The following is a 57671-nucleotide window of genomic DNA, read 5'->3' on the forward strand; positions in this document are numbered from 1 at the left end:
GGGCGGGGGGGGGGGGGGGGGGGGCCGCGGGGGGGGGGGGGGGGGGACGCGGGTTCGTGGCCCGCCCCGGCGGGGGCGGCTTCTGGGGGGGGCCGCGGGTGGCGGGCCGGGCCTCCGCCCGGCCCGCAGCCCCGTCACCCGTCCTCCCGGTCCCGTACCGTCGGCCTCCCGCGTCGGCGCGCCGCCGACCCGACCAGCAGGACGGCGGCGCAGACAGCGATCGCGGCAAGCACCAGCAGCCAGTCGGCGGGGTAGTCCAGGGGCAGCACCGTGGCGTTGGCGGGCCGGCCGGGCCGCAGCAGGACGGGGGCGGCGACTGCCGTCACGCAGCCGCCGGTCAGCAGCGCGCCGCGCACCACCGCCCGGGGCCCCTCGCGCAGCCCGGCCAGCAACGTACCGGCGCCCAGGACCAGTGGTGCGACGACCCCGTCGTGCAGGACCACCGCCCCGGCCAGCCACCGCACGGCGCCCCAGGCCTCTGCGACCGAGGAGAGCAGCAGCGCGCCCCACGCCGTCGAGGCCAGGCCGAGCAGGGCGGTCAGCAGCCGCACCGTCCTTGCCGCCCCGGTGCCGCGGCCGGTCATGACACCTCCAGAAGGCCGACCCACTTGGTCTGCAGCACGCCTGGCCGGTTCGGGGCGATGATCCTCGCCGGGAACCCGTGGTCGGGTGAGAGCGGTTGCCCGTTGAGGGTGAGGGCCAGGAGGGTCAGGGGGTCGCGGGCGTGGGTGGGCGGCAACTCCGAGACGCGGTAGGGGCCGTGGGTCTGGAGGGAGGTCACCCGGACCCGGGAGCCGGGGGGTGCGGCGACGCGGTCCAGGAGGTCGGCGACGCGTACCCCCGTCCACCGGGCGGACTTGCTCCACCCCTCGACGCAGGCGATGGGGAGCTCCACCTCGTGTTGCGGCATGGCCCGCAGCTGGTCCAGTGAGAGGCGGCAGGGGCGCGGCCCGCTGACGGTCAGGTGCCAGCTCCCGGCGTCCAGTGCGGCTGTGCCCGCGGCCTCGGCGGTGCGGTTGACGGGGAGTTGCTGTTCCCCGTGGCCGGGGTGGCGCGGCGCCAGCAGGTCCAGCGGGGCCAGCGGCGTCAACGACTGGCCCACGGTGGTGACCGTCACGGCGGCCGCCGCGGCTCCCAGCCCGGCCAGGAAGGACCGCCGGTCCCGGGCGTCCGGGTCCGCCGGCGCGGCCCCGGCCCGGTGGCGGCGCCAGTGGGCCGCGACGACGGGGGCCTTGACCGCGAGGTGCAGCAGTACCGCGCCGGCCAGCAGCCAGGCGACGGCGAAGTGCACGGGGACGAAGGAGAACGGCCAGGGGTACCACTGGGCGGTGTTGAGCAGGCCGCTGAAGACCTCGAAGACGGCCGAGGCCACCAGCAGCGCCACCGAGAGCCGTTCCAGGGCGTGCAGGAGGGAGCGCACCGGCGGCCAGGTGAACAGCCGCGGGTAGACGACCCAGAGCTTCGCCAGCAGCAGCGGCACGGCCGCGGTGCCGCTCGCGACGTGGAGCCCCTGCGAGAGGCGGTAGCCCCAGACCGGCCGGGTGGGCAGGACGTCGAGGAGCGGGCCCGGCGGGTGTTTGAGGTAGTGGCTGACGACCCCGGTGACGAGGCACACCGCGAGGGCGGGGCCGAGGAGGCGGCCGACGACGGTGGCCGTCCGCGCGTCGTGCAGAGGGCTCGCCGACCCCGGTGGCCGCAGCAGCCGGACAGGTACCTTCATGCCCTCCATCTCACCTCCTGACGGCGGTGGTAGGGGGCTTGGGACTCTTACGGAACGCGAACGCCGGGCCGGGCGACCGCCCCGTCCGGGGCCGGTGGCGACCGGTGGGGGGGTGCGGTAGGAGCTGCCGCCGGGGAGGGCCTCAGACGAACTCGGGCAGCTGGGGTTCGAGGTTCTGCTGGGCCCAGATGACCTTCCCGGTGGGGGTGTAGCGCGTACCCCAGCGCACCGCCATCTGGGAGACCAGGAAGAGGCCCCGGCCGCCCTCGTCGGTGCTGGCCGCGTACTTCAGGTGGGGGGCGGTGCTGCCCCCGTCGGCCACCTCCGTGATGAGGGCGTGGTCCTTGATGAGCCGTACCGCCACGGGTGGGCCGCCGTGCCGGATGGCGTTGGTCACCAGTTCGCTGACGATGAGTTCGGTGCTGAAGGCGAGCGACTCCAGCCCCCAGTCGGTCAGTTGCCGGGAGACGGCGGACCGGAGCGGGGGGACGGCCGCCGGGTCGGCCGGGAGGTCCCAGGTGGCCACGTGATCGGCGGCGAGGACGCGGGTGCGGGCCACCAGCAGGGCGATGTCGTCCCGCTGCCGGTCGGGCAGCAGCGCGTCGAGCACGGACTGGCAGGTGTGCTCGGGCACCCCGGGCCCGTCCTGCGCGGCGCTGCTCTCCAGGGCGGCCCGGAGCCGGTCCAGCCCCTCGTCGATGTCGTGGTCGCGGTTCTCCACCAGGCCGTCGGTGTACAGGACGAGTTGGGTGCCCTCGGCCAGGGTCAGTTCGGTGGTCTCGAAGGGCATGCCGCCGACCCCCAGCGGCAGGCCCGCGGGGACGTCGGGGTAGTGCACCGTGCCGTCGGGCAGCAGCAGCGCCGGCGGCAGATGGCCGGCCCGGGCGACGTCGCACCGCCCGGTCACCGGGTCGTAGATGGCGTAGAGGCAGGTGGCGCCGCCGATGGGTGCGGTGTCGGGGTCCGCGGCCTCGTCGATGCCCATCACCAGTTCGTCGAGGTGACCGAGGATCTCGTCGGGGTGCAGGTCGAGCGCGGAGAAGTTGTGCACCGCCGTGCGCAGCCGTCCCATGGTGGCCGCGGCGTGCAGGCCGTGCCCCACCACGTCGCCGACCACCACCGCCACCCGCGCGCCGGACAGGGGGATGACGTCGAACCAGTCGCCGCCCACACCGGACTGTGCGGGCAGGTAGCGGGAGGCGACGTCCAGGGCGTTCTGCTCCGGCAGGGCCCGCGGCAGGAGGCTGTGCTGGAGGGTGACCGCCATGTCGTGCTCGCGGGTGTAGCGGCGGGCGTTGTCGATGCTGACGGCGGCGCGGGCCGCCAGTTCGTCCGCCACCGACCGGTCCTCGTGGTCGAAGGGGCCGGGGGCTCGGGAGCGCCAGAAGCTGACGACGCCGAGGAGGACGCCCCGGGCGCGCAGCGGGGCGGCGATGAGGGAGTGGAGTCCGGAGGCGGCCACGGCGCCGGACTCCGCGGGGTCGCCCAGGTCGCGGTCGCCGGCCTGCCGGACGTCGGGGACGAGCTGGGAGGTGCCGCCGGCCATGGCCACCGCCTGCGGGGAGGAGGGCGGCAGCCTCAGGGGCGTGCCGGCGGGCAGCAGGGGGTGGTCCTCGCGGGAGGTGCCGAGGGCGACGCGGACCGTGCGGGCGCCCGGCGGCGGCTCCTCGCCGCGGAGCACCGGTTCGGCCAGTTCGACGGTGACGTAGTCGGCGAACCGGCCCACCGCGACCTCGCAGAGGTGCTCGGCGGTGCGGGTCACGTCCAGCGTGGCGCCGATCCGGGTGCCGGCGGTGTAGAGCAGGTCCAGACGCTCCCTGGCCTGTTCGGCCCGGCCCGCCAGGGAGCGCAGCTCGCTGTAGTCGCGGAGGGTGGCGACCCGGCCTGCCGACGTCCGGTCCGGTCGGGTGGGCCGGGTGCTGACCGCGAGCGGGCGGCCGTGGGCGCGCACGATCTCGTCGGTGACGGACTCGGGCGAGGTCAGCAGCGAGACGACCTCCTGGGGCAGCCCGAGTTCGGTGACGTGGCGGCCGTTCGGCTCCTCGGGCAGTTGCAGGAGACGCGCCGCCTCGTCGTTGGCGAGCAGCAGCCGCCCATCGGGGTCGGTGATGGCGACGCCCTCGCGCACGGCATGGAGGACGGCGTCGTGGTGTTCGTACAGCCGGGTCATCTCGGCGGGCCCGAGGCCGTGGGTCTGCCGGCGCAGGCGGCGGCTGACGAGGGCGGCCCCCAGGGTGGCCACGGCCAGCGCGGCGAGGGTGCCGAGGACCAGGACGGGCAGCCGCTGGTCCACCGCCCCCTGGATGCGGTCGGTCGTGACGCCGGCCGCGACCAGGCCGATCACCTTGCCGCTCTCGGTGACGGGTACCACGGCCTGGACGAGGGGGCCGATGGCGCCCGTGAGGTGCTCGGTGGTCTGCTGCCCCCGGAGGGCGGGGCGGATGTCGCCGATGAAGTGCTTGCCGATGAGGTCGCGGCGGGGGTGGGTGTAGCGGATGCCGGCGGTGTTCATGACGACGACGAAGTCGACCTGGGAGTGGTGGCGGATGGCCTCCGCCTCCGGTTGCAGGACGCTCGTGGGGTCGGGTGAGGCCAGCGCCTCCGGCAGGCCCGGGGAGTGGGCGAAGGTCTCGGCCACCGCCAGGCTGCGGTCGCCGGCCTCCCGGTCGTCACCGGCGCGGGCCTGGAGGACCAGCGCCACGATGCCGGCGGCCACCAGCAACAGGACGATGAGGACCTGGAAGCCCAGCACCTGACCCGCGACGCTGCGCCCGTCCGCCTCTGGACGTCGCCGCCGCCCGCGCAGCCTCCACCGTTCGCCTCGCGTCACGAATCCTCGGTCCCGTATCCCGCCTGGTGTCCGTCCTTCCGTGGCGCGGTCACCCTGAGGAGGACGGTGGCACGCCCGTCATCGCATGATCATAGGTTCTCCGCGCCGCCTGACGCGCATTTCACCTCTTTTCGGTCATGCCGCCCCGCGGTGACTCCGCGCCGCGGTACGCCGGTGGTGCGGGAGCGGTCCGCGCTCCGGCCGACCCGCCACGCGCCGCCTCGTTCACCCGTGCGGCTGCTGCTGCGTGACCGGAGGGGCCCGGGCGGCGTTGGGGCGCACGGAAATCGCTCCGCGGGCCCGGCCGGACCGGGCCACGCGGCGCTCGCAGCCACACGCGGGAGGAACCCATGTCCGTGCACTCCAAGCTGCTCTCGGGCGGCCTGAGCCGTACCGCCGCCACCGTCGCGACGGCCCTCGCCCTGGGCGGAACGCTCTTCACCTCCGGGCCGGCCCAGGCGGCCGCCCCCCACCAGCCCTACGGGACGGTCACCGCCCGTACCGGCGTCAACGAGCGCATGTACCCGAGCACCGACTCCTCGGTCCGCGGCACGCTGCCCTACCAGGCCACCGTGGGGCTGCGCTGCAAGGTGCGCGCCCAGAACATCAACGGCAACACCGTCTGGTACCTGCTGCGCGACCGCAACACCTGGGTCTCGGCCGCGTACGTCGCCAACCACGGCCAGGTGCCGTACTGCAACCAGGTCCAGCGCTACGAGAACAACAACCGCCCCGGCGGGGCCGACTCCCACGCCATGGGCTGAGCACGCCGCAGGCCGGTACCCGCACCCCTCCGGTGCGGGTACCGGCGGCCCCGGGCGCGGACGCCGCACCCGGACACCTTCAGGCCGCCTCCGGTCCTCCCCGACGGGGACCGGAGGCGGCCTTTCGCCGTTCGTGCCGGGGGCGCGCGGCGGAGCCGGGGGGAACCGCAGTGCGACCGTGCGGGCTGCGGAATAGGCCTGCACAATCGGTGGGTTGGACGGTGCACGCGTCGAACGCGTCGCCGCCCGCACTCATCGAAGGTTCCCCTACGGAGGCCTCACGAATGACCCCTACGACCGACCAGCTCGCCGCCTCGGCGGAGAGCAACGCCGCGTCGTCCATATCCACCGCGGAGTCCCCCACGACTCCGCCTCCCGACAGCCCCGGGCGCGGCGTCGTCCCCGTCCTCGCCTTCGCGGGCATCACCGTGGCGGTGATGCAGACCCTCCTCGTCCCCGTGATCAAGGACCTGCCGGCCCTCCTGACCACCTCGCCGGCCAACGCCACCTGGGTGATGACGGCGACGCTCCTGGCCGGTGCGGTGGCCACACCCATCATGGGCCGGCTGGGCGACCTCCACGGCAAGCGGCGGATGCTGCTCGTCAGCCTGGCGGTGATGGTCGCCGGCTCGCTGCTGTGCGGCCTCACCGACGACCTGCTGACGATGATCGTGGGGCGGGCGCTCCAGGGGTTCGCGATGGGCGCCATCCCCCTGGGCATCGGCCTCATGCGGGACGTCCTGCCAGTCGAACGGCTGGGCTCGGCCATGGCGTTGATGAGCTCCTCGATCGGGGTGGGCGGCGGTCTGGCCCTGCCGGTGGCGGCGCTGGTGGCCCAGCACGCCGACTGGCACGCACTGTTCTTCTGCGCCGCGGGTCTGGGCGTGCTGGCCGTCGCCCTGGCGCTGGCGCTCGTCCCGGAGAGCCCGGTGCGGGCGGCGGGGCGCTTCGACGTGGTCGGCGCCCTAGGACTCAGCGCCGGCCTGGTCTGCCTGCTGCTGCCGGTGACCAAGGGCAGCGACTGGGGCTGGGGGTCGCCCCGGACCCTGGGCATGCTCGGTGCCGCCGTCGCGCTCCTGGTGCTGTGGGGCCTTCTCGAACTGCGCCTGCGCGACCCGCTGGTGGACCTGCGCACCACCGCCCGCCGCGAGGTGCTGCTCACCAACCTGACGTCGGTGATGGTCGGTGTCGCCTTCTACGCCATCTCCCTGGTCCTCCCGCAGCTGCTCCAACTCCCCCGGTCCTTCGGCGGACTCGGCCGGTCGATGGTGGTGGCGGGACTGTGTGTGGCGCCGCTCGGCCTGACGATGATGCTGACCGCGCCGCTGTACGCCCGCATCTCCGCCCGCCGCGGCCCCAAGACCTCCCTGATCGCCGGGATGCTGGTGATCGCGGTCGGGTACGGCGCGGGCACCGGGCTGATGAGCGCGACTTGGCAGACCGTCCTGGTCTCGGTGGTGGTGGGCGCCGGCATCGGCCTGGCGTACTCCTCGCTGCCCGCCCTGATCATCGGAGCCGTGGACCCCTCGGAGACGGGTGCCGCCAACGGGCTGAACACGCTGATGCGTTCGCTGGGGACGTCCGTATCCAGCGCCGTGATCGGCATGGTGCTGGCCCGCACCGCGACGCACGCGGGCGGTGCGGTGGTCCCCACCCTCCACGGGTTCCGGACCTCCTTCCTCATCGCCACCGGCGCCGTCGCCGTCGGCCTCCTGCTCGCCCTCTTCCTCCCGTCACGCAGGACGACCGTCCAGCCGCGTCTGCTGGCCGGCGGCGAGAACTCCCCGGCCGTCGAGGGGCCGGCGCTGGCCGGTGAGGCCATGTCCGCGAACCAGGCGGCGCCGGCGGCGGCCTTCGTCGCCCACGGCTTCACGGGCCACGTCACCGACGAGGCGGGGCGTGCGGTGCCCGGGGCGCGGGTGACGCTGGTGGACCGGTCCGGCCGCCAGGCGGGCCGGGCCCGCACCGACCGGACGGGGTGGTACGCGCTCGACACGGCGGCTCCCGGCACGTTCGTGCTCTCGGTCGCCGCGGCGGGCCACCGCCCGTACGCCTCCACGGCGGTGGCGGTGGCCGGCGGGGGCCCCGGGCCGCTCGACGTCCGCCTCACCCGGGCCCGCCGTCTCCCCGGCGTCCTGCGGGGCGGCGGCGGCAGACCGGTCGCGGCCGGCGTGGTGGTGGTCACCGACGCGGCCGGCGAGGTGATCGCGGGCACGACCACCCGGGCCGGCGGCCAGTGGGAGCTGACGGATCTGCCGCCGGGTGCCTACACGCTCACCCTGAGCGCGCCGGGACACCTGCCGGCGGCCCGGTACGTGGAGGTGGACGAGGGCGGGGACCCGGCTCAGCGCCCCCACGAGGTCACGCTGACTCCTGCGGCGGCGCTGCGCGGACGGGTCCGCGACCGCGACGGCCGGTTGACGGGACTGGCCGTAGTCTCGCTCACCCGTGCGGACGGCGCCGTCCTCGGCGCCGCGGTGACCGGGCGGGACGGCGCCTTCGCCTTCGACCACCTGACCGCAGGGGCGTACACGCTCCGCGTCTCCGGACCGGCCGCCGCCGCGGTGCGGGTGGACCTCTCCGACGGCGCCCGCCGGGAGCTGGACGTGGTGGTGGCGGACGAACCGGGGGCAGGGCACGAGGACCTCCTGCCGGTGTGACGCCGTCCGGGACGGCGGCACCGACACGCGTCCCACGCCGCCGAACCGGCGTGGCGGCGCGGGCCGCACGGACCCCGCGCCGCCGGCCGGGCACCGTCACCGAGCACGAAGCCCCCGCCCGCGACGCGGGCACCGGGCCGCGATGGGATGGACGGGACTGTCCGGCGGCTCCCCTCAGCCCTTGCCGCCGCGGGTGAAGCGGGTGACGGCCCGCCGCTCGGTCTTCCGCAGTTTCCGCCACGCCTTCGGCCACCGTTCCTCGGCCCCGCGCGCCGCTTCCTGCGCCCGGGCGTGCAGCAGGCCGTAGCCGTACGTGGGCCGGCCCGCCGCCTCGGCGCGGTCGGCCAGCAGCGGCAGCTCGCCCTGGGCGACGACGGCGTCCTGGTGGGCGCCGAGCACCTGTTGCAGCCGTTTGCCGCGCTTGGCGAGCCGTGCCGCGGGCCGGCCCGCCGCCGGCCGGGCGGTCTCGGCGGCGTAGCGCAGCCGTTTGGCGGCCTTGCGCGCCTCGTGCAGGGCACGGTCGCGTGGCGGGCCGACCGGAGCGGTGCGGGCCCGCTCGACGCGCCGGGTCAGCCTGCGGTGTTCCCGCACGACCGCCTTGCGTAGTTCGCCGGCGGCCTCTCGACGCGCCCGCGGACCGAACGGCGGTGCGGCCAGGTGGGCGTCGAGGAGGTCCAGGAGGGCGAAGTACCGCTCGCTGTCCAGCACCTGCACGACCCTGTGCCACGCCTCGCGGTAGGCAGCGGTCTCCTGTGCCGCCACCCGGCCCGCGAGCGTGCGCGTCACGGCGGCGGTGGCGGGCTCGGTGGCCAGTTCCCGGGCGTCGGCGTGCAGCCGTGCGGCGAGCACCTCGTGGTCGCGCGCCTCGCCCAGCACCTGTCCCAGCCACTTCAGTTCGCTGGTGAGCCGACGGGTGGCGCCCGCTTCGTGCAGCCGCCGGTAGCTGGTCAGCGCCGCGCGAAGCCTGCGGGCGGCCACCCGCATGCGGTGGACGGAGTCCGCCTCGTCGGCCCGGACGGCGGCGTCCGCGTCGAGGAGTACGGCGCGCTGCTCCCGCAGCCGGGTGAGGACCGCTTCGCCGGCGCTGCCAGGCGGAGCCGCCGTCTGCGGCTGCGGGGCTCGGCCGCCGCTCTCCATCGCCTGCCGCAGCTTGGAGGCGCCGGGACGCACCGTCAGCCCGGCGTCGGCCATCCGGTGGTCCACCGCCTCGAGCAAGGAGGCTTCTCCGTGGACGAGTTCGGCCTCCACCTCCGACCAGGCCATCAGGTGTGCGGAGTTCCCCTGCCCGCCGTCGTCACCGGCCTGCTCGGACTCCGTCTCCGGGTGCGTCCCTGCCGCCCGGATCCGCTCCAGGCCCGGAATCTGGGCGCTGACGTGGTCGTGTGCGACCTCGGCCAGGGTGCGGCCGGTGTCGTCCAGGAGCAGCCGGCGGGTGCGGCGGGTGTGCAGGTGCGCCACGGGAACCAGGTCGGCGCCGCGGGAGCGGGCCCGCACCCGGCGGGCCAGTTCGGCCGGCAGCCCGTCGTCGTCACCGGTGCCGAGCGGCACCCGGTACTCCTGGCGCGACGCCGGATCTCCGCCGGTGGAGGGCACCTTGAGGTGCCACCCGGCATCGTGACCGCCCGTCCTGCGGCGGAGGGTGACGCCCAGCCCCAGGAGTCGCAGGTCGGTGGTGTCGTAGTAGAGGGCGTCCAACTCCTCGGTGGCGGCCTGGCGGACCTCGGTGACGCCGGGCAGGCCCCGCAGTTCCGGCAGGCTCACCTCACCCGGCCCCTGGTAGGTGTGCTCGGTCTCCGTGTGGCTCTGTCCCATGGTGCACGCGTTCCCCGGCCGGAGCCGCGTATACGGACAGAGCGGTCAGACCTCGTCCGTTCGGCGCTCTGCTCGCACACCGGTGGGGGCGGTGTGCCGTCTGAGGGACGGGCGTGGGGGCGGGCGGGGGCGGGGGGGCCCCGCCCGCCCCCCCCGCGAACCCGCCCCGGGTGGCCGCGGGGGGGGGTGGGCGGCGCCCCCGGGCCCCCCCCCCCCCCCCCCCCCCACAACCCCCCCCGGNNNNGTGGGTGGGGGGGGGGGGGGGGGGGGGGGGGGGGGGGGGGGGGGGGGGGGGGGGGGGGGCCGGGGGGGGGGGGGGGGGGGGGGGGGGGGGGGGGGGCCCCCCCCCCCCCCCACCCCTGGTCTCAGCCGCAGTTGGAGCCGGCGTTGGCGTAGGACTGCCCGCTGATGGCCCCGCCCCAGGCCACGCAGACGCCGCGGCCGTTGACCGTGACCGGCCCGGCGTAGGTGGTGTAGTTGCCCTTGTCGGTGTCGGTGCCGAACTTGGTGGACACCGTGGCCGACATGGGCACGGCGGTTCCCGCCTTGGCGCGCTGCGTCACGACGCAGTTGGTGCCCTTGGCGGAGTTGTAGGTGAGGTAGACGGTGCCCAGGCTGCCGATGGGCGCAGAGTTGATCACGGTGTACCCGCTGCCGCAGGCACCGTTGTAGGCCGCCGCACGCGCGGCCGTGGCCTTGGCCGAGGTCGCGGCGCCCTTGGCGGGGGCGGGCTTCGCGGCGGCGGAGGCGGCGGAACCGTGGCCTCCTGCTGCGGCAGGGGTGGCAGCCGAGGCGACCCCGGCGGTGGCGGCGAGGCCGGACCCCGCGAGCAGCACGGTTGCGAGCACCGCAGCGGACTTCTTCAGACGCATGGTGTGACTCCCCCTCTTGCTGGTCGTGTGCCGCACCGGTGTGCCGCACACCAAAAGGGACGTCACCGACCTCCGTGCGGTTCCGTCGCTTTTCCGCCATCCTCGCCCGTAGGGAACTGATCACCCGTGGCGGCTGGAACCGGTAAGAAGGGGCAGGTCAGGGTTGGTCGCGCGCCTGCTCGGTGGCCCGGTGGGCGGCGTCCCGCTCGGAACTGGCGCGGCTCGTGCTCAACGCGCCACCAGAGTTCTCCAGGTGGGCGCGGACGAACCACTGGAACAGTTCCAGGCTGCGCAGTTGCTCGATGAGCATGTCCTGGGTGACCGGATCGCTCTCCTCGGTCGCCCTGGCGGCTGCGCGGTGGTCCTCGATGATTCCCGTGTACACCAGGTCCAGGGCGCCCAGGTGCTCGATGGACTCGGCGCGGCCGATGGCGTAGTCGTCCCAGGTGCGTTCCGCCACCAGCACCCCGGGCGTGCCGGAGGGCGAACCACCGAGGGTGGAGATGCGCTCGGCGGTGGTGTCGGTCATGTCCCGCACGGCGTCGACCTGCGGGTCGAGCATCTCGTGGACGGCGATGAAGTGGGGCCCCACCACGTTCCAGTGCACGTGCTTGAGCGTGAGGTGCAGGTCGGTGAGGGCGTGCAACCGGGTGCGCAGCAGCTTGATGACCTCGCTGCCCGCCTGCGGGGTCATGCCGGGAACGGTGTACTGGGGAGCGGAGCCACTGGGGGTCACGGTGGGATGCCTCTCTTACTGGGCGCGGTTCCTTCCGGCCCGCCTGCGGGGCGGACCGCCGCCGCCCATGCGATCACCGTCCGCCCGCCCCCGCCCGCCGTGCCCGGCGTGTCCACCGCCGTTCGGGGGAGACACGCCGGGCCGGCCGGACGTACACCGGCCCGGGGATACACCCGGCACGCCGTCCCGGGCGGGGGAAGCGGGCCGGGGCCGCCCCGGTCGGGACCGGGACCATGCCGGGGTCGCGTCGGGTCCGTTCTCAGCCCCTGGTCAGGCCCGGGTCGCTGGTACCGGTGGCGCCGGTCTCCACGTGACCGGCGAACCGCCGCAGGAAGCCGGGGTCGTCCTCACACCGCACCGTCAGGTCGTACCAGCGGTGGGCGCGCCGGGCGGCGACCGCGTGCCGGCTGCTCCGGCCGGCCCGCACGGTGAGCCGGTGCTCCGCGTCGCCGTACCCGTCGGTGACGGTGAGGTGGCAGTCCGCCCGCCCGTGGCTGGCGAGAACCAGCTCCACGCCGCCGGTGGCCCGGTTCTCGTGCGCGGTGACCCGCAGGTCGGCGGTCACCTTTCCCCGGAAGGTGCGCAGGAAGCCGTTGGGCCCGTGGACGGTCAGGTCGTACGAGCCGTCGGACGCCGTGGCCCAGCTGTCGGACAGTTTCTTCCCGCCCTCGACGGTGTAGGTCCACGGGCCGTCGCTGCGGATGGCGGAGGTCACCAGGAACGCGGCGCCCACGGCGTCGGAGAAGGTGAGGACGAAGCGGCCCGCGTCGGTGTCGGGCGCCCCCTCGACCACGCTGGCGTAGCGCAGCGGCCGGGCCGGCCGGGTGCCCGCCTCGGGGGTCGGCACGCTGCCCTGGGCGGGCGGCTCGGGCACGTAGTCGGGGTGGCGGTCCCGGTCCGGCGGTGCGTAGGCGTCGGTGGAGGGCAGCGCGGTGGGGGCGGCGTGGGCCTTGCTGAAGTCGAAGGCCGAGGTCAGGTCGCCGCACACGGCCCGCCGCCAAGGGGAGATGTTCGGCTCCCGCACCCCGAAACGCTTCTCCATGAAGCGCAGGATCGAGGTGTGGTCGAAGGTCTCCGAGCAGACGTAGCCACCCGTGCTCCACGGGGAGAGCACCAGCATCGGTACGCGCTGGCCCAGGCCGTAGGCCCCTGGGGCGTAGCCGGCCACTCCGCCGGTGTAGAGATCCGCGCCGACGTCCACGGTCGACAGGCCCTGGGCGGCGGAGCTGGGCGGGTAGGGCGGGACGACGTGGTCGAAGAACCCGTCGTTCTCGTCGTAGGTGAGGAACAGCGCCGTCCTGCTCCAGACCTCCGGGTCGCTGGTGAGCGCGTCGAGGACCTGGGAGACGTACCAGGCGCCGTAGTTGGCCGGCCAGTTGGGATGTTCGCTGTAGGCCTCGGGGGCGGCGATCCAGGAGATCTGCGGCAGTTTCCCGGACTTGACATCGGCAGCCAGCACGTCGAAGAGGCCGTCGCCGTTCCTGACATCGGTACCCGTGCGGGCCTTTTCGTACAGCGGATCGCCCGGCTGGGCGTTGCGGTAGGAGTTGAAGTAGAGCAGCGAGTTGTCCCCGTAGTTGCCGATGTAGGCGTCGTCGCCCCAGCCCCAGCCGCCGTCGGCGTCCAGACCCGCGCCCTTGTCCTGGTAGATCTTCCAGGAGACACCGGCCTGCTCCAGGCGCTCGGGGTAGGTGGTCCAGCCGTACCCCTTCTCCTCGTTGCCCAGGACGGGCCCGCCGCCCTTGCCGTCGTTGCCGACGTACCCCGTCCACATGTAGTAGCGGTTGGGGTCGGTGGAGCCCATGAGCGAGCAGTGGTAGGCGTCGCAGACGGTGAAGGCGTCGGCGAGCGCGTAGTGGAACGGGATGTCCTCACGGGTGAGGTACGCCATCGTGGTGGCGGACTTGGCCGGGATCCACTGGTCGTACTTGCCGTTGTTGAAGGCCCGGTGGGTGCCCGCCCAGTCGTGGTTGAGGTCCTGGATGAACTGCAGGCCGAGATCGTCGGCGTCCGGCCGGAAGGGCAGCACCTCCTTCGCGCCGTCGGGCTGGTGCCAGACCGGCTTTCCGTTCGGGAAGGTCACGGGGCGCGGGTCCCCGAAGCCCCGCACGCCCCGCAGGGCACCGAAGTAGTGGTCGAAAGAACGATTCTCCTGCATCAGCACGACGATGTGCTCGACGTCCTTGAGGGAGCCGGTGGCCCGGTTCGCGGGGATCGAGGCGGCCCGGCTGATGCTCTGCGACATGGCGGAGAAGGCCGCGGTGGCGGCGCCGAGCTGTAGGAAGCGGCGCCGGTTGAGGTCTGGCATGAGGTGGGGTTCCCCCTTGGAACTGGTCGCGGTCTGGGCTGCACGCGCAAGGTAACCGAGATCATCCACGGCACGGAACATCCCGGTGACCACGCGATGACCATCAGGACATCAGCAGATCGGCGGGAAGAACACTGTCACCAAGGCCCCGGAGCACCCCTGACCGCGACTGCCGTCCCGCCCCCCGGCCCATGTCGCGCCTATTGACAGGAAGTTGCCGACGGCGAAACACTCCGGCAATGGGAGAGCGCTCTCCAAGCCGTTCTCCCGACCCGGCGGACCCCTCGTGCACCCGGGCCCGCCGGCCCCGCAGTCGCCCGGCGACCGCGATCGGCGGCGCCCGCACCAGCCGCCCCGCCCCGCCGCCGGCCCCCGGGCGCCTGGCCGCCCACCCCCACCCGAGCCGAAGACCGGCAGGAGGTCTCCATGGCAAGGAGATCCGGCACCACTTCCGCACTGTTGGTCGGTACCGCGATGGCCATGACGGCCCTCGGCCTCGGCGGCGTCACCCTCGCCGCCCAGGCCGGTCCCGACACCGCGCCCCAGGTCACCGCGCAGACCGCCGCCCACTCAGGCCACACCATGGCCGCCCCCCGGTACGCCTCCGGCGACGACCCGGACGGCGACGGCTACATCATGGCCGACCCCCCGGTCACCGGGGTGAAACCGTCCGACGCGACCCCGCCGCACCGCTACTTCCACGAGTTCCAGGCCAACTGCAACTTCACCCACGCCGCCCCGGACGACCCGATCGTCTACCCGGGACAGCCCGGCGCCTCCCACAACCACACCTTCATGGGCAACACCACGACGGCCGCGGACTCCACCACGGCTTCGCTCAGTGCGGGTGAGAGCGTCTGCAAGGCCCCGGACGACCTGTCGGCCTACTGGGTGCCCACCGTCTTCAACGGGGACAAGCCCGTCTACCCGGTCGGGCCGCAGACCATCTACTACAAGGCGGGCGTCACCGACTACACCAGCGTCCGGCCGTTCCCGAAGGGACTGCGGTACGTGGTCGGCTCGCCGATGCAGACCAGGGACGAGTTCCGCAACCTCAAGGGCTGGGTCGAGGGCTGGGAGTGCGGCAACAGCTACGGCAACATCGACTTCCCCGCGACCTGCCCGAGCACCCCGGACACCCAGCTCAACATCCGTCTCCAGGCTCCGAGTTGCTGGGACGGCATCCACCTGGACACCCCCGACCACAAGAGCCACATGGCCTATCCGGTGGTGAAGCCGGGGACGAACGACAACGTCTGCCCCGCCGACCACCCGGTGGCGGTGCCCATGGTCGAGTTCAAGATGGCCTTCCCCGTCAACGGCGACATGTCGAAGGTGCGGCTGGCCAGCGGCGCCTCCTACACCTTCCACTACGACTTCTTCAACGCCTGGGACGATCCGACGCTCAAGGCGCTGGTCGACCACTGCATCGTCGGCGGCCTGCAGTGTGACGCCCGCGGTTACGACGAGACCAACCCGCAGGCGGGCGCCGCCCTGGGCCCCGACTACCGGCTGCCGTAACCCGGCGCCGGCCGCCTCCACCCGCTCCGACCCCGACCGCACCACGACCTGGCCGGTGACCTCTCCGGCGGTCACGGACCCACCCCGCCGGGGCCATAGAGCGCTCTCCGGGCCGGCTGCGGCGGCAGCCGGCCCGGAGAGCAACCCGTTCCCCCAACCCGACTCCCCCCACCCGCTCCCTGGAGGAACCATGCACCTGCGCGCACCGCTGACCGCGGCGGCGCTGCTGGCCGCAGCAACCCTCGCCCTGCCCGCGCCCGCCGCCCACGCGGCCGGCAACGTGGTCAGGGTGACCGGATCGCAGGGCAACTGGCAGTTGTCCGTGAACGGTTCGCCGTACACCGTCAAGGGCGTCACCTGGGGCCCGTCCCCCAACGACGCCACCAAGTACATGCCGGACCTGAAGTCCATGGGCGTCAACACCGTCCGCACCTGGGGCACCGACGCCACCAGCGCGCCCCTCTTCGACGCCGCTGCGGCCAACGGCATCAAGGTCATCGCGGGCTTCTGGTTGCAGCCCGGCGGCGGTCCCGGATCCGGTGGCTGCGTCAACTACGTCACCGACACCACGTACAAGAACGACATGCTCACCGAGTTCCCCAAGTGGGTGAACACCTACAAGGACAACCCCGGCGTCCTGATGTGGAACGTCGGCAACGAGTCGACGCTCGGCCTCCAGAACTGCTACAGCGGCGCGGAGCTGGAGACCCAGCGCAACGCCTACACCACCTTCGTCAACGACGTGGCGAAGAAGATCCACAGCGTGGACCCCAACCACCCGGTGACCTCCACCGACGCGTGGACGGGCGCCTGGCCCTACTACCAGAGGAACGCCCCCGACCTGGACCTCTACGCCGTCAACTCCTACAACGACGTCTGCAACGTGAAGTCGGCCTGGGAAGCGGGTGGTTACACCAAGCCGTACATCATCACCGAGACCGGTCCGGCCGGCGAGTGGGAGACGCCCGACGACGCCAACGGTGTGCCGCAGGAGCCCAAGGACACCGACAAGGCGGCCGGTTACACCAAGGCGTGGAACTGCATCACCGCGCACAAGGGCGTCGCCCTGGGAGCGACCGTCTTCCACTACGGCACGGAATACGACTTCGGCGGCATGTGGTTCAATCTCATCCCCGCCGGTGAGCGACGCCTGTCGTACTACACCGTGAAGAAGATGTACGGCGGTGACACTTCGCACGACAACACCCCGCCCGTCATCTCCGACCTCTCGGTCCCGAACCCCTCCTCGGTCCCGGCGGCGCAGACCCTGACGGTCAAGGCCCCGGCCACCGACCCGGACGGGGACGCGATCACCTACGAGGTCCTGGTGGGCAGCAAGTACATCGACAACTCCTCCGCCCTCACCTCGGTCCCCTCCACCCAGCAGGGCAACGGCACGCTGACGTTCACCGCGCCGGACAGGCCCGGCGTGTGGAAGCTGTACGTGAAGGCGAAGGACGGGCACGGCAACGTCGGCGTCGAGACCCGGTCGATACGGGTCGTGCCGCCGCCGGTCAACGGCACGAACGTCGCCCTGCACAAGCCCGCCACCGCCTCCTCGCAGCAGAGCGACAGTTACGGCGGCTGCCCCTGCCTGGCCGGCGGTGCCGTGGACGGCAGCCTCCAGACCCGCTGGTCCAGCGACTGGAGCGACCCGCAGTGGCTCCAGGTCGACCTCGGCGCGACCACGGCCCTGCACCACGTACAGCTCGCCTGGGAGGCCGCCTACGGCAAGGCGTACACCGTCCAGGTCTCCGGTGACGGCCAGAACTGGACGACGGTGCACGAGGTGAAGGCCGGCAACGGCGGGATCGACGACTTCGACGTCAACGCCAGCGGACGCTACGTGCGGTTGAACGCCACTGCCCGCGGCACCGGTTACGGCTACTCGCTCTACGAGTTCGGGATCTACAGCTGAGGTCCGCCACCGGGCGGCGCCGCCCGTCGCCCGGGGCGCCACCGGGGCCGGGTGAGCCGTGGCCCGGCGGGACCCGCCGGTGTCCTCGTGGCCGCCCGGCCGCCCCCGCCCGGCCGTGAGGCGGTGGCCACCCGCACTTGCCGCGGGTGGCCACCGCCTCCTCCCGGTCGCGCGGGAGGAGGCGGCAGGGCTCCTCGGACAGCGCCCCGGAGCGACGCGGTAAACGCCCGGCGCTCGCGGTCCGAACGCCGGTCCGCGGAGAAAGGCGAAGGCGGACGGGGCGCGGCACGGCGGAAGCCGGCACGGTCCGCGGCTCCGGGAGCCCGCCCCTCCTCCCCGCTCACGCCGACTCCCGCACCACCAGCTCCGGTTCGAAGATCCTCGAGGTGAGGTCCCGCGTTCCGTCCTGCACCTGTTCATGGAGGAGGCGGACCATCTCGGCCGCCATCTCCTCCACGGGCTGGCGCACGGTCGTCAGTGGCGGGCGACAGGCGAGGGCGGCGCTGGAGTCGTCGAAGCCCACGACGGCCACGTCCTGCGGCACCCGGCGACCGCGTTCGCGCAGGACCTGGCAGGCTCCCTGGGCCATCAGGTCGTTCGCCGCGAACAGGCCGTCCAGATCGGGGTGTTCGGTCAGCAGCCGGGTCATGCCCGCCACTCCGCTGGCGAGGGTGAAGCCGCCCTCGGCGACCGGTACGTAGGGCTGGCCGTGTCGGGCCATCGTGTCGCGGAAGCCCGCCAGCCGGTCCTGGCCGGCGGGCACGTCCAGCGGGCCGGAGATGGTCGCCACCCGGCGGCAGCCGCGGGAGAGCAGGCGTTCGGCGGCGAGCCGGCCGCCGTCGTGGTGGGCGAGGTCGACGTAGCTGAGCGGCGCCGGCCGGGCGGGCCGGGCGAAGAGCACCGCGGTCAGGCCCTCGGCGGCGAGCATGTCGGGCAACGGGTCGGCGGCGTGGGTGGAGACGATGAGAGCGCCGTCGGCGTCCCGGTGGCGCAGGTAGTCCACGACCTGCTCCCTGGCCGCGGTCGTCTCCGCCATCATCAGCACCGGGTGCATGGCGCGCGGGCGCAGCGCTCCGACGACACCGCTGACCACGCGGCCGAAGAAGGGGTCGGCGAAGACACGGGCGGCGAAGGCGTTCTGTTCGCTCGGGGAGTCGTCCCCCGCTCCGGAGACGACGAGCGCCACCGTCCCGGCGCGGCGGGTCACCAGTGAGCGTGCCGCGCGGTTGGGCACGTAGCCGGTGCGTTCCACCGCGAGCCGCACCTGCTCCTGGATGACGGGGTCGACGTTGCGGACGCCGTTGATGACGCGGGAGACCGTGGCGCGGGAGACCCCGGCCTCCCGCGCCACGGTCTCCAGCGTCGGCATGTCTTCGCGCATGAACGCAGCTTATCGGCCACGTCCGTTGCTGGGGAGAGCGATTTCCTCATCGACGACCAGTTCGGTGCACAGCGGGAGGTCTCCGGCGGACCGCCCCACCAGCACACGGTAGCGGCCGGCCGCGACCCGCCAGCCCCGCTCGGCGGTGGACCAGTGCCGCAGCGCCCGCAGCGGGAGGGGCACGACCGCCGTCACGGTGGCGTCCGGTTCTGCCTCGACGTGCGCGTAGCCCGCGAGCCACCGCACCGGACGTTCCACCTGCCCGTCCGCACGGGACAGGTAGACCTGGACGAGTTCACGTCCGCGGCGGGTGCCGGTGTTGCGCAGCTCGACGTGGACCTCGTGGCCGGCACCCTCGCCGGCCCGCCGGACGACGCGGGCCGTGCGGTGGTCCCACTCGGTGTAGCCCAGGCCGTGGCCGAACCAGTAGGCGGGTTCGGCCCGGGCGCGCAGCCAGGCGCGGTAGCCGACGTGCAGCCCTTCGGTGTACGGCAGGGTGCCGGCGGGGCCGGTGGTGGCGGTGACCGGTGCGTCGGCCAGGGCGCCCCAGGTGGTCGGCAGCCGTCCGCCGGGTTCAGCTGCGCCCAGCAGGACGTCGGTGATCCCGGGCCCGGCCTCCTGCCCGGGGAACCAGGCGAGCAGGACGGCGGCGACCTCCTCGCGCCAGGGCAGTTCCACCGGGCCGCCGCAGTTGAGGACGGCGACGGTCCGGGGCTGGACGGCGGCGACCGCCCGGACCAGTTCGTCCTGGCGGCCGGGCAGCCGCAGGGTGGTGCGATCGCGTCCCTCCGACTCGCTCTCCTCGGTGGTGCCGACGAACACGACCGCCGCGTCGGCCGCGGCTGCCGCAGCCACCGCGTCGGCGAGCGCCCGGTCGTCGGGCGGGGCCGGCGGGGCGGCGGTGAGCACCGTGGCGCGGCCGGCGTCGGGGACGAGACGGCGCCTGGCCACCACGAGTACGTCCCGGCCGGCGGGCAGGGTCACGGTGGCGCAGCGCTGCGGCGGTCGCACGTGGACGACGGCCGGGTCGTCGGTCTCCCGTGGCTGGATCTCGTCCATGACGAGGTGGCCGTCCACCTGGAGCGACAGCCGGCCGTACCCGGCGACGCCGAAGGTCCACCGGCCCGGAGTGCCGGGCCGGAGCACCGCGCTGATCTCGACCGTGTCGGCGCCGGGAACCAGCCGTGGTTCGAGCTGGCGGCCGGTGGGGCGGTGCTCGGCGTACAGCTCCTCCCCCGCCTCGTCGAGCATGCGCAGCAGGACACCGGGGGCGCCGCCTCTGGGGTCCCGGGCCAGGCGCCCGTCGACCGGGGCCGGCAGGGCCCCGGTGGCCGGGCCCGGTGCGTACCCGACCCGCGTCGTGGGTGCCAGCGCCCTCTGCAGGGCCTCCAGCGGGGAGATCACCGGCAGGGTGAACACCTCGGCGCTGCCGCCACCCTGGACACGCACGTCCCGGGCGTGGGTGCCGATGACGGCGAGCGAGTCCAGGGTCGCCGGGCGCAGCGGCAGGGTGCCGTCGTTGGCGAGCAGGACCGAACCGGCGGCGACGGCCCGCCGCAGGAGCACGCCGGCGGTCGCGACGCCACCGGGGGCCGCACCCTGCCGGGGTGTTCCACCGTTGCGGACCTCCCCGTTCCCGGGAGCCGCGGCGGCGGTGCCGGCAGGCGCGGGCGGGAGACCCGCGGCCAGGGGCACACCGGTGGTGCCGGCGGCGGTGACGGCCGGCTCCCGGACGCCCGGGGCGGCACCGGTGAGGTCCGGGACGAAGTCCAGGCCGTCCAGAGCCCCCAGGCGCGCGGCGAGGCGCAGCAGCCGGCGCACCTTCTCGTCGATTGCCTCCGGTGTCACCAGAGCCGACTCCACCGCGCGCACGAGTTCCTCACCCCAGGGTGTGTCCGGCCCGGGCATGGCGAGGTCCTGCGCCGCGAGGGCGGCCGCCACTGTCGTGCGCACGGCCCCCCAGTCGCTGACGACGACACCTTCGAAGCCCCAGTCGCCCTTCACCACCTCGGCCAGCAGGGGATGCTCCGTCATGGTCGTGCCGTTGAGGGTGTGGTAGCCCGTCATCAGCAGCGCGACCCCGGCCTCGACCGCGTCCTCGAAGGGGGCCAGGTACAGCTCGCGCAGGGTGCGTTCGTCGACCCGGACGTCGACGGTCAGGCGGTCGGTCTCCGACTCGTTGGCGGCGAAGTGCTTGGCGGTCGCGGCGACGCCTTGTGACTGCACGCCCCGGACCAGCGCGGCGCCGGTACGGCCGACCAGGAGCGGGTCCTCGGAGTAGCACTCGAAGTGCCGGCCGCCCAGGGGCGTGCGATGGAGGTTCAGGGTGGGTGCCAGGAGGACGTCGACCCCCTTGGCCCGGGCCTCCTCCGCCAGGACTCCGCCGAGCCGTTCCACCAGATCCTCGTCCCAGGTGGCCGCCATCGCCGAGGGGGAGGGCAGCACGAGGGAGACCCGGCGGTCGTCCCAGGAGTCGCCGCGCACCCCGACCGGCCCGTCGGACATCGCCAACGCCCGCAGCCCCACGGCCGGTTCGTCCGGAGTGTGCCACACGGTGGCACCCGACAGCAGGCGGACCTTCTGCCGAAGGTCCAGCTTGCCCAGCAGCCGCTCCCACTCCGCCTCGCCCACTCCGCGCCTCCTCGGCTCCCCGTGATGGGAGAGCGCTCTCCCATCGCCAAGCGTCCCGGGCCGTCGCGGCGCTGTCAATGTCGCCGCTTCCCCTCCCCCGCGGCCGGCGGCGCCCGGCGGGCGGGTGCTCAGAGGAGTTCGGACACCAGGCAGGCGTTGGTGCCCGGTTCGAGCGCCCGGAAGAGGTGCGGCAGGTCGCCGGGGTAGGCGACGTAGTCGCCGGGCCCGAGTTCGACCGGGTCGTCCGCGAGTCCGACCAGGGCGCGCCCCGAACCGAGCAGGACGTGCTCGACCACTCCGGACATGTGCGCCTCGGAGAGCCGCCCCGGACCGGGTTCGGCAGCGATGCGGTACACGTCACAGCGCGCGTGGGGCGAGCAGGAGGCGAGCAACGCGGCCTGGTAGTCGCCGTGTTCGGAGGAGAACTGCGCCCCTTCCCCGGCACGGACCACCTGGACCCGGCGGCGGGGCGGGTCCAGCAGTCGCGAGAAGGGGGCGTCCAGGGTGACGCACAGCGCCCACAGGGTCTCCAGGCTCGGGTTGCCCACCCCGGACTCGAGCTGGGACAAGGTCGACTTGGCGATCCCCGCCCGGCGCGCCACCTCGGTCAGGGTGAGCCCGGCCCGGGCACGCTCCCGCCGGAGTGCCGCGGAGACGACATCCATGGGCGGACCTGCTGGTGACTCCACTCGTTCGCTCCATCAGTCGTTTGTTCATCTTGACGAACAAGAACTCGTACGTTCATTCTAGGCGTCATGCGTTCGTTGTACCGAACTCTGGGCCGGTCGGCCCTGCGCGCCATCGCCCTCGCCTGCCTGGCGGTGGCGGTCACCGGCATGTCCTACGGTGCCGTGGCAGTCGGCCGGGGCTTCCCGCTGTGGGTGCCGATGGCCACCTCCTTGCTGGTGGTCGCCGGTTCGGCGGAGTTCTTGTTCGTCGGGATCGTGGGTGCCGGTGGAAACCCGGTGGCCGCGGTCCTCGCCGGTCTCCTCGTCAACGCCCGGCACGTGCCCTTCGGCCTGTCCCTCGGCCCCTTTCCGGGCCGCCGACCGCTACGGGCCCTGGCGGCCCACTGCACCAACGACGAGTCGGTGGTGTTCGCGCTGTCGCAGCGTGATCCGGCACGGCGCCGGGCCGCCTTCTGGGCCTGCGGGCTGGGCGTCCTCCTCACCTGGCCGCCCGGGGTCCTCCTCGGCGCGCTGATCGGAGACGCGGTCGGCGACACCCGCGCCTTCGGACTCGACGCCGTCTTCCCCGCGATCCTGACCGCGCTGATCCTGCCCTCGCTACGGGAGCGGACGACCCGGCGTGCGGCGCTCACCGGCGCCGCGGTGGCTCTGGCCGCCACCCCCTTCCTCCCCACCGGGCTGCCGGTCCTGCTGTCGCTTGCCGGGCTGGTCTGCGCCCGCCCCCGCACCCCGGACGAACCCGCCACCCCGAAGGAGGGCCTCGGATGAGCTCCTCGCTCCTGACCGGCTCGCTCCCCACCGGGCAGCTGCCGCTCGCGGTGGGCGTGGCGGTGCTGGCCGCCGGCACCTACGCCCTGCGTCTGGCGGGCTTCGCCCTGCGCGACCGCCTCACCGTCCCCTCATGGGCGCAACGGCTGATGGAGACGGCCACCGTGGTGCTGCTGGCCGCGCTGATCGCCACGACCGCGCTCACCGAGGGCCACGGCCCCGCCGGCTGGGCCAGGCCTGCGGGGGTGGTGGCGGCCGGGCTGCTGGCCTGGCGGGGGGTGCCGTTCCTGGCTGTGGTGCTCGGGGCCGCCGCGGTGAGCGGGGGGCTCCGGCTGCTCGGCGTGGCGTGAGGACGGCAGGAGGGGCGCCGGAGCAGTGGCCCGGGAGAGCCTCTCATCCGTTCACGGTCGCGCCCCGGCCCGTGCGCTCCACCCGCCGGGCGGTGACCGCGGCGCCTGCCAGGAACGCCACCCCGGAGGCGGCCAGGGCGGTCCGGACGCCGGCCATACCCGTGCCGCCCGAGCCGGCCAGGGCGCCGAGCAGTGCCACGCCGATCACGCTGCCGGCCTGGCGGGCGGCGTTGATGACCCCCGAGGCCAGCCCCGCGAGCGCTGCCGGTGCGCTCTCGGTCACCGCGGTGGTGGCCGCCGGCATGGTGAACGACATCCCGAAGCCGGCAGCCAGGAGCGGTACCACCAGAACGGGGTAGGGGGTGTGCGGCCCCACTGCGGTCAGCCCCAGCAGGCCGGCGCCGCCGACGAGGAGCCCGGCCAGCATGGTGGCGCGCGGCCCGCCGGTGCGGGCGGTGAACCGTCCCGAGAGCGCCGACCCGAGAACGGCCACCCCCATCTGCGGCAGCAGGGCCAGCCCTGCCAGCAGCGCCGAGTCGCCCCGGACCTGCTGGAGGTACAGGTTCAGCACGAAGAGCTCGCCGTAGAAGCCCAGGTTGATCAGGAGTCCGACGGCCGTCGCCCCGCTCAGCGTCCGGTCGGCGAACAGGTGCGGCGGGATCATGGGGACCCGGACCCGGCGTTCGGCCAGGAAGAAGCCGAGCGAGGCGAGGACGAAGACGGCTGCAGCGAGGACGACGGGCCTGCTCACCCCCGTCCGGCCGCCCTCGATCATCGCCAGTGCGAGGGCGGCGAGCGCGAGGAGGGAGGTGACCTGGCCCGCCGGGTCGAGCCGGTGGGGGCGGCCCGGGACAGCACGCACACGGCGGGCGGTGAGCGCCATCGCCACCAGTCCGACGGGCACGTTGACGAAGAACACCAGCCGCCAGCCCGCCGCCGAGACCAGGAGCCCGCCCAGCAGGGGCCCGGTGGCCGCCGCGATCCCCGCGATCGCGCCCCAGACTCCGACCGCACGGGCGCGGGCGCTCCGCTCCTGGTAGGACACGCGCAGCAGCGCCAGCGAGGACGGCAGCGCGAGCGCCGCTCCGACGCCCTGCGCCACCCGTGCGGCGACCAGGCTCGTGGTGTCCGGTGCCAGGCCACAGGCCAGGGAGGCCAGGACGAAGAGGGCGAGGCCGCTCTGGAAGACGCGGCGCGGCCCGAACCGGTCGGCGCAGGCCCCGCAGCACAGCAGCCCCGCCGCGAGGACGACGAGGTAGGCGTCCACCACCCACTGCTGGGCCGCGAGGCCGGCGCCGAGGTCCTTGCGGAGCGCGGGGAGGGCGACGTTCACGATGGTGCTGTCCAGAATCACCATGAAGTAGCCCAGGCAGAGGGCCCAGAGCGTCGGGCTGCGCAACGGCGAGGCCTCCTCGCCGGTCCCGCCGGCCCGGTCGGTCGGCGGCGTCGTGGGACGGTGTGTCGGGGTCATGCCGTCACGGTAGGAGCGCATCGCTTCGTCCCCCGACGAAGCGTCACCGGTCGCCGTCTGCGCCGCCCGGCCGGGGGACGTCGCTCAGCCCGGGCGGGCGGAGGGACGTACCCGGTGTCAGGAGGGGCGGGGCCGAAGAGTGGGCGAGGAGTGCTTGAAATTCTCAATGGCCGCACGGGTCACCTGACGCATCGCGTCGCTCCCGGCGTGCCCCGAGTCCTCGATGATGTGCAGCCGCGCGTCCGGCCACGCCTTGGCCAGCTCCCAGGCGGTCCGCACCGGGCTGCCCATGTCGTGCCGCCCGTGCACCAGCACCGCCGGGATGCCGGCCAGCCTGTGGGCGTCACGCAGCAGCTGGCCCTCCTCCAACCAGGCTCCGTGGCTGAAGAAGTGGGCGCAGATACGGACGAACGCGATCCGAGCGTCGGCATCACGGTCGCTGTACATGCCGGGCACGCCGTTGGGCTCGCCTGAGACGACCGCGTCCTCCCAGGTGAGCCAGTCGGCAGCAGCCTTCTCCCGGACCGCCCGGTCGGGGTTCTCCATCAGACGTGCGTAGGCCGCCGTCAGATCGCCGTCACGCTCCCCTTCGGGCACCCCCGCTCGGAACCGGTCCCATGCCTCGGGGCAGAACCGTCCCACGCCCCGGTAGAGCCAGTCGATCTCGGAACGGCGAGTGGTCGTCACCGCCGGGATGACCATCTCGCTGACCCGCTCAGGGTGCTGCTGTGCATAGGCCAGGACCAGGGTGGACCCCCAGGAACCGCCGTTGAGCAGCCACCGCTCGATGCCGAGGTGCTCGCGCAACCGCTCCATGTCGTCAATCAGGTGCTGCGTGGTATTCAGGCTCATGTCCGCCGCCGGGTCGCTGGCGTGCGGGGTACTGCGGCCGCAGTTGCGCTGGTCGAAGCGGATGACGCGGTAGTGCTCGGGGTCCCAGGCCCGCGTGGGCTTGCGGGGCGCGCCCGATCCGGGGCCGCCGTGAACGTTGAGGGCCGGCTTGCCCGCGGGGTTGCCGAGCTGCTCGTAGTAGACCCGGTTGCCGTCTCCGGTGTCGAGATGCCCGTGGTCGTAGGGGCTGGTCGGAGGATAGAGATCAACCATGGCCGCTGATCCTAGGGCTCCTGTCCGGTGAGCGGCAGGGATGGGGAGAGGTGGTCGTCGAGCCGCTTGAGCAGCGGGGTGAAGCTGGGCGCTCGGGGTGGGGGACGAGCCAGGCGGCGTTCAAGCCTCGTCCCGGGACACGTCGAACCGTCGGTCTGTCAGCGCCCGCAGGACGTCCCACCCGGATGCCCTGCTCCCGCTCACCCTGCCGTCCGTCGGGCGGCTCCGAGGCGCGACGGAAGCCCATGGCTCCGATCGAGGGTCTGTCCCGACGCGAGGCCCTGGGCCACCGCGAAGCCGGGTCCGCTGGAGCACGGACCCGGCTGAGGTGCAAGTGCCGTCCGAACAGCTGTCGAACGGATCTACACTACTTGGTGTACCCGATCTTCTCGTAGACGACGTCCGCCATGCCGATGGCGCCCATGTTGGCGATGTTCTTCTTGATGGCGGCGATGTTGGGGCGCTGGTACAGCGGCATGTAACCGGCGACCTGCCAGGCCTCGGCATCCGCCTTGTTGATCAGCTCGAGCTGGTGGGTCGGGTTGCTCGCGTCGGTCGCGGCCTCGGCGAGGAGGTCGTCCAGCTTCTTGCTGCCCGCGTTGGCGTCGTTGTTGCCGCCCTTGGTGGTGTAGAAGTTGCTGGCGCCACTGGCAGGGAACGGCGTGGCGAAGAGGCTGAAGGGCGCGACGTCGAAGTCACCGGGCGTCACGTATTTGTCGAAGAAGTCGTTGATGGGGACCGTCTGGACCTTGACCTTGATCCCGACCTTCGCCCACATCTGGGTCACGATCGACCCCTCGCTGGTGGAGACGGGCGTGCCGGACGGGACGACGAAGCGCAGGGACAGCTCCTGGCCGTCCTTCTTGCGCACGTCCCCGCTCTTCTTCCACCCCGCCTGGTCCAGCAACTTCTCGGCGGCCTTCGGGTTGTACTTGCCGAGTTCGCCGCTGTTGTCCTGGTAGCCCTTCTGGTTGTTGACCAGAAGGTTGTTGTCGAGGGTCTGCGGCTTCCAGCCGAGGCCGTTGAGGTCGGACTTGGCGATCGTGGCGCGGTCCGTGGCCATGAACAGCGCGTGCCGCACACGCGGGTCCTTCAGCTTGGGGCTGTCGCCGTTCAGCGTGAAGATCCGGTTGTTGGGGCTGCCCGCCTCACGGATCTCGCCGCCGCTGGCCTTGGAGGCCGTCTTGTAGGACGAGGCGTCGACACCGACGTCGAAGTAGTCGATCTCGCCGTTGGCGAAGGCATTGGCCATGGCGGCGGTGTCCATCGCGTGGAAGACGATCTTGTCGAGCTTCGGCTTGTCGCCCCACCACTTCGGGTCCGCGACGACGGTGATGGTCTGCGCGGACTTGTCGATGCTGCCCAGTTTGAAGGCGTTGGCGGTGACCGGCATCTTGTTGAGGTAGCCGGTGTTGAAGAGCTTGGGATCCGCCATGTACTTCTTGGGCATCAGCGGCTCGTTGTTCGCCGCGTTGAACATGCCCTTCCAGTCCGCGAACGGCTTGGCGAAGGTCATGATCGCCTGGTAGTCGTCCTTGCCCTTCTTGACGCTCTCCACCTGCTCGAACCCGACCGAGGTGGCCACCTTGTAGGCCTTGTTCTTGCCGTTCATGGCATCGCTCTCGGCCTTGACGTCCTCCCAGGTGATGGGGGTGCCGTCCGACCACTTGGCCTTCGGGTTGAGGTTCCAGGTGACGACCTGCTTGCCCCCCACCGTCTTGGAGTCGGCACCGAGCAGGAACGCCTTGTTGGGCACCTGCGCGCCGGTGGCGGTGCTGTGCCAGAAGGAGGGCACCAGTGCGCGCATCACCTCGGATGTCGCCACGTCACTGCCGTCGATCTCGAGCTGGTTCCACTGGGTGGAGAACTGCGAGATGGCCCAGTTGAACGTGCCGCCCTGCTTGAGGGTGGACGGGTCCTTGGCGTTGATGTCGATGGCCTCGGTCTTCGGCGGGGCCTTGTCCGCCTTCGAGCCGTCGTCGTCCGAGCCGCCGCAGGCGGTGAGCACCAGCGACGAGGCCGCGAGGGTCGCGACGAGGGCGAGTGATCGGGAGACCTTCACGGTTCCTCTTTCTGATCGTGTCGGGTGTTGCGTGCGGAACAGGGACGGGGCAGAGGTCCGGTCCCCGGCTCAGACCACCTCGCGGGCGGCTGCGAAGTGGCAGGCCGCCACGTGATCGGCGCCGAGAGTGCGGGAGTCGGGGTCCTCGTCCCGGCAGCGGGCCTGGTCGGCCTCGCCGAGCGTGGCGTACTTCGGGCAGCGCCCGGCGAAGCGGCAGCCCGAGGGCACGTCGGCCGGGGACGGCAGGTCGCCGCTGAGCAGGATGCGGGTCCGGGTGCGCTCCCGCTCGGGGTCGGGCAGCGGAACCGCCGAGAGCAGGGCCTGGGTGTAGGGGTGGGACGGAGCGGCGAACACCGTGTCGGCCTCACCGACCTCGACCAGACGTCCCAGGTACATCACCGCGATGCGGTCGGCGATGTGTCGTACGACCGACAGGTCGTGGGCGACGAAGAGGTAGCTCAGCCCGAGGCGGGACTTGAGTTCGTCGAGGAGGTTGAGCACGCCGGCCTGAATGGAGACGTCGAGTGCCGATACGGGCTCGTCGAGGATGACGAGCCGGGGCTCCAGTGCCAACGCCCGGGCGATGGAGATGCGCTGACGCTGTCCGCCGGAGAACTCCTGCGGGTAGCGGTCGGCGTGGGACGCCTCAAGTCCAACCATCTCCAGCAGCTCGGGCACCCGGGCGGCGATCCGTTGCTTGTCCCAGCCGTGCGTCTTCAGTGGTTCGGCGAGGATGTCGCCGATCGGCATACGGGCGTCCAGTGCCGCCATGGGGTCCTGGAAGACGATTTGCATGTCACGGCGGAGCCCCTTGCGGTCGGTACGGCTCAGGCCGCGGATGTCCTTGCCGAAGACGGTGACGGTGCCGGCCTGGCCACTGGGGAGGTCGAGGATCTCCAGCAGGGTCGTGGTCTTACCGCATCCCGATTCTCCCACCAGGCCCAGAGTCTCACCCTCCCGGATGTCGAAGCTGATGCCGTCGACGGCACGCACAGTGCCCACCGTCCGTTTGACCAGCCCGCCCTTGGTCAGTGGGAAGTGCTTGACGAGGCCGTCGAGTGCCAGCACCGTCGGCCGTTCCCCGCGCGGCAGCCTCTCCACCGAAGTGGCCTCGGGCAGTTCGGGCACCGGGTAGACCTCGTCCCGGGCGATGCTCGTGCCGATCTCGTCTGCGCGGTGGCACGCCGTGGGATGGTCCCCTTCCTCTGCCACCGCGAGTTCGGGCTCCGTGGTGCGGCAGACGTCCACGGCGACGGGGCACCGGGGAGCGAAGGGGCAGCCGGGTGCGAGGTCGACCATGGAGGGCGGGTTGCCTTCGACCGGAACCAGCGCCTGCCGGGCCCCGTCACCGGAACGGGACTCGTCGAGCCGTGGGACGGAAGCGAGCAGTCCGATGGTGTAGGGCATGCGGGGCCGGTAGTAGACGTCATCGACGCCGCCGGTCTCCACTGGCCGCCCGGCGTACATCACCTGGACCCGGTCGGCGAACCCCGCGATGACGCCGAGGTCGTGGGTGATCATGACGATTGCCGCGCCGGTGACCTCCTGCGCGGTCTTCAGGACATCCAGCACCTGGGCCTGGATGGTGACGTCCAGGGCGGTCGTCGGCTCGTCGGCGATGATGACCTTGGGGTCGTTGGCGATCGCCATGGCGATCATCGCGCGCTGCCGCATACCGCCGGAGAACTCGTGCGGAAAGGCGTCGATCCGGCGCCGTGGGTCGGGGATGCCGACCAGGTCGAGCAGTTCCATGGCACGCTTGCGCGCCACGTCCTTGCCCACCGGCTGGTGGATGCGGATCGCCTCGACGATCTGGTCACCGACGGTGTAGACGGGGGTGAGGGCCGAGAGCGGGTCCTGGAAGACCATCCCGATGTCGTTGCCGCGGATACCCGACATCGCCCGGTCGTCCAGTGGCAGCAGTTCCCGGCCTCCGAGGCGAACGGAACCGGACACCTCGGCGGAGTCGGGCAGGAGGCCCAGGACCGCCATGGAGGAGACGGACTTTCCGGAGCCGGACTCACCGACGATACCCAGGACCTCGCCGGGCCGGACGGCGTAGGTGACGCCGCGGACGGCGTGGACCTCACCGGCCTCGCTGGGGAACGAGACGTGCAGATCCTGCACTTCGAGGACGGGGGCGGCCGCGTCAGCAGATGCGGCGGTGGGGTCCGGCGTGGTCTCGGTCACCGGTGGGGTCCTTCCTGGAACGCGGGGGTCTTGTACGGGGCGGTGGCGTACCGGTTCACGAAGCGCCACCCGCGTCCTCGGCCTGGGGGCGGCCGTCGGCCGGACCGGCCCCCTCGTGCTCCTCCACACGGGCCTGCGGCCTGGCGCTGTCGGAGACCAGGGGGGCGCCGGCCGTCGTGGCGGGGAGTGCGGAACCACCTCCCTGAGCGGGAACGGCGGCCGAGGCGGGCGCCGTCTTGGTGGCCGCGGTCCGTCCGGCCCGTCGCCGGGTGCTCCGGGCCTTGGCCCCGGTGGAGTTGGGGTCCAGGGCGTCGCGCAAGCCGTCCCCGACGAAGGAGATGGCCACGCCGATGAGGACCAGGCACCCCGCCGGGAAGAAGAAGAGCCATGGGTACGTCGATGCGTTGCCGCTGTTCTCGGAGATAACGGTTCCGAGGGAGACGTCGGGGGGCTGCACACCGAATCCGAAATAGGACAGGCTGCTTTCGCCGATGACCGCGGCACCCACCTGGATGACGACGTCGATGATCAGCATCGAAGCCATGCTGGGCAGGATGTGGCGGAAGATGATGGTGGGAGCAGGTACCCCCATGTACTTCGCCGCCCTCACGAACTCCCGGTCCTTGAGGGTGAAGGTCATGGACCGCACCACCCGGCCGGTGACCATCCAGCTGAACGCGCCCAGCAGACCGACGAAGGCCAGCCAGGTCGCGCCACGGAAGGTGGGCGAGAGGACGGCAATGATCAGGAACGAGGGCATCACCAGCAGCAGGTCGACCAGCCACATCAGGACCCGGTCGACCCACCCTCCGAAGTAGGCGGCGAAGGAGCCGACGACCGCGGAGAGGAAGGTGGACAACACTCCAGCCAACAGACCGATGACCAGGGACTTCTGCAGTCCTCGCATGGTCAGGGCGAAGAGGTCGACCCCGCTCTGGGTGGTGCCCCACCAGTGGTCGCCCGACGGCGTGCCCAGGAAGGTCAGGTAGTCGTGCTCCTGATAGTCCCACTTGGTGAGGAACGGTCCGACATAGGCGGCGAGGAACAGCAGGACGATGATGCAGAGTCCGACCAGCGCGAGGCGGTTGCGGGTGAACCGCCTTACCGTGAGCCGGAACCGGGAGGTCGGGGCGTTTGCCGGACGGCCCTCGGCCTCCCCCTCCACGACGGGGGCCGGACCCTCGACGGGGTCGGTTGCGGGGGGAAGCTGGACGCTCATCGCGCGCTCTCCTGAGGTGCGGTGGGAAGGGGGACGGTCAGCGGTGCGGGGTCAGCGGATCCGCACGCGCGGATCGAGCGCCGCGTACAGCACGTCGGAGAGCAGTCCGGCGATCAGCACCAACACGGCGGTGAACAGGCCGACGGTGGCGACGGAGTTCACGTCCTGCTTGGTGATGGAGTCGACCAGCAACTCTCCCATGCCGTGCCAGCCGAATGTCTTCTCCGTGAAGGTGGCACCGGTGAAGAGCAGCACGATGTTGTAGACGAGGAGCGGCACCACCGGAAGGATCGCGGTGCGCAGGCCGTGTTTGACCAGAGCCTTGCGGCGCCTCAGTCCCTTGGCCCTGGCGGTGCGAAGGAAGTCGCTTCCCAGGACGTCCAACATGGTCGACCGCTGGTACCGGCTGTAGAGGGCAACCTGGAGGATGATCAGCGTGAGGGCCGGGAGCAGCATGTGCTGCGCTCGGTTGACCAGGGCGTCGAAGCCCCACTGGCCCGCGTACTGGGGGTCGTACTCGCCCAGCACCTTGAGCGTCTGCGATCCGTCATTGATCGCGGTGGCCGTGATCTTTAGGGCGACCGCGATGACGAACACGGGCATGGCCAGCACGAAGAAACTCGCCAGGGTGGAGAACCGGTCGAAGAGCTTGTACTGCCGGATGGCTCCGAAAGCGCCCACCGCCACACCCAGCACCGACCCCACCAGGGTGGCCAGGAGCAGGAGCCGTGCGGAGACACCGACCCGGCGACCGAAGTCGGCGCTGACGTCGTCGCCTTCGATCGTCCTCCCCAAGTCACCGTGGACGACACCGTCCGCCCAGTGCCCGAAGCGGACGACCACCGGGGTGTCGGGGTTCATGTTGTAGTCGTCCAGCGTCCTGGCGATGGAAGCCTGGGACAGCGGTGGGTTACGTCCCTCGAACTTCAACCGCGGGTTGAGACTCAACCCCGCAAGGAAGTAGGTGAGTGACGCCGCGACCACCACCAGCACCAGATAGTTGACCAGCCGGCGCAGCAGATAGCGACCCATGCGCGATGCCTCTCCCCTCGTGCGCACCGCATGTCTGGGCGGGACGGCCGGGTGAGAGCGGTGCGGATCAGCGAACATCTTTGAGGGGCGCAACCGAATTGTCGATCACGAACAGTTCACGGACGGATAACGCCAACTTGCCCGCATATAGCGGACGTTCGGGACATGACCTTGGAAACCACGCCTCCGAGCCATCACCAACCTGCCATTCCCAGGCGTGACCGCCTTTCGGACAGTCGAGAGCGTTATGCGGACTGTTCGTCAGCGTGACCTCGAGCAGGTGAACTTGGGGAAGAATTTACATCGCCGACACGTGTGGAGGTGAGTCCTCCGTCGCGTTCAGCCCCCCCCGGCGGCTCGTCCGCCTCAGAGGCTTCCCCCCTGGGCCGGTCGTCTTGGTCTCCTTCGGAGCCGGCCCGCTTCCGCGAGTCTGCTTCCGATATCTCTTCCGCCCACACCGTCTCGTCCGCCTCCGCGGAGTTCCGCAGCGCGTAGTCCACCCGAACGTGCCGGTACACCTCACCGGGGGCCACCTGGTCGGGCAGCCCCTCACGCTCGCTGCCGCTCCAGCCGGAGTGTCCCGGGCTGCCGAACAGGGCGACGCTCGTCTCCGGGGCCTCGGTGAACAGCAGGTCCTCGCCGGTCACCGAGGCGGAGAAGGAGATGTCCGGTTCGGCCGGAGTCTCACCGCGGCTTCACGGCGGTAGCCGTCGGCGGGCCGAGCTGTGGTGGCCGGAGTGGCGCGAGGGGGCCTGCTCCTCGTCGCGGCCTCGGCGTCGGGATGGCCGGGCGGAGTCCGCGTCCTCGCCGGTTCGCCGTCGCGGGCGGGACGGGGCGTCGTCCGAGGAGGAGCGCCGGGAGCGTGAGGTCTCGGGGGACCGGCGTCTCTGCGCCGTCGAACGGGACGCCCGTCCTCCGCCGTCCTCCTCCTCGCCCTCGTCATCCTCTGCCCGTGCGGAGGTCCGCCTGGGACGGCGTGGGCTGGCCTCAGGCGAGTCCGCAGCCTTGCGGGAGCGGGTGGCGCGGCCCTTCCCGCCCTCCGACCGGCCGGTCGCCTCCTCGGCCTCCTGCCCGGCCCCCTCGGCCACCTTGCCGGCCTTCCCTGCTCCCTCCTCGGCCACCTCGCCGGCCTTGTCCACGCCCTCTTCGGCGAGGTCCCCGGCCTTGCCACCGGCTTCCTTCGCCGTCTCGCCGACACTCTCGCCCGCTTTCCCCGCGGCCTCGCCGACGTTCTCACCCGCCTCCCCCGCGGCCTTGCCTGCTCCGCGACCGGCTTCGCGGACCGCGCCGCCGGCCTCCTCGCCGACTTCTTCGGTCGCCTTCCCTGCGCCTTCCGCGACGTCCTCGGCGCCCTCACCGACGTCCTCCACCGCGCTGCCGGCGCCCTTCCCCACGTCCTCGACGCCCTTGCCGACTCCTTCGGCCGCGTCGCCGGCACCGCGCCCCACCTCCTCGGTGGCACGGCCCGCGCCGCCTCCGACGTCCTCGACGGCCGACCCCGCTCCCTCGCCGACCTTGTCGACCGCTCCCCCGGCGCCCTTGCCCACCTCCTGGACCGCCCCGCCCGCGCCCTTCCCCACGTCCTGCACGGCGCCGCCGGCACCCTTGCCCACGTCCTGCACCGCTCCCCCGGCGCCGTGGCCGACCTCCTCGACCGCGCCACCCGCGCCGCGGCCCAGTTCGCCGACCGCGCGCTCCGCTCCGCTGCCGACGTCCTCGACGGCCGAGCTGACGCCCTTGGCCAGCTGCTCCAGGATCTGCGGGTTGTGGTCGAGCGTGGCCAGGACGCGGTTGATGATCGAGGCGACGTTGTCCAGCCGCACTCTGAGCTGGGCCTGGGCCTGGACACCTTTGATGCCCAGGTGCACCCGTCCCAGTGACACGTCGGCTCCGACGTTCAGTTTCAGCAGGTCGAGCACCTCGGCCTGGAGGGAGACGCGGGCCCGCAGGTCCTCCACGTCGAGTTCGATCTCCTCGACGCTGACGTTCGGGACGTCCAGGTAGACGTCGGGGTCCTCGGTGCGGGTGGGCGCCGGGCCCTCCTCGGCCGGGACGACGGTGCCCTCCTTGGGCTCCCTGCCGGAGTGTGGCTCCCGGTCGCGTTCCTCGTCCTCCGCCTCACGGCGGTCGACCTCCGCACCCCGTTCCTCGAAGCTCTCGGCCTCGTCATCCATGCGTGGCTCCTCGCGCGATGGCCGGGACAGATGCCGCGTGTCCAGTATGTCAATATTCGACGCTTTATGGGCAGTCGGCTACCGCAGAGAAGGACTGCGCAGCGGCGCGCCCGGACGGCCACCCCCCTCGCCGCCATGCGTCACACAACGTGGCCGACCGCCTGTTGGTACAACGTTGGAAACACCGTGCCACCAGGCCTGTCGCCCGGTGCCCCCCTTTCCGTTCCGCCCCTCTGCCGCTGCGTCCCGCAAGGACGCAGCGGGACGGCGGTTGACCGCGTCGCGTTCCGGTGACGGTCAGTGCGCCGACCGGCCATCGCACCACCCACCTCGGCAGCGGTCCGGCGGCGCTCCAGCGGCGTGCGGACGTCCGCCCGGCGGCATACCGCCAGCAGGACGTCAGCGGCCTCGCCACTCCTGCCGTCCCCCGACGCTGCTGCCCCCCCTCGCCGGCACCGCCGTATCCCTGGGGGCACCGCCGTATCCCTGGGGGCACCGCCCCCGGAACCGGTCCGGTAACGACAGGCCACCGGAGCCTCGCACGACTCTTGACAGTCCTGTCGACGGTGGCCCAATGTCCTCCTTACATCGTTGCAATCAAGCAAGTTCTCCCTGTCACAAGAGGGTTGGCGTGCCGTGACGGCTTCTCCCACCGCCCTCGTCTCCGGGGCCACCCGCTCCGCGCATCACGAGGATGTGATCACTCCATGACCGCCACTGACCGGGTCAGGACCACCGCTGCGGCACTGACCGCCGCAGCCCTCTGCCTCGTCGCCACCTCGTGCACCAACTCGGGCTCGGAAGGCGGTGGTTCCTCGTCCAAAGCCTCCTCCGACAGTTCGGCGGCGGCTCAGGAGGTGGCCTCGCCTTCCCAGTCCGCGAGCGGCCCGGCGTGCACCTACAAGGACTACGCCGGCGGGGTGCCGAAGGTCGACGTCACCGACGGCAAGACGGTGGTCGGGTTCTCCCAGTCGGAGTCGACCAGCAACCCGTTCCGCGCGACCGAGACCAAGAGCATCGAGTCGCAGGCCAAGAAGCTGGGCGTCAAGCTGATCCAGCGCAACGCCAACGCCGACGTCAACGCCCAGAACTCGCAGATCGAGGACATGATCGCGCAGGGCGCCAAGGTGCTGATCGTCGCGCCGGAGAACTCCGACGGCCTCGGCCCCGCCCTCGCCAAGGCCAAGGCCAAGAAGATCCCGGTGCTCACCATCGACCGTACCGTCGGCGGCAAGGCCTGTGACGACTTCATGTCCTTCATCGGCTCGGACTTCTACGGGCAGGCGAAGATCGCCGCGGACGACCTCGCGAAGGCCACCGGTAGCGACGGGCACGTCGCGATCCTGACCGGCACGCCCGGCAACAACGTCTCGACCGACCGCACCAAGGGCTTCCAGGACCAGCTCAAGGCCAAGTACCCGAAGATGAAGGTGGTCGCCTCGCAGACGGCCAACTTCACGCAGACCGAGGGCCAGAAGGTCATGGAGCAGCTCCTCCAGGCCCACTCCGACATCGACGCCGTCTACGCGGAGAACGACGAGATGGCCCTCGGCGCCCTCCAGGCCATCCGCTCGGCCGGCCGGACCCCGGGCAAGGACATCCAGGTGGTCTCCATCGACGGCACGCGCCAGGCGGTGCAGAACGTCGCCTCCGGCGCCCTGGCGGCCGACATCGAGACCAACCCGCGCTTCGGTCCGCTCGCCTTCCAGGCACTGAAGGACTTCTACGGCACCAAGGGCGTCCAGTCCAAGGTGATCATCAAGGACGGCCACTTCGCCAAGACCAATGCGCAACAGGCCCTGGACGACGGCCTGGTGTACTGAGGCCGGGCCGTCACCGCCAGTGGCCGGGCCCTCCCCGGGCCCGGTCCGCCGGCACGTCGGGGAAGTGACGAGGAGGAACACAGTGGTCCACGAGGACCCGCAGGCCCCGCCCGAGCCCGTACTGGACGTGGCGGGTGTGAACAAGAGCTTCGCCGGCGTGCACGCACTGCGCGACGTCGACTTCCGGTTGCGTGCCGGCGAGGTCCATGCCCTCATCGGTGAGAACGGGGCCGGCAAGTCGACCCTCATCAAGGTCATGACCGGCGTCTACCGGCCCGACACCGGGCGGGTCCGGTTCGCCGGCGTCGACCGGGAGTTCCGCAACCCGCTGGAGGCGCAGGCGGCCGGTATCTCGACGATCTACCAGGAGGTCAACCTCGTCCCGCTGATGTCGGTGGCGCGCAACCTCTTCCTGGGACGCGAGCCGCGGCGCTTCGGTCTCGTCGACCAGCGCCGCATGAACCGGTGGGCCGCCGAGATCCAGGAGCGCTACGGCCTGCGCGTGGACGTCACGCGGCCGTTGCGGACCCTGGGGCTCGGGGCACAGCAGATGGTGGCCCTCGCCCGTGCGGTGCAGGTGGACGCCCGGGTGGTCGTGATGGACGAACCCACCTCCTCCCTGGAGCCCCGCGAGGTGGAGACGCTCTTCTCCGTCATCCGCGGCCTGCGCGACCAGGGCATCGCGGTGGTGTACGTCAGCCACCGTCTCGACGAGCTGTACGCGGTCTGCGACCGGGTCACCGTCATGCGCGACGGGCGGGTGGTGCACACCGGCGCCATGGCCGAGTTGGAACGGCTGCGCCTGATCTCGCTGATGCTGGGCCGGGAGATGTCCACCGTGCGCGCCGAGGGGACCACGGCCTTCGACAGTGACCGCCACGAGAGGCGTGAGGGCGCCCCGGCGTTGCGCGCCGAGGACCTGACGGTCCGGCACCGGGTGCACGGTGTCGGCGTGGAGGTGCGGCCGGGTGAGGTGGTCGGGCTCGGCGGGCTGCTGGGCGCCGGGCGCAGCGAGACCGCCAAGGCGATCGTGGGTGCGCTGCCCACCGAAGGTGGTGCGGTGGAGGTCGACGGCCGGCAGTTGCGGCGGCGTACCCCGGCCGGGGCCATCCGGGCCGGCGTCGTGATGCTGCCGGAGGACCGCAAGGCCGAGGGCATCATCCCCGGACTCTCGGTCCGCGAGAACATCACCCTGGCGGCACTGCCGCGCCTGTCCCGCGCCGGGATCGTCTCGCGCGCCCGGCAGGAGGAGGTGGTGCGGTACTTCATGGACCGGCTGCAGATCAAGGCCTCGGGCCCGGACCAGAAGGTCAGCGACCTCTCCGGCGGCAACCAGCAGAAGGTGATGCTGGCCCGGTGGCTGGCGCTCCACCCGAAGGTCCTGCTGCTGGACGAGCCGACCCGCGGCATCGACGTGGGGGCCAAGGCCGAGGTCCAGTCGCTGGTGGACGAACTCGCCGGTGACGGGCTCGGAGTGCTGTTGATCTCCTCGGACCTGGAGGAGCTGGTGGAGGGGTCCGACCGGGTCGTCGTCCTCAAGGACGGCCGGGTCGTGGGGCACCTGAGCGGCGAGGAGGTCACCGAGGAGCGGCTGCTCGACACCCTCGCCGCCGCTGCCGAACCCACCGCAGCGGCGCCCGCCGGGGCCCCCGCACCCGGTCCTCCCCGGACGGACACCCCCGCGTCCGAACCCGACGGGGCGGACACCCCCGCGGCCGGGGCCGGCCAGAAAACCGTCCCCCCGGGCGGGCCGACCGGAACGGCCGTTGCCTCCGCGCCTCCCACGGCGGGGGCGGCGAAAGCGCACAACAGGCCGGAGGAGGGCCGCTGATGACTTCCACCACCTTGCCGGGTGGCGCCCTGGACCGTGCCCGGGTGCTGCGGCTGCTCCAGACCTACGGCGTCTACGCCGCGCTGCTCGTGCTCGTGGTGGTGGCGGTGGCGCTGGACTCCCAGTTCCTCTCGCCGGCCAACGTGCGCATCCAGCTCTTCCAGGTGGCGCCGACGCTGCTGGTGGCCCTGGGCATGTCCCTGGTCATCGGCACCGAGGGCATCGACCTGTCGGTGGGAGCGGTGATCGCGCTGGCCGCGGCCGCGGTGCCGCTGTACATCGGGTGGGGGCTGCCGGTCGCCCTGCTGGTGGCCCTGGTGGTCGGTGTGGTCTCGGGCCTCGTCGGCGGAGCCATGGTCGCCTTCACCCGTGTGCAGCCGATCGTGGCGACGCTCTCACTCATGATCGGACTGCGCGGTGTGGCCGAACTGGTCAACGGCAACTCCGCCAAACCCGTCGTCGAGCCCGGCCTGCTCGCTCTGGGCTCCGACAACCTGGCCGGCGTGCCCGTGATGGCGTGGCTGGCCCTGGCCGCGGCGCTGCTGACCGGCTTCCTGGTCCACCGCACCACCTTCGGGCGGCAGTTGGTGGCGGTCGGTGACAACCGTGCCGCCAGCCGTCTGGCCGGGCTGCCGGTGCGCCGGGTGCTGCTGACCGTCTACGTCCTCTCCGGGGTGCTGGCCGCCCTGGCGGGCGTGATGATCGTCGGTCACGGGGCGGCAGCCGACCCCGCGCACCAGGGGCTCAACATGGAGCTCAACGCGATCACCGCGGTGGTCGTGGGCGGCACGCCCCTCAGCGGCGGCCGGGTGCGGGTCCTGGGCACGGTGGCCGGTGCCCTGTTCATGCAGCTCATCACCGCCGTGCTCACCCAGCACGACGTCCCCGCCTCGTACACGCAGCTCGTCGAGGCCGTCATCATCTGTCTCGCCGTCTACGCCTCCCAGGAGCGTGGTACCCGATGAGTTCCGTCACCGCCGTCGCGCCCGACGCGCCCGGCGCGGACCAGGACCTCCGCGTCCCCCTGCGGGAACGGCTGGCCTCACAGGTCCAGCGACGTGGGGCGCTCGTGGTGCTGGTCCTCGTCGTGGTGGTCGCCTCCCTCACCTCCTCGACGTTCGCCACCTCCTCCAACGTGGGCAGCATCCTCGGCAACAACGCGTTCGTCTGGCTGCTGGCCCTCGGCATGACCTTCGTGATCATCACCGGGGGCATCGACCTGTCCGTGGGCTCGATGTACGCCCTGGGCGGCGTGCTCGCGGCGGAGGGCTCCCGGGCCGGTACGTGGGCGGCCTTGCTGCTGCCGCTCGCTGTCGGGGCGGCCTGGGGCACGGTGCAGGGGCTGCTGGTGGCACGGGCGCGGATGGCGCCGTTCATCGTGACGCTCGCCGGTCTGCTCGGTGCCCGCGGCCTCCTCCAGGCGCTCACCGACGAGGGCTCGACGACGTTCCTGGTGCCCAAGGACTCCTTCTTCCGCCGCTTCGGTGACGGGACGTGGGTGCCGGTCCTCATCGTGGTGGTGCTGTTCGCGGCCGGCGCCCTGCTGCTGACCCGCACCCGTTTCGGTGCGACGCTCACCGCGATGGGCGGTAACGAGAACGCCGCGCTGCTGATGGGCCTGCCGGTGGCGCGGGCCAAGACGCTGGTCTACGTCCTCTCCGGCACCCTCTCGGCGGGGGCCGGGGCGCTGGCCGCCTCGCGGCTGGGGTCGGGGGTGACGACGATCGGCGTCGGCTACGAACTGACGGCCATCGCCGCGGTGGTGATCGGCGGAACGCTGCTGACCGGTGGCAGCGGTTCCGTCGCCGGCACGGTCAGCGGGGTGCTGCTGCTCGCCGTCATCCACAACCTGATCGACCACTACTTCTCGCAGTACGGGTCCGCCTTCACCGACACGGTCAACGGCGCGTTCCTGGCGGTGGTGGTGCTGTTGCAGACGCTGCTGAGCCGCACCCAGCAACTCCCCTGACGGCGGCGGCCGTCCGCGGGGCGCCGCCGACCGCTAACGGGGCGACCGCGGCGGCGGCCCCGCGCCGGGCCGCAGCCGCCTCCCGCCGAGCGGGTCAGGTGACCGCCCGCGGTGCGCCTCCGGACGGTCCGCCGGTGCGCCTCCGGACGGTCTGCCGGTGCGCCTCCGGCCGAAGACCTCCCAGTGTCGGCCATTGTCACAGCGGATCCCCTGCCGGCCGGAGGACGGCGCTAGCGTGACGGGCGTCATCGCGTCATCAACGCACTGATCACAGGGGGATCCGACATGAAGTCGTGTGTGGGCGATGTCTTACCCAGAGCGTTCACCGTTCTCGTGGCGGCGCTGGCCGTCGTCCTCGGCCTGACCGTGCAGACCGGCACGGCCCGTGCCGAAGAGGGTTCCGCGTCGGGCCTGACCGGTCTGACGTTCACCTCGGTCAACAGTGGCCGGAACCTGGACGTGCAGAACGGCAACACGGGCAACGGCGTCTTCCTGGTCACCAACGCCGCTCCCGGCTACCACCAGAAGTGGAGCGCCAACCCGCAGGCTGACGGGTCCTTCACCGTCTCCAACGACGACACCGGCAAGTGCGTGGAGACGGGCCTGCCGCTCAAGCAGCAGTCGTGCACCGGGGCGGCCGGCCAGCGCTGGTACTTCCAGCCCGTCACCGGAGCCGACGACACGTTCATGATCCGCAACGCCGGTGACAACAAGTGCGTCGACGTCGTCCTGGCCGCCCAGAACGACGATGCGTGGACCGACACCTACGACTGCAACGGAACCAGGGCGCAGCAGTGGGTCATCCCCGCGTCAGCCTCCGACGCCGCCTTCCGGGAGGCCGTGGACTACGCTTCCCTGCGCTGCCAGAAGGACGCCACGACGTGCGCGTGGACGAAGGGCTCCCAGGCCCCGGCCGAACCGCTTCCCACCCAGTGCGTCTCACCCGTCTGGTACAACGGCACCGGCGCACCGGTGCCGTGGACGTTCTCACTGACCACCAGCAGCGGCTGGTCGAGCGAGATCAGCGTCTCCTTCGAGTCGAAGATCACCGTGGGGGAGCCGAGCCCCGTCCAGACGAGCGTCGGCCTCACCACCACGGGGAAGGTCAGCTACAGCCTGAGTCAGGAGCTCGGGAACAGTCTGGAGATCACCGTGCCACCGCAGGAGTACGGCTGGGTGGCGCTCTCGGAGCTGGCGACGAAGGTGACCGGCGACTGGACCTTCGACGCAGGCGGCTACCCGTGGAAGGCCCATGACACCGTCACGGTGCCGCTGACCGGTGACGACCAGGGCCACGCCAGCGTCTACCTGGCGAAGACCGGCCCGCAGTTCACGACCTGCGGCGGCTGATCCGGCAGGGCGCGTCCCCGAAGTGGTGTCGTTCACCGCCGGGCGGGCGGGACTTCGACGACACGCCGAGGTCCCGGCACGCTCGTGCCGGGACCTGGCGCGCCGGTGCGCCCTCGCGGCTCCGGGTCTCCCAGGGTGCGGGGAACCGGAGGGCGGCGCCACGCCACGCGCTCCGCCAAGCCGTCGCACCAGCGGAAGTCCTCGTCCCGCACAGCAGAGCGGCGACGGGGTGGAGCCGGCAGGTCAGCCCCGGCCGCCGGCTTGCCCCGCCTGCGCGCGATACTCCGCGGCGGCCCGGCGGTAGCGGCGGTGTTCGGCCCCGTGGTCCGGGGCTCCCTGGTCCGACCGGCCGTCGACCGCGAAGAACCGTGCGAGGGCCTGGTTGGCCTGGACGGCCAACTCCCCGGTCCGGGCCCACATGGCCTTCTCGTAGCGGGTGACGGCTGCGTCGAGGGTGGGGCCCTCGGCGAGGGCGTGGGCCAGCTCTGCGGCGTCCAGCAGGGCCAGGTTGGCGCCGAACCCGCCGAACGGCGCCATCAGGTGGGCCGCGTCGCCGAGCAGCGTGACGCCCGGGGTGTGGGGCCAGGTCAGCGGGGCGGGCAGGGCGTGCAGGGGGCGGTTGACGTAGTCGCCGTCGTTGTCGGTGAGGAAGGCGCGCAGTTCGGGCGCCCAGTCGGCGAACTCGGCCAGCAGGAAGCAGCGGACGGCGGCGGTGTCGTGCAGGTCGACGCCGGCGCGGGCGTGCCAGTCGAGGTCGGTGCGCAGGGCCAGGTAGGCGCGGACGACACCGTCGGCGTTGCGCTGGCCGATGACGGCCCTGCCCTGTCCGTCGGTGGCAAAGGCGTGGCCGTCGCCGACGAGGCGGGCGATGCCGGGGTGCCGGCGGTCGACGTCCTCGTAGCGGGCGTCCAGGAAGGAGACGCCGCTGTAGTGCGGGGCGGCGTCGGAGACCAGGGGGCGGACGCGGGACCACGCACCGTCGGCGCCGATCACCAGGTCGGCCTCCTCGTACGTACCGTCGGTGAAGTCGAGGCGGTGCCTGCCGCCGGCCAGGGGCGTGGCCGCGGTGAGCCGGTGTCCCCACCGGACGGTGTCCGGGGCGAGGTGAGCGGCGAGCAGGGCGCGCAGCGCGCCGCGGTCGATCTCGGGGGCCGCGGTGTCCCCGTCCTCGGGGACGAAGGAGCTCAGGATGGTGCCGTGCTGGTCCAGCCGGGCCTTGGCCTGGCCCTCGGGCCGGGCGACGGCGTGGAACGCTTCGGCCAGTCCGGCGTCCTCCATCGCTATCTGACCGGAGTCGGCGTGGAGGTCCAGGGTGCCGCCGGCGTCACGGGCGTCCACGGCGGCGTCGGCCTCGTGGACGACCACCTCGATGCCGTGCCGCTGCAGTACACGGGCGCACATCAGACCGCCGGGGCCTGCACCGACGACGGCGATTCGGGGTTGGCTCATGGGTGCTCTCCAGGTGTTTGCGAGGGCTGCGGGCGCGCGGTCTCCGTGGAGCGTCATCACGGCTCCGCGCAGTCGCGCCCTCCCGCGCGGTCTCCGCGCTGCGGACGCAGCCCGGCAGATACTTAACGGGCGTTCGGTAAGGGAACCTAGCTGAACGGGCGGTCGGTAAGCAAGCTAGGGTGGGGGCGACGAGAAGGAGAAAGATGTCCACCAGCACCGGAGACGGACGGCGCAGCGGCGCCGAGACCCGCGCGCAGATCCTGCGCGTCGCCCTGCGCCTGTTCACCGAGAAGGGCTACGAGGCCACCTCGACCAGGGACATCTCCGAGGAGCTGGGGCTGACGAAGTCCTCGCTCTACTACCACTTCCGCAACAAGGAGGAGATCCTGGCGAGCCTGACGGCCCAGCGCCGGCAGGACGTGACGGAGCTGCTGGACTGGATCGCCGCGCAGCCCCGGACCGCCGACCTGCCGCTGCGGGCGGCGCTGCGGTGGGTGTCGGCGACGACGCCGGAGAATCTCCAGGCGATGCGGATGGCGCATGCCAACCAGCCGCTCATGCGGCGGCTCACCGCGAGCGGCCAGGACGTGCGCAGCGCTTTCGGCGAGGTGGTCGACGCACTGGCGGGCGAGGACGCGGACCCCCGGCGCCGCCTCCTGCTGCGCATGGCCTTCGACACCGCGGGCGCGGCGCTGCTCTCCGCCCAGGGGACGGACGCCGCACCGGAGGACGTCATCGAGGCGGCGCGAGCGGCCACTGTCGCCCTGGCCGGGGCGCTCACGGCACCGGAGGGGCAGGGGGACGGCGCGTAGCCTCCGGCGCCGCGAGCGCCGCGACGCAGGACGCGGCGGAGGGGCCCGCCCCTTCGCCGGGTGGACCTGCTGCCTCAGAGCAGCTGCCAGAGGTGGTCGTCGGTCCCGTTGTCCTCGTACTGCACCACCTGGGCGCTGTTCGCGGTGGACATCTGGTCCACTCCCAGCACCTTGCCGCTGTTGCGGTTGCGGATCCGGACCCAGCCACCGCCGTCGTCGACGAGCTGCCAGAGGTGGTCGGCCGTCCCGCTGTCGTCGAACTGCACCACCCGGGCGCTGTTCGCGGTGGACATCCCGTCCACCGCCAGCACCTTGCCGCTGTTGCGGTTGCGCAGGCGCAGCCATCCGCTGCCGTCGTCCACGAGCTGCCAGAGGTGGTCGTCGGTCCCGTTGTCCTCGTACTGGACGACCCGGGCGCTGTTCGCGGTGGACATCTGGTCCACTCCCAGCACCTTGCCGCTGTTGCGGTTGCGCAGGCGGAACCAGTCGGTGGTCCAGCCGGTGCCGCCGTCGGCGACGGTGGGGAAGGCGGTGATGCGCAGTCGCGCGGCTCCCATGGGGACGAGGGTGACCTCGCGGGTGTCGCCGGTACCGAGGGCGGGGGCGTCCTGCAGGGTGGTGACCACCCGTTCACCGTCGGCGGTCCAGCCGGTGACGCGGCGAGCGGGGGCGGTGATGCGGACCGGGGCGGTCTGCGGGGTGAAGGGGTTTGCGGGGAGCGTGCCGGTGGCGCCGGTGAAGCTCAGGGCGGCGGCCGGGTCGCCGGTGCCCAGGGCGAGGCCGACATTCCACTCGGAGGCGGCGTGGACCTCGGTGGTCGGGAAGGTGTCGCTGCCGCCGGCCCGTACATGGTCCTCGTCGATGCGCAGGCTGTAGGTGAGGGGGCCGTGGTCCACGCTGACGCTGTGGTGGTTGGCGTCCCAGGTGCGCACGGCGGTCTGCTGGGGCAGGTGCAGGGTGACGGTGTCGCCGTCGCGCCAGGTGCGCCTGAGGACCGCGAACGAGGGGCCGGCAGCGGCGTGTTGCTGTGCACCGTTGACCTCCAGCCGCGGGGCCCCGCACCAGCCGGGGATGCGGAGGTAGAGCGGGAAGGTGAGGTCGCGGGGCGCACTGAGCCTGAGGGTGACCGTGTCGGTGAAGGGGTAGTCGGTGGTCTCCGTGAAGGTCACGCTGGTGCCGTCGGCGACCTTGGCGGTGACGGCGGACGCCGCGTACATCGCCGCGCAGAGTCCGGCGTCGGGGGTGGCCAGCCAGAGTTCCTCGGTGAAGTAGGGCCAGCCCATGCCGTAGTTGTGCGGGCAGCAGCGGTACTGGTCGACGCCCGCCATGTACGCCTGCATGGCGAAGGTGTTCTGGAACTGGCCCTGGGTCTTGGCGGTGTCGGAGAGGTCGACGCTGTTGGCGCTGGTGATGTAGTGCACCCCCCTTCCCTGCGGGTCGAGGGCGGCGGGCAGGGAGTTGAAGGCCAGGTCCTCGCAGCGGTCGGCCCACACCGGGTCGCCGGTGATGCGGGTGAGCAGTTCGTGGCTGGCCATGAACTCCACGATGCCGCAGGTCTCGAAGCCCTGCCGGGGGTCGCCGTGGCCGGCACGGTAGTTCTCGTCGCCCGCGAAGCCCCCACCGGGGAACTGGCCGTAGCTGCCCAGGACGGAGGTGTAGTCGTGGTAGGTGGCTGCCGTCAGCTTCGGGTCGGGGGCGCGCAGGGCGTACTGGGCGGGCTCGCGGAAGCCCTGGGCGATGTTGACGTTGTGCGGGGTGGGGAGGTTCTCGACCCAGTCGGCTCCGTTGCGGTGGAGCGTGTCGGCAAGTTCGAGCAGGTAGCTGTCGCCGGTGCGGTTGAACAGCCAGTACACCGTGTCGAGGGCGTCGGCGGTGCGGTAGGAGATCCAGCTGGAGGCGAAGACCGAGCCGGGCTGGGCGTGCATGTAGCGCAGGAACCCCGTCAGCGCGCTGAGGACCCGGGCGTCCCCGGTGAACTCGTGCCGGCTGCGCAGGGCTTGGAGCAGCGGCAGGTAGGGCCAGAAGTCGGGGCCGCCGTTCAGTGAGGTCCGCAGCGAGGTCGGGCCGAGGAAACCGTCGGACTGGACGGTGGCGAGGATACCGGTCAGCCAGCGCTCGGTGGTGTCCAGTGCGGTGGTGTCGCCGGTGACGTAGGCGAGGTCGCCGTAGCCCCGCAGCCAGTAGGGCACTTCCTCCCAGCCCGTACGGCTCGGGGTGATCCACCCGGTGGTGTCGCGGTCGAGGAAGTGCGAGACCTCCTGGTACCGCCCGCACAGTCCGTCGAGTTGCAGCCTGAGCTGTTCGGCAAGCCACCCCTTGGCCCTCACGCTGCCCGGCGGCAGCCGGAGGAAGGCGGTGGGGGCCAGCGGCTGGGCGTTCGGCGTGTAGAGGCCGCCGGCGGCGGGGGCCACGGCCGCTTGCGCGGCAGGGGCGAGCCCGGCCAGGGAGCCCAGGGCGGCGCCGGTGGCGACGGCACCGTGTACGAAACTGCGGCGGGTGAGAGGCACGGGACACTCCGGGGGTCACGTTGCGGGTACGGGACGTGCGGTGGGTGTCTTCCTCGGCCGGAGCGGGCGGGCGCCCCTCCGGCCGGGCGTGGGCCGGTGTTGGTCGGGGACCGGGGACCGGGAGTCAGGGTCGGGCGGGCGTTCCCGGGCCCCTTGCCGGCATGCGGGTGGGGGGGTGGGAGGCGGGGACCGCAGGCCGGTGGGCGCTGTCCGCCGACTCCATGACAACGTTGTAATACGTCATTCACGCACCGCCCGACCCGGCCGTCAAGGAGCCGGACAGGCCCGGCCGTTGCTCCCGGGTGCACCTGCCGCCGTGGCGCACCGGACGGGTCGTCCAGGCACCCGGCCCGCCGGCACCGAGCGGTCCTCAGGCCTCCGGCGCGCCGCACCCGTCAGCCCGCCCGTCAGCCCATCCGCTCGCCTGTCCGTCCGTCCCTCCGCAGAGTGCCCGGCGGGGCTGGAGGCGTGCAGCTGCCTGCCGGGGCCGCATCCCCGGCAGGCCCGCGCGCGGGGTGGCGCCGCTGCCCGTCGGCAGCGGCACGAGCCGGGCCCGCCCGTCAGCCGGCGGCCGGCTCCCCCGCCGCGGCGGCACCCGCGCGGCCCACGGTGCTCTCCCGCACGAGCAGTTCGAAGGCGGGCTGCAGCTGCCGTGCCCGGTACTCCACCCCGGCGAGCCGGTGCACGACGGACTCCACCGCCATCCTGGCGATGGCCTGCTTGTCGGGCGCCACCGTGGTGAGGGTGACCGCCCCGTAGCGTCCCTCGGCGAGGTCGTCGAAGCCGACCACCGCGATGTCCTCGGGTACCCGCAGCCCCCGCTCGGACAGCACGCGCATGGCGCCGATGGCGATCAGGTCGTTGTAGGCGAAGACCGCGTCGGGCTTCTTCCCGGCGTCCAGCAGGGCGGCCATCGCCCCCGCACCGTCGGGGCGGTCCCACCCGTCGGTGACGGCGATCAGGCCCTCGTCGGCGACCACCCCGGAGACCGCGAGTTCGGTTCGCCAGCCCAGGACCCGCAGGTGGGCGGGCTGGTGCAGCCGGTCCCGGCGCGCCCCCAGGAACGCTACGCGGCGCCTGCCGAGATCCAGGAGGTGGCGCACGGCCGTGCGGGCGCCGGCGACGTTGTCGATGGCGATGTGGTCGTAGGGCAGGTCGTAGCGGCGCTCGCCGATCAGCACCAGGGGCGCGGAGTCGGTGCGGGAGCGCAGGTCCTCCTCCTCCAGCTCGATGGGGCTGAGGATGAGGCCGTCGATGACCCGGGCGCTGAAGCCCTGACTGACGAGGATCTCGCGCTCCCGCAGCCCACCCGTGTGGTCCAGCAGCACCGTGAGGTCGTGTTGGGCGGCGGCGTCGATCACGGCGGCGGCCAGTTCGGCGAAGTAGGGGTTGCCCAGCTCCGGCAGGGCGAGGGCGATGATGCCGGTCCGCCCCTTGCGCAGGTGGCGGGCGGTGAGGTTGGGCCGGTACCCGAGTTGGTCGATGGCCTGCTGGACACGGGCTCTCGTGGCGGGCGTGACATGCGGGTAGTCGTTGACGACGTTGGAGACGGTCTTGACCGAGACGCCCGCTTGACGCGCGACGTCCTTGAGGCTGACTCTCACCCGGCATCCTCCCGTGCCGGCCCGGACGGGTGCCGGAGGCGGCTGTGGTCGCGGGGTCGCCGTCGGCCATGCGCCGGCCGGTACGCCGGACCTGAACGACCCTTGTTTTTCAACGTTATACAAGACGAGAGGGGGGTGAGCGCACCTCTCGGCGACACCTGATTCTCCGCTCAGCCGTTGACGGGACGCAGTCCGACCGCGGACGGGCGCCCTCCCCTGCTCCCGGACACCCTTCCCGGGGGCGCACCGGACCGGAGCCGGGAGGCGTCCGGCTCTTGACGGCCCGTGGAACCGGGCAAAGAATGTCCAGGCTCTGACAACGTTGTCCGGGAGGCGGTGAGTGAGGCTGCGGCAGGGCGCGGAACGCACGTCCCGCAAAGGGGAGTTCAGGGCGGGCCCCCGGCGCACTCGACACCCTCACCCCACCTTCGACCGCCACCTGAGACCGTCATGGACAACCCACGTGAAAGGCCGATGCCGCACATGTCATGGACCCGACATATACGTCCGTCGGGGCTGGGCGCGACCCTCGTCGCGACGCTCCTGGGTGGCGCCTTGCTCGCCCCCACCGCACAGGCCGTCCAGGCCGACGCGCCGGCGACCCCTCTCACTGATCTGGTGAACCCTTTCATCGGCTCGCAGAACGAGGGCAACACCTACCCCGGCGCCGCCGTGCCGTTCGGCATGGTGCAACTCTCCCCCGACACCGGGCACACCACCGGCTACGACTACGGGCAGGACCACATCCGCGGCTTCAGCTCGGTGCACATCTCCGGCGTGGGCTGCGGTCTCGGCGGTGACCTTCCGGTCCTGCCGACCACCGGCGACGTCACCGAGACCGACGACGCGAAGTACGCCGCCGCCTTCGGCCACGAGGGCGAAGTGGCCCACCCCGGCTACTACCGGGTCCATCTCGACTCCTACGGCGGCATCGACGCCGAGCTGAGCGCGACCAAGCGCACCGGGGTGCAGCGGTACACCTTCCCCGCCACCGACAAGGCCAACGTCCTCCTCAACGCCGGCCAGTCGCTGCACAAGACGGTCTCCACCAAGGTGGAGGTACTGGACTCCCACACGGTGCGCACGGCCATCACCGGCCGCGGCTTCTGCCAGGACACCGAGCCCTACACCGTGTACACCGTCACCCACTTCGACCGCCCCTTCGCCTCCTTCGGCACCTGGTCGGACGGGAAGGTCACCGCCGGGTCGAAGAGCTCGTCGGCAGGTGAGGGCGGCAACGGCGCCTACGTCCGCTTCGACACCCGGCACGACCGCTCCGTCGAGGCCACCACCGCGATCTCCTACGTGGACGCGCACGGCGCCGCGCTCAACCTGGCGGCCGAGGGCCACCGCCGGTTCGACAGCGTCCGCCGGTCCGCCGACGCGACGTGGGAGAAGCGGCTCGGCCAGGTCCGCGCCCAGGGTGGCGCCACCACGCTGCGCCGCACCTTCTACTCCTCCCTCTACCGCTCCTTCCTCGCCCCCAACATCGGGCAGGACGTGGACGGCCGGTACACCGGCTGGGACCAGAAGGTGCACCGCGCCCGCGGCTTCACCTACTACCAGAACTGGTCGCTGTGGGACACCTACCGCACCCAGACCCAGCTGCTGGCCCTGCTCGCACCGCAGGAGGCCCGGGACATGGCGCTCTCGGTGCTCCAGATCGACAAGGAGGGCGGCTGGCTGCCCAAGTGGGGCTACGGGACGGTCGAGACCAACATCATGACCGGTGACCCGGTCACACCGTTCCTCACCAACGCCTACCAGCAGGGCCTGCTCAAGGGGCACGAGGAGGAGGCCTACCGCGCGCTGCGCAAGAACGCCGACGGGGTGCCGCCCGCCGACTCCCCCTACGACGGCCGGGAGGGCAACGCCCGCTACCTCAAGGACGGCTTCGTGCCGTACGTCGAGGGCCGGCCGCACCAGAAGCCGGGCGACTCCGACTACGACCACGGGGCCTCGGCGACACTGGAGTACGCCCTCTCCGACGGCATGCTCTCCCAGATGGCCCGCGACCTCGGCCACACCGCCGACGCCGAGCGCTACGCGAAGCGGGCCCGCAACTACCGGACCGTCTTCGACACCTCGACGAAGTTCTTCCGCGCCCGCGACGAGGCCGGCGACTTCACCGGTTCCGCGGACCCCGCGCAGGGCGAGGGCTTCCACGAGGGCACCGCGTGGCAGTACCAGTGGATGGTCCCCCAGGACCTGCCCGGCATGATCGACCTCATCGGCGGCAAGGACGCGGCCACCCAGCGGCTGGACTCCTTCTTCGCCTACGACAAGCTGGTCCAGGACCCGGCGAAGACCGCACGTGAGGTCTGGGTCAACGGTCCCTACGACTACTACAACGCCGACAAGTACAACCCGCAGAACGAGCCCGACCTCATCGCCCCGTACACCTACCTCTCGACCGGCCAGCCCTGGAAGACCACCGACGTCGTCCACGCGGCCCTGACCCTGTTCACCGACACGCCCACCGGCATGACCGGCAACGACGACCTGGGCACCATGTCGGCCTGGATGGTGCTCTCGGCGATCGGGGTCTACCCGGTGCAGCCCGGCACCGACACCTGGGGGCTGAGCACCCCGGTCTTCGACCGCGTCGACCTCACCCTGGACCGCCGCTGGTTCCCCTCCGGCCGCTTCACCGTCACCGCGGCGGGCACCTCGGACACCCGGCGGTACACCGCCGGGGTCCACCTGGACGGCGCCGACCGGAGCGCCACCTACCTGACGACCGAGGACCTGCGCGCCCACCGGCGGCTCGACTTCGACGTCACCGACTCCCCCAGCGACTGGGGAACCGGGTCGCAGTCCGGGCCGCCCCCCGTGGTGCGGTAACAACCGGCCTGCCCGGCCAGGACAACCGGTTGGCCCGCACGCCCCTCCACGGCGTGCGGGCCAACCCGCGCCGAGGCCGACCCCCCATCGCGGCCGTCCGGCCGAACTCCTCCTCCGGAACCCGGCGTCCCACCGCAACCGGTCGCCCGGGGAGATATCGCCTTCCTCGGAAGCAACCCTGTACGCACACCGGCTCCCGCTGTACCTTCCCGGACCGAAGGGCTCCCGACTCTTTTGGGAGCGCTCCCACACGGATCGGACAAGGAGACAGGCAGTGAAGCGATGCATCGCGGTACTGGTGGCGTGCACGGCGGCCTTATGTTTCGGGGGGCTGTCCTCGCCCCAGGCCGGCGCCGCCGCCCAGGGCTGCCGGACGGCCGCCGCCGGCACCGGTCCGGCGCAGGGTGCGGCCGGTGGCGGTTCCGCCTGCGCGGAGCCCGCCCCACGTCCGGCCGCCTCGGACACTCCCGTCGGGAACAACGGTCAACTCCATGTCTGCGGCGTGCACCTGTGCAACCAGTACGACCACCCGATCCAACTGCGCGGGATGAGCACGCACGGCATCCAGTGGTTCGGTCAGTGCTACAACTCCGCCTCACTCGACGCCCTGGCGGCCGACTGGAAGGCGGACCTGCTGCGCATCGCGATGTACGTGCAGGAGGACGGCTACGAGACCGATCCGGCCGGCTTCACCGACCGCGTCAACAGCTACGTCGACATGGCCGAGGCGCGGGGCATGTACGCGCTGATCGACTTCCACACCCTGACCCCGGGTGACCCCAACTTCAACCTGCAGAACGCCAAGACCTTCTTCGCGTCCGTCGCGGCCCGCAACGCCGCCAAGAAGAACGTGATCTACGAGATCGCCAACGAGCCCAACGGAGTCAGCTGGGGCGCCGTCAAGAGCTACGCCGAGCAGGTCATCCCGGTGATCCGGGCCGCCGACCCGGACGCCGTCGTCGTCGTCGGCACCCGCGGCTGGTCGTCGCTGGGCGTCTCGGACGGCTCCGACGAGAGCGAGATCGTCAACAACCCCGTCAACGCGGCCAACATCATGTACACGGTCCACTTCTACGCGGCCAGCCACAAGGACGCCTACCGGGCCGCGGTGAGCCGGGCCGCTTCCCGACTCCCCCTGTTCGCCACCGAGTTCGGCACCGTGAGCAGCTCCGGTGACGGCGCGGTCGACCGGGCGAGCACCACGGCCTGGCTGGACCTGCTGGACCAGCTCAAGATCAGCTACGCCAACTGGACCTACTCCGACGCACCCGAGGGCAGCGCCGCGTTCCGGCCCGGCACCTGTGACGGCAGCGACTACAGCAGCGCCGGCGTGCTGACCGACTCGGGGGCGCTGGTCAAGAGCCGGATCAGCACCCCCGACGACTTCCCCACCAGTTGAACCGCCGGCGGCCGGTGGGGCCCCGCGCCCTCCTGGGCGTGACCCGGATACCGCCCGGGTGACGTCGTCGGCCGGGCGCTGCACCGCGGTCCGGGCCCGGGGAGCCCGGACCGCGGCATGCGGCTACCAGTCCAGCGGGAGGGTGGCGAGGTACTGGTCGAGCAGCCCGGAGATGATCCGGTGGTCGTGGGCTGAGGGGTGCCAGTCGCAGCCGAGCCGGTCCAGCCCCGGGTCGTCGTAGTACCAGTAGCCGACCCGGCTGTCGCCCTGTGCGTTGCGCGTCCGGACCACGCGCTGGGCGGTGTCGGCGAAGACCGTGGTGGAGGCGACTGCGGTGGCGCTGACCACGAGGTGGGTGCGGGTGCCGTAGCGCGCCCGGAGCTTGTCCAGGAACCCGTGGTAGGCGCTTTCCCAGGCGGCGGCCAGGGCGTCCTGTGTGGCCCAGGGCTCGCCCGGGTTGAGCGGGGTCGAGAAGTCGTTGATGCCCAGGCCGATGACGACGAGCTGCGGCTGCCAGGTGCCCGGGTTCCGCCAGACGTCGCCGTCGACGTTCAGCAGGGCACGGTCGTAGTAGGTGCGGTAGTCGGTTCCCGGCTCACCCCCGTTGTAGTTGCGGACCATGCCGCGGCCGGAGAAGGCGTTGAGCTGGTGGTCGGCGCCGAGGCTCCTGGCGGTGAGGGCGCCGAAGGCGAGGTCGGCGTCGCTGTTGCGGTTGACCCCGCCGTTGCCGGAGCAGTCCCGCGTGCCGGAGAGGTTGCCGTAGCCGGCGGTGTAGGAGTCCCCGATGAACTCGATCTGCCTGCTGCGGGCTGCCGGCGGGGGGAGGACCTCGCCTCCGGTGGCAGGGGTGAAGCCGCCGAACCGGCCTGCGGCCCAGGTGCACTCGGTACGTTTGACGAGCCGCACGGTGTGCTCGGCGTCGGTGAGGCCGTCGATGCGGGCCGTGGTTTCGCCCGGGGTCACCAGGGTGCTGACGGACGCTCCGTCGATCTGGACGTCGTAGTCGTTGTTGGCGTCGTCGAGCACGATGCCGACGCCGGTGCCGCGGAACCGGCCTTCGAAGGCGATGCCGGGCCAGGTGTACTCGACGAACCCGTCGGCGGCCTCCCGCACCCGGCCGGCCGTGCGGAAGAGGGCTGGGGCGGACCTGCGCGAGGGCGTGGCGAGGGCGGGCCGGGCAGGAGAGGCGACGGCGGTGACGGCGCCTGCCGCCGCCGCGGCGAGTAACGTCCGCCGGGAGATGTGCTGTGTGGCCTGCATGGGGAACCTTCCGTCGTCGTGGGCGGTGCTTGCCGGTGGCGGTGCGGGCGGTGATGTGGGAGCGCTCCCGGTCGGGGGTGTGGTCTGCCGGGGGTGGGCGGGGCGTGGGGCAGTCCTGCGTCGTCGCTGTCAGCGGGGCTGGAGCCCGCTCCTTCTTGCATGCCGGGCGACCAGAAGCGGAATCCGTGCGCTCAGATCTCTCGCGGCCGACATCCAAGCGCAAGACCTGGGAGCGGACAAGGCTTTGCGCAGGCCCTCGGGCGGGCGACGTCCCGCGCCTCCAGGGGCCGTTCGCGCCGCAGCTGAGTGCCGCGCAGCAGGCCGGCCTGCGGAGGCAGGGCGCGCCCACGGGCCCACCACCCGGCTCGGCGACGAGGGCGCCGGGGCGTCGTGCCGGCCCGCGGAGTCGGGGCGGTGGCCGGCAGTGCCCGCACGGGACGGCCCTGCTCCTGCTGCCTCCGGTCCGCGGCACCCGGCGGGACAGCACAGGGGGGAGCGTTACGGTGGGTGCTCACCGCCCTTTCCGGGGCGGGAGACGGCTGCTGCCACCACGGCACGGCGCAGGAGAAAGGTACAAAGTGACCACGGTGACCGGTACGACGCTGGACGTCCCGACCCCCGACGGTGCGGCGGACGCCTACCTCGCCCACCCGGAGGGCGACGGGCCCCACCCCGGCGTCCTGATGTACATGGACGCCTTCGGTGTGCGTCCCCGTATGAGGGAGATGGCTGACCGGCTCGCCGGGCACGGCTACACCGTCCTCGTCCCCAACCTCTTCTACCGTGCCGGCCGCGCGCCGGTGGTGGAGCTGCCCGACCTGTCGGTGGCCGAGGAGCGGAGCAGGTTCTTCGAGAAGCTCGGCCCGCTGCTGAGCAGCATGACACCCGAGGTGGCGGCCCGTGACGCGGGCGCCTACCTCGACTGGTTCGCCGCCTCCCCGCTCGTCACCGACGGGCCGGTGGGCATCACCGGCTACTGCCTGGGCGGGCTGCTGGCGCTGCGCACGGCCGAGTCCCACCCCGACCGGGTGGCCGCCGCGGCGAGCTTCCACGGCGGCCGGCTGGCCACCGACGAGGACGACAGCCCGCACCTGCTGGTGGACCGGGTCCGCGCCGAGCTGTACTTCGGCCACGCCGACCAGGACCACTCCATGACGGACGAGCAGATCACCCGTCTGGAGCAGGCGCTCGACGCGGCCGGGGTGCGCTACCGCAGCGAGGTCTACAAGGGGGCGACGCACGGCTTCACGATGTCGGACACCGCCGCCTACGACGCCGAGGCCGAGGCGCGCCACTGGCGCGAGCTGATCGACCTCTTCGGCCGGACGCTGTCCGCCTGACCGCGTTCCCTCCCGGACCGGTGGGTCCGGCCGGTCCGGGGGCCGGCGCTCAGGGCCGGTGGACGGCCAGGTGCTCCACGTGCCAGGACATGGCGCGGGTGCCAGGTTCGGGGGCCGGGTGGCGTTCGCCGGCGCTGACCGAGAGGTTGACGATCAGGTATGCCTCCCAGCCCGGCCCCACCCCCGTCCCGTCGGAGAAGGCGTGCCGGCCGTCCACCCACCAGGTGACGTCCCGCGCACCGAACTCCACGGTGACCGCGAGCCGGGCTCCCGGGGCGACGCACGGTCGGCGCAGGTCGTGGCCGGCGGGGGCGTCCGGTACGTGGTTGGTCAGCTCCAGGACGTCGGGCGCGTCGGGGTGGTACTCAAGGACGTCGACCTCGTTGCCGCCGTCCCGCCAGGTCCACACCGCGGGCCAGGCGCCGAGCTGGTGCGGCAGCCTGACGTGGACGGTCAGGACGTCCCCGGTACGCACCCGGAAGTCCTCGGCGGAGCCCTCGGTGGTGAGCAGTCCGCTGTCCCAGAGGCCGTCCGGGCGGCGGGTGGCGCGGAGGGCGCCGTGGCGCGAGTGGGACGGGGCGGCCACGAGGTGGTCGAGCTTGTCGTCGGCCCGGTTGACGGGGCCGCCGTCGGGATAGGCCCAGGAACGGCCCGCGACCCACTGGCGGCGCGAGGCGAAGTCCGCGGTGAACACGGCCCGCTCGGCAGGGCATGGCGGGTGCGGGCGGCGCGGCGGGAGCGGGGCCGGGCGGCCCTCGGCCCGCGAGGGGAAGACATCGGTCACGCCCACGTCCTACCGCACCGCGGGGTGCGCCCCGCCGCAGCCACGCCGCCGGCTCTCCCCGGCCACGGGGGCATCCCCGGTCGCCCCGTACCCCGTGCGCCGGGTGGGCGCGCCCCGCCCGCGGATGGCAGGCTCCCGGGGTGGGGCAGGCCTTCCCGGCCGCCACCGGGGGCCGAACGCCAGGAGGACGCCGATGACCGAGCACCCCGAAGCCCGAGTGGAACTCTCCGACGGTGTGCGGATGCCCGCTCCCGGGTTCGGCACGTACCCGCTGGACGACGGTGCCGCGCGGGAGGCGGTGCGGGACGCACTGGAGGCCGGCTACCGGCTGGTCGACACTGCCGCCGCCTACGGCAACGAGACCGGAGTGGGGCAGGGGATCCGCGACGCCGGCGTGGCCCGCGAGGAGGTCTTCGTCACCACCAAGCTGCGGGGTGGGGCGCACGGCTACGAGGCGACCCTCGCCGCGTTCGAGGACTCGCGCCGCCGCCTGGGGGTGGACTGGGTCGACCTGTACCTCATCCACTGGCCGCTCCCCCGCCTGGACCGCTACGTGGACTCCTGGCGGGCCATGGTCCGGCTGCGCGAGGAGGGCGTGGCGCGCTCGATCGGCGTCAGCAACTTCACCGCCGAGCACCTGGACCGGCTGGAGCGGGAGACCGGTGTCCTGCCGAGCGTCAACCAGATCGAGCTGCACCCCTACTTCCCGCAGCGCGAGCAGCGTTCGGCCGACGCGGAGCGCAGTGTGGTCACCGAGAGCTGGAGCCCGTTGGGCCGCGGCGGGGACGTCCTGGCGGAGCCGGCGGTCACCGGTCCGGCGGAGCGCTACGGCGTCACGCCCGCCCAGGTGGTGCTGCGGTGGCACCTCCAGTTGGGTGTCGTCCCCATCCCGAAGTCGGCTTCCGCACAGCGGCGCCGCAGCAACCTGGACCTCTTCGGCTTCTCCCTGACGGGTGAGGAGATGGCGGCGCTCAGTTCGCTGGAGCGGGGCCGGCGCGGCGGGGACCCGCGCACGCACGAGGAGTTCTGAGCACGGCGGCGGGCGCGCCCGGTCCCGGGCCTCAGGTGACGCCGGGCCAGGCCACCGGTTCGGTGCGGCGCCGGGGCGCGTAGGCCCAGACGAGGTGGCGCACGCGGGGTGAGGTGCCGGGCACGGTCCACCGGCTCACCTCGGCCTGGAGCTTCTCGTCCAGGGCGGTGGTGCGCTCCACGTGCATGCGGACGTGTTCCTCCTCGGAGACGACCGTGTACGCCTCCAGGAAGAGGCCGGGGTCCGCCGTGTCGGCGTAGATCCCCCAGAAGGTGGCGCCGGCGCGGCGGCGGGCCCGGCCCAGGGGACGCATGGCCTCGGTGAAGGCCGCGGCGTCGTCCGGCTCGACCCGCCACTCGACGGTCACCAGCACCGGGCCCACGTCACGGCGCGGTTCCGCGGCGGTGAGGGGTTCCTCCGGCCAGTCGCGGGCGGGGCTGAGGTCGATGTCGGCGCCGCGCAGCGTCAGGGTGAAGGCGGTGGGGGTGAGGGCCAGCACCACCGCGGCCACCGTGGACAGCGCCAGGCCCGCGCCCGCGACGACGAAGGCGGTCGCCACCCCCACCCGGCCGGCCACCAGGCCCCAGCCGAATGCCCCGATGGCCTGGGCGCCCATGAAGACCAGCTGGTAGTAGGCCAGTGCACGGGTGCGGGCCCAGGCGGGGAGCAGCAGTTGGGCGTAGGCCGACACCGTCGACAGGACGGTGACCCAGGCCAGTCCGGTCAACAGCAGGGCGACGGCGACGACGAGCACCGCGTCCACCAGGCCGATGACCGCCATGGTCGCCGCGTAGAGCACCATGGCGGCGCTCACCAGGGTGTCCGCGCTGACGTGGGACCGCAGGTAGGGCAGGACGAAGGCGCCGAGGACCGCGCCGAGTCCGACGCTGCCCAGGAGCAGTCCGTACCCACCGGCGCCCAGGTGCAGCGGGCCGCGCGCGACGGTCGGCAGCAGCGCCCACAGGGCCCCGGCGAAGAGGGTGAACAGGCCCGACCTTCCCAGTACGGCACCGAACATGGGGGCGCTGCGCACGTAGCGCGCGCCGGCCCGCAGGGCGCCGCTGACGTGTTCCGCGCCGAGCGGCCGGTGGCCGGAGGGGCGGCGCCAGGCGTAGAGGACGGCGACCACCCCGAGGAAGGACAGGGCGTTCAGGCCGAAGGTGGCCTCGGGGCCCGCCCAGGAGATGAGCAGGCCGCCGACGGCGGGGCCGACGGCCCGTGCGACGTTGCCGTTGGCGCTGTTGAGCAGTGCGGCCTGCGGGATCTCATCGGCGCTGACGAGTTCCGGCTGGATCGCCTGGAAGAGCGTGATGCACAGCGCCTCACCGACGGCCATCAGGGCGGTCAGGCCCAGAACCCAGGCGGACGTGGCGAAGCCCAGGGCGGTGACGGCGGCCAGGCCGCCCGCGCCGAGGAACATCACGAGCTGACCGGCGATCAGCAGGTGTCTGCGGTCC

39 protein-coding genes (1 of these 39 cut by a window edge) are annotated in these 57671 nt (G+C 72.6%); 16 read left to right on the forward strand and 23 right to left on the reverse strand.

Annotation, left to right across the window (positions count from 1 at the left end):
• Nucleotides 1-134: 134 nt before the first annotated feature.
• The 3 genes from ACFV3R_RS08530 to ACFV3R_RS08540 all read right to left on the reverse strand — a co-directional run bounded on the left by ACFV3R_RS08530 (nucleotide 135) and on the right by ACFV3R_RS08540 (nucleotide 4472).
• Complete coding sequence (locus ACFV3R_RS08530) at nucleotides 135-584, reverse strand: hypothetical protein (protein WP_385577650.1); 450 nt, start codon at nucleotides 582-584, stop codon at nucleotides 135-137.
• Nucleotides 581-1729 carry a molybdopterin-dependent oxidoreductase gene (locus tag ACFV3R_RS08535; protein ID WP_385577653.1) on the reverse strand — a complete coding sequence of 383 codons (1149 nt, stop codon included), beginning with the start codon at nucleotides 1727-1729 and terminating at the stop codon, nucleotides 581-583. The genes ACFV3R_RS08530 and ACFV3R_RS08535 overlap by 4 nt, the downstream gene beginning before the upstream one ends.
• A 133-nt stretch (nucleotides 1730-1862) precedes the next feature.
• Complete coding sequence (locus ACFV3R_RS08540; RefSeq protein WP_385577656.1) at nucleotides 1863-4472, reverse strand: SpoIIE family protein phosphatase; 2610 nt, start codon at nucleotides 4470-4472, stop codon at nucleotides 1863-1865.
• Between the two features lie 428 nt (nucleotides 4473-4900).
• Between ACFV3R_RS08540 and ACFV3R_RS08545 the strand changes: the two genes are divergently transcribed.
• Complete coding sequence (locus ACFV3R_RS08545) at nucleotides 4901-5314, forward strand: SH3 domain-containing protein (protein WP_385577659.1); 414 nt, start codon at nucleotides 4901-4903, stop codon at nucleotides 5312-5314.
• Nucleotides 5315-5598: 284 nt separating this feature from the next.
• Entirely contained in the window at nucleotides 5599-7974 is a 2376-nt protein-coding gene (locus ACFV3R_RS08550; RefSeq protein WP_385577662.1) for an MFS transporter, read from the forward strand.
• Nucleotides 7975-8148: 174 nt separating this feature from the next.
• On the opposite strand, the gene ACFV3R_RS08555 is transcribed toward ACFV3R_RS08550, so the two are convergent.
• The 4 genes from ACFV3R_RS08555 to ACFV3R_RS08570 form a co-directional block, all read right to left on the reverse strand.
• Nucleotides 8149-9786, reverse strand: a complete 1638-nt coding sequence (locus ACFV3R_RS08555; RefSeq protein ID WP_385577665.1) for a CHAD domain-containing protein — start codon at nucleotides 9784-9786, stop codon at nucleotides 8149-8151.
• Between the two features lie 365 nt (nucleotides 9787-10151).
• Complete coding sequence (locus tag ACFV3R_RS08560; RefSeq protein ID WP_385577668.1) at nucleotides 10152-10658, reverse strand: spore-associated protein A; 507 nt, start codon at nucleotides 10656-10658, stop codon at nucleotides 10152-10154.
• Between the two features lie 157 nt (nucleotides 10659-10815).
• Nucleotides 10816-11352: a Dps family protein gene (locus ACFV3R_RS08565; RefSeq protein WP_385577671.1), complete on the reverse strand. Its 537-nt coding sequence runs from the start codon at nucleotides 11350-11352 to the stop codon at nucleotides 10816-10818.
• A gap of 301 nt (nucleotides 11353-11653) precedes the next feature.
• The gene (locus ACFV3R_RS08570; RefSeq protein WP_385577674.1) at nucleotides 11654-13702 is read right to left on the reverse strand and encodes a phosphocholine-specific phospholipase C; all 2049 of its coding nucleotides are present in this window, start codon (nucleotides 13700-13702) and stop codon (nucleotides 11654-11656) included.
• A 426-nt stretch (nucleotides 13703-14128) separates the two neighbouring features.
• Here ACFV3R_RS08570 and ACFV3R_RS08575 point away from each other — a divergent pair, with 426 nt between their 5' ends.
• Both ACFV3R_RS08575 and ACFV3R_RS08580 read left to right on the forward strand, forming a co-directional pair.
• Nucleotides 14129-15223 (forward strand): DUF1996 domain-containing protein, encoded by a 1095-nt coding sequence (locus ACFV3R_RS08575; protein WP_385577677.1) that lies wholly within the window; start codon nucleotides 14129-14131, stop codon nucleotides 15221-15223.
• A 190-nt stretch (nucleotides 15224-15413) separates the two neighbouring features.
• The gene (locus ACFV3R_RS08580) at nucleotides 15414-17141 is read left to right on the forward strand and encodes a discoidin domain-containing protein (RefSeq protein ID WP_385577680.1); all 1728 of its coding nucleotides are present in this window, start codon (nucleotides 15414-15416) and stop codon (nucleotides 17139-17141) included.
• 340 nt (nucleotides 17142-17481) lie between these two features.
• On the opposite strand, the gene ACFV3R_RS08585 is transcribed toward ACFV3R_RS08580, so the two are convergent.
• The 3 genes from ACFV3R_RS08585 to ACFV3R_RS08595 all read right to left on the reverse strand — a co-directional run bounded on the left by ACFV3R_RS08585 (nucleotide 17482) and on the right by ACFV3R_RS08595 (nucleotide 21818).
• Nucleotides 17482-18522 carry a LacI family DNA-binding transcriptional regulator gene (locus tag ACFV3R_RS08585; RefSeq protein ID WP_385577683.1) on the reverse strand — a complete coding sequence of 347 codons (1041 nt, stop codon included), beginning with the start codon at nucleotides 18520-18522 and terminating at the stop codon, nucleotides 17482-17484.
• A 9-nt stretch (nucleotides 18523-18531) separates the two neighbouring features.
• The gene (locus ACFV3R_RS08590; protein ID WP_385577686.1) at nucleotides 18532-21153 is read right to left on the reverse strand and encodes a glycoside hydrolase family 3 C-terminal domain-containing protein; all 2622 of its coding nucleotides are present in this window, start codon (nucleotides 21151-21153) and stop codon (nucleotides 18532-18534) included.
• Between the two features lie 128 nt (nucleotides 21154-21281).
• Complete coding sequence (locus ACFV3R_RS08595; RefSeq protein ID WP_385577689.1) at nucleotides 21282-21818, reverse strand: helix-turn-helix domain-containing protein; 537 nt, start codon at nucleotides 21816-21818, stop codon at nucleotides 21282-21284.
• A gap of 90 nt (nucleotides 21819-21908) precedes the next feature.
• On the opposite strand from ACFV3R_RS08595, the gene ACFV3R_RS08600 reads away from it, so the two are divergent.
• Together ACFV3R_RS08600 and ACFV3R_RS08605 are read left to right on the forward strand one after the other, a co-directional pair.
• A complete protein-coding gene (locus tag ACFV3R_RS08600; RefSeq protein ID WP_385577692.1) occupies nucleotides 21909-22610 on the forward strand; it encodes an AzlC family ABC transporter permease in 702 nt (233 codons plus the stop codon).
• Nucleotides 22607-22960, forward strand: a complete 354-nt coding sequence (locus tag ACFV3R_RS08605; RefSeq protein WP_385577695.1) for an AzlD domain-containing protein — start codon at nucleotides 22607-22609, stop codon at nucleotides 22958-22960. Before ACFV3R_RS08600 ends, ACFV3R_RS08605 begins: the two co-directional genes overlap by 4 nt.
• A gap of 43 nt (nucleotides 22961-23003) precedes the next feature.
• Here ACFV3R_RS08605 and ACFV3R_RS08610 read toward each other — a convergent pair whose 3' ends face one another.
• From ACFV3R_RS08610 to ACFV3R_RS08640, 7 genes are all read right to left on the reverse strand, one after another.
• Nucleotides 23004-24431 carry an MFS transporter gene (locus ACFV3R_RS08610; RefSeq protein WP_385577698.1) on the reverse strand — a complete coding sequence of 476 codons (1428 nt, stop codon included), beginning with the start codon at nucleotides 24429-24431 and terminating at the stop codon, nucleotides 23004-23006.
• Between the two features lie 117 nt (nucleotides 24432-24548).
• The gene (gene pip / locus ACFV3R_RS08615) at nucleotides 24549-25535 is read right to left on the reverse strand and encodes a prolyl aminopeptidase (RefSeq protein WP_385577701.1); all 987 of its coding nucleotides are present in this window, start codon (nucleotides 25533-25535) and stop codon (nucleotides 24549-24551) included.
• Nucleotides 25536-25902: 367 nt separating this feature from the next.
• On the reverse strand, nucleotides 25903-27597 hold the full coding sequence (locus tag ACFV3R_RS08620; protein WP_385577704.1) for an ABC transporter family substrate-binding protein: 1695 nt from the start codon (nucleotides 27595-27597) through the stop codon (nucleotides 25903-25905).
• Nucleotides 27598-27666: 69 nt separating this feature from the next.
• Nucleotides 27667-29787, reverse strand: coding sequence for a dipeptide ABC transporter ATP-binding protein (locus ACFV3R_RS08625; RefSeq protein ID WP_385577707.1), 2121 nt, complete (start codon nucleotides 29785-29787; stop codon nucleotides 27667-27669).
• A 55-nt stretch (nucleotides 29788-29842) separates the two neighbouring features.
• Nucleotides 29843-31006: an ABC transporter permease gene (locus tag ACFV3R_RS08630; protein WP_385577709.1), complete on the reverse strand. Its 1164-nt coding sequence runs from the start codon at nucleotides 31004-31006 to the stop codon at nucleotides 29843-29845.
• Between the two features lie 51 nt (nucleotides 31007-31057).
• Nucleotides 31058-32038 (reverse strand): ABC transporter permease, encoded by a 981-nt coding sequence (locus ACFV3R_RS08635; RefSeq protein ID WP_385577712.1) that lies wholly within the window; start codon nucleotides 32036-32038, stop codon nucleotides 31058-31060.
• A gap of 695 nt (nucleotides 32039-32733) precedes the next feature.
• Complete coding sequence (locus tag ACFV3R_RS08640; RefSeq protein WP_385577715.1) at nucleotides 32734-34212, reverse strand: hypothetical protein; 1479 nt, start codon at nucleotides 34210-34212, stop codon at nucleotides 32734-32736.
• A gap of 707 nt (nucleotides 34213-34919) precedes the next feature.
• Here ACFV3R_RS08640 and ACFV3R_RS08645 point away from each other — a divergent pair.
• From ACFV3R_RS08645 to ACFV3R_RS08665, 5 genes are all read left to right on the forward strand, one after another.
• Entirely contained in the window at nucleotides 34920-36035 is a 1116-nt protein-coding gene (locus ACFV3R_RS08645; RefSeq protein WP_385577718.1) for an ABC transporter substrate-binding protein, read from the forward strand.
• An 82-nt stretch (nucleotides 36036-36117) separates the two neighbouring features.
• Nucleotides 36118-37866, forward strand: coding sequence for a sugar ABC transporter ATP-binding protein (locus ACFV3R_RS08650; RefSeq protein ID WP_385577721.1), 1749 nt, complete (start codon nucleotides 36118-36120; stop codon nucleotides 37864-37866).
• Entirely contained in the window at nucleotides 37866-38831 is a 966-nt protein-coding gene (locus ACFV3R_RS08655; protein WP_385577724.1) for an ABC transporter permease, read from the forward strand. Before ACFV3R_RS08650 ends, ACFV3R_RS08655 begins: the two co-directional genes overlap by 1 nt.
• Complete coding sequence (locus tag ACFV3R_RS08660; RefSeq protein WP_385577727.1) at nucleotides 38828-39835, forward strand: ABC transporter permease; 1008 nt, start codon at nucleotides 38828-38830, stop codon at nucleotides 39833-39835. Before ACFV3R_RS08655 ends, ACFV3R_RS08660 begins: the two co-directional genes overlap by 4 nt.
• A 297-nt stretch (nucleotides 39836-40132) precedes the next feature.
• Nucleotides 40133-41185: an RICIN domain-containing protein gene (locus ACFV3R_RS08665; protein WP_385577730.1), complete on the forward strand. Its 1053-nt coding sequence runs from the start codon at nucleotides 40133-40135 to the stop codon at nucleotides 41183-41185.
• 243 nt (nucleotides 41186-41428) lie between these two features.
• On the opposite strand, the gene ACFV3R_RS08670 is transcribed toward ACFV3R_RS08665, so the two are convergent.
• Nucleotides 41429-42634, reverse strand: a complete 1206-nt coding sequence (locus ACFV3R_RS08670) for an FAD-dependent oxidoreductase (RefSeq protein ID WP_385577732.1) — start codon at nucleotides 42632-42634, stop codon at nucleotides 41429-41431.
• 203 nt (nucleotides 42635-42837) lie between these two features.
• Here ACFV3R_RS08670 and ACFV3R_RS08675 point away from each other — a divergent pair, with 203 nt between their 5' ends.
• On the forward strand, nucleotides 42838-43446 hold the full coding sequence (locus tag ACFV3R_RS08675) for a TetR/AcrR family transcriptional regulator (protein ID WP_385577735.1): 609 nt from the start codon (nucleotides 42838-42840) through the stop codon (nucleotides 43444-43446).
• Nucleotides 43447-43520: 74 nt separating this feature from the next.
• Here the strand turns inward: ACFV3R_RS08675 and ACFV3R_RS08680 are convergent, their stop codons facing one another.
• Both ACFV3R_RS08680 and ACFV3R_RS08685 read right to left on the reverse strand, forming a co-directional pair.
• Nucleotides 43521-45953 (reverse strand): beta-L-arabinofuranosidase domain-containing protein, encoded by a 2433-nt coding sequence (locus tag ACFV3R_RS08680; RefSeq protein ID WP_385577738.1) that lies wholly within the window; start codon nucleotides 45951-45953, stop codon nucleotides 43521-43523.
• Nucleotides 45954-46513: 560 nt separating this feature from the next.
• Nucleotides 46514-47557, reverse strand: a complete 1044-nt coding sequence (locus tag ACFV3R_RS08685) for a LacI family DNA-binding transcriptional regulator (RefSeq protein ID WP_385577741.1) — start codon at nucleotides 47555-47557, stop codon at nucleotides 46514-46516.
• A gap of 483 nt (nucleotides 47558-48040) precedes the next feature.
• Here ACFV3R_RS08685 and ACFV3R_RS08690 point away from each other — a divergent pair, with 483 nt between their 5' ends.
• Both ACFV3R_RS08690 and ACFV3R_RS08695 read left to right on the forward strand, forming a co-directional pair.
• Nucleotides 48041-50401 (forward strand): GH92 family glycosyl hydrolase, encoded by a 2361-nt coding sequence (locus ACFV3R_RS08690; protein WP_385577744.1) that lies wholly within the window; start codon nucleotides 48041-48043, stop codon nucleotides 50399-50401.
• Between the two features lie 295 nt (nucleotides 50402-50696).
• Nucleotides 50697-51800 carry a glycoside hydrolase family 5 protein gene (locus ACFV3R_RS08695; protein WP_385578266.1) on the forward strand — a complete coding sequence of 368 codons (1104 nt, stop codon included), beginning with the start codon at nucleotides 50697-50699 and terminating at the stop codon, nucleotides 51798-51800.
• A gap of 123 nt (nucleotides 51801-51923) precedes the next feature.
• Here ACFV3R_RS08695 and ACFV3R_RS08700 read toward each other — a convergent pair whose 3' ends face one another.
• The gene (locus tag ACFV3R_RS08700) at nucleotides 51924-53060 is read right to left on the reverse strand and encodes an SGNH/GDSL hydrolase family protein (protein WP_385577747.1); all 1137 of its coding nucleotides are present in this window, start codon (nucleotides 53058-53060) and stop codon (nucleotides 51924-51926) included.
• A 578-nt stretch (nucleotides 53061-53638) separates the two neighbouring features.
• On the opposite strand from ACFV3R_RS08700, the gene ACFV3R_RS08705 reads away from it, so the two are divergent.
• The gene (locus ACFV3R_RS08705; protein WP_385577750.1) at nucleotides 53639-54400 is read left to right on the forward strand and encodes a dienelactone hydrolase family protein; all 762 of its coding nucleotides are present in this window, start codon (nucleotides 53639-53641) and stop codon (nucleotides 54398-54400) included.
• Nucleotides 54401-54449: 49 nt separating this feature from the next.
• Here ACFV3R_RS08705 and ACFV3R_RS08710 read toward each other — a convergent pair whose 3' ends face one another.
• Nucleotides 54450-55184 carry a beta-glucanase gene (locus ACFV3R_RS08710; protein ID WP_385577753.1) on the reverse strand — a complete coding sequence of 245 codons (735 nt, stop codon included), beginning with the start codon at nucleotides 55182-55184 and terminating at the stop codon, nucleotides 54450-54452.
• 193 nt (nucleotides 55185-55377) lie between these two features.
• On the opposite strand from ACFV3R_RS08710, the gene ACFV3R_RS08715 reads away from it, so the two are divergent.
• Complete coding sequence (locus ACFV3R_RS08715) at nucleotides 55378-56214, forward strand: aldo/keto reductase (RefSeq protein WP_385577756.1); 837 nt, start codon at nucleotides 55378-55380, stop codon at nucleotides 56212-56214.
• Nucleotides 56215-56245: 31 nt separating this feature from the next.
• Here the strand turns inward: ACFV3R_RS08715 and ACFV3R_RS08720 are convergent, their stop codons facing one another.
• On the reverse strand, nucleotides 56246-57671 hold the 3' portion of the coding sequence (locus ACFV3R_RS08720) for an MFS transporter (RefSeq protein ID WP_385577759.1). It continues 248 nt past the right edge of the window; only the last 1426 of its 1674 coding nucleotides appear in the window; the start codon falls outside the window, past its right edge; its stop codon occupies nucleotides 56246-56248.

The organism is Streptomyces sp. NPDC059740, from assembly GCF_042733155.1.
Taxonomy (GTDB): domain Bacteria; phylum Actinomycetota; class Actinomycetes; order Streptomycetales; family Streptomycetaceae; genus Streptomyces.

Coding starts and splice junctions, on each gene's coding strand:
- ACFV3R_RS08530 (WP_385577650.1), bottom strand. CDS start 584: ATGACCGGCCGCGGCACCGGGGCGGCAAGGACGGTGCGGCTGCTGACC.
- ACFV3R_RS08535 (WP_385577653.1), bottom strand. CDS start 1,729: ATGGAGGGCATGAAGGTACCTGTCCGGCTGCTGCGGCCACCGGGGTCG.
- ACFV3R_RS08545 (WP_385577659.1), top strand. CDS start 4,901: ATGTCCGTGCACTCCAAGCTGCTCTCGGGCGGCCTGAGCCGTACCGCC.
- ACFV3R_RS08550 (WP_385577662.1), top strand. CDS start 5,599: ATGACCCCTACGACCGACCAGCTCGCCGCCTCGGCGGAGAGCAACGCC.
- ACFV3R_RS08555 (WP_385577665.1), bottom strand. CDS start 9,786: ATGGGACAGAGCCACACGGAGACCGAGCACACCTACCAGGGGCCGGGT.
- ACFV3R_RS08560 (WP_385577668.1), bottom strand. CDS start 10,658: ATGCGTCTGAAGAAGTCCGCTGCGGTGCTCGCAACCGTGCTGCTCGCG.
- ACFV3R_RS08565 (WP_385577671.1), bottom strand. CDS start 11,352: ATGACCCCGCAGGCGGGCAGCGAGGTCATCAAGCTGCTGCGCACCCGG.
- ACFV3R_RS08570 (WP_385577674.1), bottom strand. CDS start 13,702: ATGCCAGACCTCAACCGGCGCCGCTTCCTACAGCTCGGCGCCGCCACC.
- ACFV3R_RS08575 (WP_385577677.1), top strand. CDS start 14,129: ATGGCAAGGAGATCCGGCACCACTTCCGCACTGTTGGTCGGTACCGCG.
- ACFV3R_RS08580 (WP_385577680.1), top strand. CDS start 15,414: ATGCACCTGCGCGCACCGCTGACCGCGGCGGCGCTGCTGGCCGCAGCA.
- ACFV3R_RS08585 (WP_385577683.1), bottom strand. CDS start 18,522: ATGCGCGAAGACATGCCGACGCTGGAGACCGTGGCGCGGGAGGCCGGG.
- ACFV3R_RS08595 (WP_385577689.1), bottom strand. CDS start 21,818: ATGGATGTCGTCTCCGCGGCACTCCGGCGGGAGCGTGCCCGGGCCGGG.
- ACFV3R_RS08600 (WP_385577692.1), top strand. CDS start 21,909: ATGCGTTCGTTGTACCGAACTCTGGGCCGGTCGGCCCTGCGCGCCATC.
- ACFV3R_RS08605 (WP_385577695.1), top strand. CDS start 22,607: ATGAGCTCCTCGCTCCTGACCGGCTCGCTCCCCACCGGGCAGCTGCCG.
- ACFV3R_RS08610 (WP_385577698.1), bottom strand. CDS start 24,431: ATGACCCCGACACACCGTCCCACGACGCCGCCGACCGACCGGGCCGGC.
- pip (WP_385577701.1), bottom strand. CDS start 25,535: ATGGTTGATCTCTATCCTCCGACCAGCCCCTACGACCACGGGCATCTC.
- ACFV3R_RS08630 (WP_385577709.1), bottom strand. CDS start 31,006: ATGAGCGTCCAGCTTCCCCCCGCAACCGACCCCGTCGAGGGTCCGGCC.
- ACFV3R_RS08635 (WP_385577712.1), bottom strand. CDS start 32,038: ATGGGTCGCTATCTGCTGCGCCGGCTGGTCAACTATCTGGTGCTGGTG.
- ACFV3R_RS08640 (WP_385577715.1), bottom strand. CDS start 34,212: ATGGATGACGAGGCCGAGAGCTTCGAGGAACGGGGTGCGGAGGTCGAC.
- ACFV3R_RS08645 (WP_385577718.1), top strand. CDS start 34,920: ATGACCGCCACTGACCGGGTCAGGACCACCGCTGCGGCACTGACCGCC.
- ACFV3R_RS08655 (WP_385577724.1), top strand. CDS start 37,866: ATGACTTCCACCACCTTGCCGGGTGGCGCCCTGGACCGTGCCCGGGTG.
- ACFV3R_RS08660 (WP_385577727.1), top strand. CDS start 38,828: ATGAGTTCCGTCACCGCCGTCGCGCCCGACGCGCCCGGCGCGGACCAG.
- ACFV3R_RS08670 (WP_385577732.1), bottom strand. CDS start 42,634: ATGAGCCAACCCCGAATCGCCGTCGTCGGTGCAGGCCCCGGCGGTCTG.
- ACFV3R_RS08675 (WP_385577735.1), top strand. CDS start 42,838: ATGTCCACCAGCACCGGAGACGGACGGCGCAGCGGCGCCGAGACCCGC.
- ACFV3R_RS08690 (WP_385577744.1), top strand. CDS start 48,041: ATGTCATGGACCCGACATATACGTCCGTCGGGGCTGGGCGCGACCCTC.
- ACFV3R_RS08700 (WP_385577747.1), bottom strand. CDS start 53,060: ATGCAGGCCACACAGCACATCTCCCGGCGGACGTTACTCGCCGCGGCG.
- ACFV3R_RS08715 (WP_385577756.1), top strand. CDS start 55,378: ATGACCGAGCACCCCGAAGCCCGAGTGGAACTCTCCGACGGTGTGCGG.